This window comes from Bradyrhizobium sp. 160 (genome assembly GCF_023073735.1).
Lineage (GTDB): Bacteria > Pseudomonadota > Alphaproteobacteria > Rhizobiales > Xanthobacteraceae > Bradyrhizobium.
On the sequence record NZ_JADPKD010000028.1, the window covers coordinates 281,933 to 338,894 of the forward strand.

At 64.0% G+C, this 56,962-nt stretch carries 51 protein-coding genes (1 of these 51 only partly in view); 25 read left to right on the forward strand and 26 right to left on the reverse strand.

All coding sequences use genetic code 11. The features are described 5' to 3' along the window. The first annotated feature begins 16 nt into the window (after window positions 1-16). Entirely contained in the window at window positions 17-1,108 is a 1,092-nt protein-coding gene (locus tag IVA98_RS10930; RefSeq protein ID WP_247303687.1) for a phosphotransferase, read from the forward strand. Window positions 1,109-1,232: 124 nt separating this feature from the next. Here IVA98_RS10930 and IVA98_RS10935 read toward each other — a convergent pair whose 3' ends face one another. The 3 genes from IVA98_RS10935 to IVA98_RS10945 form a co-directional block, all read right to left on the reverse strand. Continuing rightward, complete coding sequence (locus IVA98_RS10935) at window positions 1,233-2,789, reverse strand: MDR family MFS transporter (RefSeq protein ID WP_247303685.1); 1,557 nt, start codon at window positions 2,787-2,789, stop codon at window positions 1,233-1,235. Between the two features lie 232 nt (window positions 2,790-3,021). Next, complete coding sequence (locus IVA98_RS10940; protein WP_247335629.1) at window positions 3,022-4,185, reverse strand: HlyD family secretion protein; 1,164 nt, start codon at window positions 4,183-4,185, stop codon at window positions 3,022-3,024. Next, window positions 4,178-4,660: a MarR family winged helix-turn-helix transcriptional regulator gene (locus tag IVA98_RS10945; protein WP_247303682.1), complete on the reverse strand. Its 483-nt coding sequence runs from the start codon at window positions 4,658-4,660 to the stop codon at window positions 4,178-4,180. The genes IVA98_RS10940 and IVA98_RS10945 overlap by 8 nt, the downstream gene beginning before the upstream one ends. A 157-nt stretch (window positions 4,661-4,817) precedes the next feature. On the opposite strand from IVA98_RS10945, the gene IVA98_RS10950 reads away from it, so the two are divergent. From IVA98_RS10950 to IVA98_RS10975, 6 genes are all read left to right on the forward strand, one after another. Continuing rightward, entirely contained in the window at window positions 4,818-5,312 is a 495-nt protein-coding gene (locus IVA98_RS10950) for a Fur family transcriptional regulator (protein WP_247303681.1), read from the forward strand. A 35-nt stretch (window positions 5,313-5,347) separates the two neighbouring features. Next, window positions 5,348-6,301: a DMT family transporter gene (locus tag IVA98_RS10955; RefSeq protein WP_247354842.1), complete on the forward strand. Its 954-nt coding sequence runs from the start codon at window positions 5,348-5,350 to the stop codon at window positions 6,299-6,301. Window positions 6,302-6,313: 12 nt separating this feature from the next. Further along, window positions 6,314-7,597, forward strand: coding sequence for a flavodoxin-dependent (E)-4-hydroxy-3-methylbut-2-enyl-diphosphate synthase (gene ispG / locus IVA98_RS10960; RefSeq protein WP_247335631.1), 1,284 nt, complete (start codon window positions 6,314-6,316; stop codon window positions 7,595-7,597). Between the two features lie 147 nt (window positions 7,598-7,744). Next, window positions 7,745-8,641, forward strand: coding sequence for a TauD/TfdA dioxygenase family protein (locus tag IVA98_RS10965; RefSeq protein WP_247303678.1), 897 nt, complete (start codon window positions 7,745-7,747; stop codon window positions 8,639-8,641). A gap of 161 nt (window positions 8,642-8,802) precedes the next feature. Further along, window positions 8,803-10,140, forward strand: coding sequence for a Rieske 2Fe-2S domain-containing protein (locus IVA98_RS10970; protein WP_247354843.1), 1,338 nt, complete (start codon window positions 8,803-8,805; stop codon window positions 10,138-10,140). Window positions 10,141-10,143: 3 nt separating this feature from the next. Then, complete coding sequence (locus IVA98_RS10975; protein WP_247335633.1) at window positions 10,144-10,956, forward strand: N-acetylmuramoyl-L-alanine amidase; 813 nt, start codon at window positions 10,144-10,146, stop codon at window positions 10,954-10,956. A 110-nt stretch (window positions 10,957-11,066) separates the two neighbouring features. On the opposite strand, the gene IVA98_RS10980 is transcribed toward IVA98_RS10975, so the two are convergent. The 3 genes from IVA98_RS10980 to IVA98_RS10990 form a co-directional block, all read right to left on the reverse strand. After that, window positions 11,067-12,674 (reverse strand): Na+/H+ antiporter, encoded by a 1,608-nt coding sequence (locus IVA98_RS10980; RefSeq protein ID WP_247303675.1) that lies wholly within the window; start codon window positions 12,672-12,674, stop codon window positions 11,067-11,069. A 48-nt stretch (window positions 12,675-12,722) separates the two neighbouring features. Next, a complete protein-coding gene (gene bla, locus IVA98_RS10985; protein WP_247354845.1) occupies window positions 12,723-13,580 on the reverse strand; it encodes a class A beta-lactamase in 858 nt (285 codons plus the stop codon). 155 nt (window positions 13,581-13,735) lie between these two features. Further along, window positions 13,736-14,110: a nuclear transport factor 2 family protein gene (locus IVA98_RS10990; protein WP_247303672.1), complete on the reverse strand. Its 375-nt coding sequence runs from the start codon at window positions 14,108-14,110 to the stop codon at window positions 13,736-13,738. A gap of 94 nt (window positions 14,111-14,204) precedes the next feature. Here IVA98_RS10990 and IVA98_RS10995 point away from each other — a divergent pair, with 94 nt between their 5' ends. After that, a complete protein-coding gene (locus IVA98_RS10995; protein ID WP_247303954.1) occupies window positions 14,205-14,633 on the forward strand; it encodes a GFA family protein in 429 nt (142 codons plus the stop codon). A gap of 177 nt (window positions 14,634-14,810) precedes the next feature. Further along, complete coding sequence (locus tag IVA98_RS11000; protein ID WP_247303670.1) at window positions 14,811-16,631, forward strand: caspase family protein; 1,821 nt, start codon at window positions 14,811-14,813, stop codon at window positions 16,629-16,631. A 57-nt stretch (window positions 16,632-16,688) separates the two neighbouring features. Here the strand turns inward: IVA98_RS11000 and IVA98_RS11005 are convergent, their stop codons facing one another. Both IVA98_RS11005 and IVA98_RS11010 read right to left on the reverse strand, forming a co-directional pair. Next, window positions 16,689-17,381, reverse strand: coding sequence for a DUF1345 domain-containing protein (locus tag IVA98_RS11005; RefSeq protein WP_247303668.1), 693 nt, complete (start codon window positions 17,379-17,381; stop codon window positions 16,689-16,691). A gap of 9 nt (window positions 17,382-17,390) precedes the next feature. Next, on the reverse strand, window positions 17,391-18,314 hold the full coding sequence (locus IVA98_RS11010; RefSeq protein WP_247303666.1) for a polyprenyl synthetase family protein: 924 nt from the start codon (window positions 18,312-18,314) through the stop codon (window positions 17,391-17,393). 161 nt (window positions 18,315-18,475) lie between these two features. On the opposite strand from IVA98_RS11010, the gene mtgA reads away from it, so the two are divergent. From mtgA to IVA98_RS11025, 3 genes are all read left to right on the forward strand, one after another. After that, window positions 18,476-19,150 (forward strand): monofunctional biosynthetic peptidoglycan transglycosylase, encoded by a 675-nt coding sequence (gene mtgA / locus IVA98_RS11015; RefSeq protein ID WP_247303664.1) that lies wholly within the window; start codon window positions 18,476-18,478, stop codon window positions 19,148-19,150. Between the two features lie 170 nt (window positions 19,151-19,320). Continuing rightward, on the forward strand, window positions 19,321-19,503 hold the full coding sequence (gene rpmF, locus IVA98_RS11020) for a 50S ribosomal protein L32 (protein ID WP_007598106.1): 183 nt from the start codon (window positions 19,321-19,323) through the stop codon (window positions 19,501-19,503). A 140-nt stretch (window positions 19,504-19,643) separates the two neighbouring features. Then, window positions 19,644-20,297 (forward strand): hypothetical protein, encoded by a 654-nt coding sequence (locus IVA98_RS11025; RefSeq protein WP_247303953.1) that lies wholly within the window; start codon window positions 19,644-19,646, stop codon window positions 20,295-20,297. Here the strand turns inward: IVA98_RS11025 and IVA98_RS11030 are convergent, their stop codons facing one another. After that, window positions 20,298-20,558 carry a hypothetical protein gene (locus IVA98_RS11030; RefSeq protein ID WP_247282053.1) on the reverse strand — a complete coding sequence of 87 codons (261 nt, stop codon included), beginning with the start codon at window positions 20,556-20,558 and terminating at the stop codon, window positions 20,298-20,300. Between the two features lie 222 nt (window positions 20,559-20,780). Here IVA98_RS11030 and IVA98_RS11035 point away from each other — a divergent pair, with 222 nt between their 5' ends. Beyond that, entirely contained in the window at window positions 20,781-22,475 is a 1,695-nt protein-coding gene (locus IVA98_RS11035) for a bifunctional diguanylate cyclase/phosphodiesterase (protein ID WP_247303662.1), read from the forward strand. An 86-nt stretch (window positions 22,476-22,561) separates the two neighbouring features. Here IVA98_RS11035 and IVA98_RS11040 read toward each other — a convergent pair whose 3' ends face one another. From IVA98_RS11040 to IVA98_RS11075, 8 genes are all read right to left on the reverse strand, one after another. Then, the gene (locus tag IVA98_RS11040) at window positions 22,562-24,070 is read right to left on the reverse strand and encodes a tripartite tricarboxylate transporter permease (protein WP_247303661.1); all 1,509 of its coding nucleotides are present in this window, start codon (window positions 24,068-24,070) and stop codon (window positions 22,562-22,564) included. A gap of 4 nt (window positions 24,071-24,074) precedes the next feature. Continuing rightward, window positions 24,075-24,560 (reverse strand): tripartite tricarboxylate transporter TctB family protein, encoded by a 486-nt coding sequence (locus IVA98_RS11045; protein WP_247303660.1) that lies wholly within the window; start codon window positions 24,558-24,560, stop codon window positions 24,075-24,077. 152 nt (window positions 24,561-24,712) lie between these two features. Further along, complete coding sequence (locus tag IVA98_RS11050; protein ID WP_247303659.1) at window positions 24,713-25,690, reverse strand: tripartite tricarboxylate transporter substrate binding protein; 978 nt, start codon at window positions 25,688-25,690, stop codon at window positions 24,713-24,715. 204 nt (window positions 25,691-25,894) lie between these two features. Beyond that, window positions 25,895-27,910, reverse strand: a complete 2,016-nt coding sequence (locus tag IVA98_RS11055; RefSeq protein ID WP_247354846.1) for an EAL domain-containing protein — start codon at window positions 27,908-27,910, stop codon at window positions 25,895-25,897. 48 nt (window positions 27,911-27,958) lie between these two features. Beyond that, the gene (locus IVA98_RS11060; RefSeq protein WP_247354848.1) at window positions 27,959-28,762 is read right to left on the reverse strand and encodes a PAS domain-containing protein; all 804 of its coding nucleotides are present in this window, start codon (window positions 28,760-28,762) and stop codon (window positions 27,959-27,961) included. Window positions 28,763-29,054: 292 nt separating this feature from the next. Next, a complete protein-coding gene (locus IVA98_RS11065; RefSeq protein WP_247335642.1) occupies window positions 29,055-29,930 on the reverse strand; it encodes a GNAT family N-acetyltransferase in 876 nt (291 codons plus the stop codon). A 41-nt stretch (window positions 29,931-29,971) separates the two neighbouring features. Beyond that, window positions 29,972-30,952 (reverse strand): amino acid--[acyl-carrier-protein] ligase, encoded by a 981-nt coding sequence (locus IVA98_RS11070; protein ID WP_247335645.1) that lies wholly within the window; start codon window positions 30,950-30,952, stop codon window positions 29,972-29,974. A gap of 74 nt (window positions 30,953-31,026) precedes the next feature. Further along, on the reverse strand, window positions 31,027-32,244 hold the full coding sequence (locus IVA98_RS11075) for an acyl-CoA dehydrogenase family protein (RefSeq protein ID WP_247303655.1): 1,218 nt from the start codon (window positions 32,242-32,244) through the stop codon (window positions 31,027-31,029). 357 nt (window positions 32,245-32,601) lie between these two features. Here IVA98_RS11075 and IVA98_RS11080 point away from each other — a divergent pair, with 357 nt between their 5' ends. The 3 genes from IVA98_RS11080 (at window position 32,602) to mtnA (ending at window position 35,132) form a co-directional block, all read left to right on the forward strand. Beyond that, the gene (locus IVA98_RS11080) at window positions 32,602-32,874 is read left to right on the forward strand and encodes a phosphopantetheine-binding protein (protein WP_247303654.1); all 273 of its coding nucleotides are present in this window, start codon (window positions 32,602-32,604) and stop codon (window positions 32,872-32,874) included. A 257-nt stretch (window positions 32,875-33,131) separates the two neighbouring features. Further along, window positions 33,132-34,007 (forward strand): S-methyl-5'-thioadenosine phosphorylase, encoded by an 876-nt coding sequence (locus IVA98_RS11085; RefSeq protein ID WP_247303652.1) that lies wholly within the window; start codon window positions 33,132-33,134, stop codon window positions 34,005-34,007. Between the two features lie 18 nt (window positions 34,008-34,025). Next, a complete protein-coding gene (gene mtnA, locus IVA98_RS11090) occupies window positions 34,026-35,132 on the forward strand; it encodes an S-methyl-5-thioribose-1-phosphate isomerase (protein ID WP_247303650.1) in 1,107 nt (368 codons plus the stop codon). A gap of 6 nt (window positions 35,133-35,138) precedes the next feature. Here the strand turns inward: mtnA and IVA98_RS11095 are convergent, their stop codons facing one another. Beyond that, window positions 35,139-35,774 (reverse strand): HAD-IA family hydrolase, encoded by a 636-nt coding sequence (locus tag IVA98_RS11095; RefSeq protein WP_247303649.1) that lies wholly within the window; start codon window positions 35,772-35,774, stop codon window positions 35,139-35,141. Between the two features lie 122 nt (window positions 35,775-35,896). Between IVA98_RS11095 and IVA98_RS11100 the strand changes: the two genes are divergently transcribed. Both IVA98_RS11100 and IVA98_RS11105 read left to right on the forward strand, forming a co-directional pair. Then, window positions 35,897-36,655 (forward strand): S1 family peptidase, encoded by a 759-nt coding sequence (locus IVA98_RS11100; protein ID WP_247303646.1) that lies wholly within the window; start codon window positions 35,897-35,899, stop codon window positions 36,653-36,655. A gap of 125 nt (window positions 36,656-36,780) precedes the next feature. Beyond that, complete coding sequence (locus tag IVA98_RS11105) at window positions 36,781-38,283, forward strand: flavin-containing monooxygenase (RefSeq protein ID WP_247303645.1); 1,503 nt, start codon at window positions 36,781-36,783, stop codon at window positions 38,281-38,283. A gap of 276 nt (window positions 38,284-38,559) precedes the next feature. Here IVA98_RS11105 and IVA98_RS11110 read toward each other — a convergent pair whose 3' ends face one another. From IVA98_RS11110 to IVA98_RS11125, 4 genes are all read right to left on the reverse strand, one after another. Next, window positions 38,560-39,381 carry an MlaD family protein gene (locus tag IVA98_RS11110; RefSeq protein WP_247303644.1) on the reverse strand — a complete coding sequence of 274 codons (822 nt, stop codon included), beginning with the start codon at window positions 39,379-39,381 and terminating at the stop codon, window positions 38,560-38,562. 109 nt (window positions 39,382-39,490) lie between these two features. Further along, the gene (locus IVA98_RS11115; protein ID WP_247354850.1) at window positions 39,491-41,710 is read right to left on the reverse strand and encodes an acetate--CoA ligase family protein; all 2,220 of its coding nucleotides are present in this window, start codon (window positions 41,708-41,710) and stop codon (window positions 39,491-39,493) included. 220 nt (window positions 41,711-41,930) lie between these two features. After that, window positions 41,931-43,154 carry an ABC transporter substrate-binding protein gene (locus tag IVA98_RS11120; RefSeq protein ID WP_247303642.1) on the reverse strand — a complete coding sequence of 408 codons (1,224 nt, stop codon included), beginning with the start codon at window positions 43,152-43,154 and terminating at the stop codon, window positions 41,931-41,933. A 77-nt stretch (window positions 43,155-43,231) separates the two neighbouring features. Then, entirely contained in the window at window positions 43,232-44,782 is a 1,551-nt protein-coding gene (locus IVA98_RS11125) for an acyl-CoA synthetase (protein ID WP_247335655.1), read from the reverse strand. 262 nt (window positions 44,783-45,044) lie between these two features. Between IVA98_RS11125 and IVA98_RS11130 the strand changes: the two genes are divergently transcribed. The 7 genes from IVA98_RS11130 (at window position 45,045) to IVA98_RS11160 (ending at window position 53,922) form a co-directional block, all read left to right on the forward strand. Next, window positions 45,045-46,181 (forward strand): acyl-CoA dehydrogenase family protein, encoded by a 1,137-nt coding sequence (locus tag IVA98_RS11130; RefSeq protein ID WP_247303640.1) that lies wholly within the window; start codon window positions 45,045-45,047, stop codon window positions 46,179-46,181. Between the two features lie 129 nt (window positions 46,182-46,310). Further along, the gene (locus IVA98_RS11135) at window positions 46,311-47,477 is read left to right on the forward strand and encodes an acyl-CoA dehydrogenase family protein (RefSeq protein ID WP_247303639.1); all 1,167 of its coding nucleotides are present in this window, start codon (window positions 46,311-46,313) and stop codon (window positions 47,475-47,477) included. Beyond that, window positions 47,474-48,130: a glutathione S-transferase family protein gene (locus IVA98_RS11140; protein ID WP_247303638.1), complete on the forward strand. Its 657-nt coding sequence runs from the start codon at window positions 47,474-47,476 to the stop codon at window positions 48,128-48,130. Before IVA98_RS11135 ends, IVA98_RS11140 begins: the two co-directional genes overlap by 4 nt. Before the next feature lie 214 nt (window positions 48,131-48,344). Next, a complete protein-coding gene (locus IVA98_RS11145; protein ID WP_247303636.1) occupies window positions 48,345-49,145 on the forward strand; it encodes an AraC family transcriptional regulator in 801 nt (266 codons plus the stop codon). Window positions 49,146-49,354: 209 nt separating this feature from the next. Next, on the forward strand, window positions 49,355-50,221 hold the full coding sequence (locus IVA98_RS11150; protein ID WP_247303635.1) for a beta-keto acid cleavage family enzyme: 867 nt from the start codon (window positions 49,355-49,357) through the stop codon (window positions 50,219-50,221). A 111-nt stretch (window positions 50,222-50,332) separates the two neighbouring features. Continuing rightward, window positions 50,333-51,949: an acyl-CoA carboxylase subunit beta gene (locus IVA98_RS11155; RefSeq protein WP_247303633.1), complete on the forward strand. Its 1,617-nt coding sequence runs from the start codon at window positions 50,333-50,335 to the stop codon at window positions 51,947-51,949. Continuing rightward, window positions 51,946-53,922 (forward strand): acetyl-CoA carboxylase biotin carboxylase subunit, encoded by a 1,977-nt coding sequence (locus IVA98_RS11160; RefSeq protein WP_247303631.1) that lies wholly within the window; start codon window positions 51,946-51,948, stop codon window positions 53,920-53,922. Before IVA98_RS11155 ends, IVA98_RS11160 begins: the two co-directional genes overlap by 4 nt. 46 nt (window positions 53,923-53,968) lie before the next feature. On the opposite strand, the gene IVA98_RS11165 is transcribed toward IVA98_RS11160, so the two are convergent. The 4 genes in view from IVA98_RS11165 to IVA98_RS11180 are tightly spaced (at most 9 nt apart) and all read right to left on the reverse strand, a layout consistent with a single transcriptional unit that may run on beyond the window. Then, the gene (locus IVA98_RS11165; RefSeq protein WP_247303628.1) at window positions 53,969-54,955 is read right to left on the reverse strand and encodes an ABC transporter ATP-binding protein; all 987 of its coding nucleotides are present in this window, start codon (window positions 54,953-54,955) and stop codon (window positions 53,969-53,971) included. Beyond that, complete coding sequence (locus tag IVA98_RS11170) at window positions 54,952-55,959, reverse strand: ABC transporter ATP-binding protein (RefSeq protein ID WP_247303626.1); 1,008 nt, start codon at window positions 55,957-55,959, stop codon at window positions 54,952-54,954. The genes IVA98_RS11165 and IVA98_RS11170 overlap by 4 nt, the downstream gene beginning before the upstream one ends. Continuing rightward, window positions 55,959-56,852, reverse strand: coding sequence for an ABC transporter permease (locus IVA98_RS11175; RefSeq protein WP_247303624.1), 894 nt, complete (start codon window positions 56,850-56,852; stop codon window positions 55,959-55,961). The genes IVA98_RS11170 and IVA98_RS11175 overlap by 1 nt, the downstream gene beginning before the upstream one ends. A 9-nt stretch (window positions 56,853-56,861) precedes the next feature. Beyond that, on the reverse strand, window positions 56,862-56,962 hold the final stretch of the coding sequence (locus IVA98_RS11180; protein ID WP_247303622.1) for an ABC transporter permease. Its footprint extends 847 nt past the window's final position; 101 of the gene's 948 nt are visible here — the last part of the coding sequence; the start codon falls outside the window, past its right edge — the gene reads right to left on this strand; the stop codon is at window positions 56,862-56,864.

Genomic DNA, 56,962 nt, shown 5'->3' on the forward strand with positions numbered 1-56,962 from the left:
GTTGTGATCGTGCAGTATGGCGCGGCACAGGGGCATCGTGGTTTTCATGACGAATGCGCAACTGCCGGCGGTTGCCGAGCCCGCTTACCTCACGGCCGCGCTGCGCAGGGCCGGCGCGCTGGACGCCGGTGCCGTGCGTGAGGTGAAGGTGCTGCATCAGCGCGACACCATCGTGTCGCATATCGTGCGTCTCGGTTTGCGCTATGTTGGGGAGTCCGCTGGCGCCCCACAGTCGCTGATCCTGAAGACCGCGCATGCAGGCTTCGCCAAGTCGCTCGCAAATAGCGGCCGGAACGAAGTCGCGTTCTACACGCAGCTTGAGCCAGAAACGCCGCGGGGTCTCGTGCCGCGCTGCTTCGACGGACATTTTGACGAGGACGGCCTCACCTGGCATCACCTGCTCGAGGACCTCACCGACAGCCATGAGGTTGCAACTCAATGGCCGCTGCCGCCGTCGCGAGAGCAAGCAACGGCGATCGTGACGACACTCGCGCGCTGGCACGCGGCGTGGTGGGACCACGATAGCTTCGGCGATACTATCGGCACCTGGATGAGCACCGACGACAGTGCGAAGCTGATGGCGACCTTCGCTGGTCACTACGATCGTTTCGCCGATCTGCTCGGCGACCGCCTCAGCGAGGAGCGCCGCATTCTCTTCCGCCGCTTCATCGAGCAGTCGGAACGGTTGTTCGAGCGTTATCATTCGCGCCGGCATGTCACCATCGCTCATGGCGACGCCCATACCTGGAATTTTCTGTTGCCGCGCACAGGCGTTGCCAACACCGTTCGCATCTTCGATTTCGACCAGTGGCGCATCAACGTGCCGACCGGTGACCTCGCCTACATGATGGCGACGCAATGGTATCCGGACCGCCGGCAGGCACTCGAGCGGCCCCTGCTCAACCTCTATCACGAGACGCTGATACAGCACGGTGTCACTGGTTACACGCGCGGCGCGCTCGATCAGGACTATCGTCGGTCGGTGCTCTGGCACATCACCAAGCCGGTCTGGCAATGGAGCATCAACATCCCGCCGCTGATCTGGTGGAATAACCTGGAGCGGGTGATGATGGCGGTCGAGGATCTCGGGTGCGAGGAGTTGTTGTAGCGCGCTCGTGCAGCAAGCCGTCATTGCGAGGAGCCCTTGCGACGAAGCAATCCAGACTGCCTCCGCAGATACAGTCTGGATTTGCTTCGCTACGCTCGCAATGACGAAGGTGGTCGCGAGGCCTCTATTCCATCACCGCATGCTCCGGCCCGGCGGCCTGCTTGCGCAGTGTGGCCTTGGTGGAGCCGATCAGCAAAGCGAGCGGGATGGTGCAGAGGATGAAGACCATCACCAGCTGGTAATCGTGCGCGAAAGCGATGATCTGCGCCTGCACGCTGACCATCCTGTCGGCCATGGCGCGGCCGGCATCCGTGGAAAGATTGATCATGCCGCTGACGCTGGGCATCTGGAGCGCGTGGTTGAACGGGTTGATGTGCTCGGAGAGAATCGCATAAGTCCGCCGCGTTCCCTGCGTCAGCTGGGCGATCACGACGGAGATGCCGACTGAGCTTGCGACGTTGCGCATCAGGGTCAGCATCGCGGTGCCGTCGGTACGCAGCTCGTTCGACAGCGTCAGGAACGCCACGGTCGAGAGCGGCACGAAGACAAGGCCGAAGCCGAAGCCCTGGATGACGCTGACCGTGACGATCTCCGGTACCTGGGTCAGATCGGTCCAGCCGGTCATCTGGAACAGCGAGCCCGCGGTCAGCGTGAGGCCTGCGATGATCAGCGTGCGGGCCTCGATATAACGCATCATGCGGCCGACCAGCATCATGGCGAAGAAGGTGCCGATGCCGCGGCTCGCCAGCAGCAGGCCGGCGGTGATGATGGGATAGCCGATCACGTTCTGCATGTAGGGCGAAGCCAGCGCCATGGTCGAGAACAGCACGAGCCCCATCACGACCATGAACACGCAGCCGGTGACGAAGTTGCGATCCCGAAACAGCGCGAAGCGGATGAACGGCGTCGATGTCGTGAAGGAGTGCGCGTGGAAGAAGTAAAAGGCGACAGCGGAGACGATGAATTCCGCCAGGATCTCGCTCGACTCAAGCCAGCCCAGCTGCTCGCCGCGGTCGAGCGCAAGCTGAAGTGCGCCGATCGCGATCGCCAGCGCGGCGAAACCGAACCAGTCGAACTTGAGGCTGAAATCCTTCCGGGTCTCGTCCATGAAGACGATCAGGCCGAGCACGGTGATGGCGCCGAACGGCAGGTTGACGAAGAACACCCAGTGCCAGGAATAGGTCTCGGTGAGCCAGGCGCCCAGCGAGGGGCCCATGATCGGGCCCATCATCACGCCCATGCCCCAGATCGACATCGCCTTGGCGCGTTCCTGGAGCGTGTAGTAGTCGAGCATCACCGACTGTGACAGCGGCACCAGGGCGGCGCCGAACACGCCTTGCAGCAGGCGGAACAGCACCATCTGGTTGATGTCCTGCGCGAGACCGCACAACACCGACGCCATGGTGAAGCCCGCCGAGCAGATGATGAAGATGCGCTTGCGGCCGAAGCGGTTGGCGATCCAGCCCACCGGCGCCGTCATGATCGCGGCAGCGACGATGTAGGAGGTCAGCACCCAGTTGATCTGATCCTGCGAGGCCGACAGCGTGCCTTGCATGTAGGGCAACGCAACATTGGCGATGGTGGTGTCCAGCGCCTGCATGATGGTCGCGGTCATGGCGCAGATCGTCACCATGTTCCGGCGCAGGCCGGGGACCATCAGACTGGCATTGGGGCCGGACATCGGATCAATCTTTGTCTTGTTAGTTTAAAGCGGAATGGCGTAGGTCGAATCGATTGCCGCGGCGCGTTCACCTCTCCCGCTTGCGGGAGAGGTCGCGCCGAAGGCGCGGGTGAGGGCTTTTTCCTCCTGGCGAGTCTTCGTTGTTGAGACACCCTCTCCCCAACCCTCTCCCGCAAGCGGGAGAGGGAGCGCACCTCCGTCGCAGCGCCAATCGAGCCTCATGCATCGTGCTTTAGTCTTTGTCCTGGCTCGCGGTCGCCGACAGGCCAAACAGGCCGGCGAGCGAGCGTCGATGGCCGGTGTCGATGGTGGCGTAGACGCTCATGCCGGCCTTCAGTTTCCGCACGTATTTGTCGGTCTCGTCGAAGTAGATCCGGATCGGCACGCGCTGCACCACCTTGACGAAATTGCCGGTGGCGTTCTGCGGCGGCAGGATCGCGAATTGCGCGCCGGTGCCGGGCGAGAGCGACCCGATCTTGCCCTTGAAAAGGTGGTTCGGAAACGCGTCGACCTCGAGCGTGACGGGCTGTCCTTCGGTGACGTAGGTGAGATCGCTCTCCTTCGGATTGGCATCGACCCAGGGACGGGCGACGTCGATGATGGAGAACACCGGCGTGCCGGCGGCGACGTAGCGGCCGAGCTGGATCTGTTCCACTTGCGTGGCCACGCCGTCCATCGGCGCGCGCAGGACGGTGTGGTCGAGGTTGCGCTGGGCGTCGTCCAGCTTGGCTTTCGCCTGCGCGTAAGGCGGGAACTGCTCCAGCGGCAATGCGGGATCGCCCAGCAATTGCGTCTTGGCGTTGGAGAGCTGCTGCTTGATGTATTGCGCCTGTGCGCCTGCGGTCACCAGCGCGTTGGCAGCGTTGTCGAGATCGAGCTGCGAGCCGTAATTGTTCTTCACCAGCGCCTGCTTGCGCTCGACATCGCGTTGCTTCAGGTCGACGCCCTGCTGGGCAAGGTTGAGCATGTCGCCGTAGATCTTGATATTGGCGACGAGGTTCTCATAGGTCGTGCGGGCCTGCGCGAGCTGCGCCTTGGCTTCATCCACTGCGTGGCGGAACGGAACGGGGTCGATCTCGAACAGTTCGTCGCCCTGCTTGACGGATTGTCCTTCTCTCACGATCACCTTCTGAATCTTGCCCGAGATGTCGGGCGTCACCAGCACCTTCTGCGCACCGACATATGCGTCGTCGGTGCCGACATAGCGGCCGCCATGGAGATAGAAGGTGATGCCCCCGATGACGACGGTGACCGGCAGGACGACCAGGAGGAGGAAGCGGCGGTAGCGGCGCAGGCCCGCCGCCAGGCGGCGGCGCGGATCCGTGCCGGCCTTCTTTGTGGGCTTGCCGCCGTCGATCTTCTGCTCGGGCTGGAACTTGAGAACCTGATCAGCCATAGCGCTGCTCCTTGCGTGCTTGTTCCGCTCCGGATGTCTGGATCGCGGTCCGCACGTTTTCCTTGATCGTTTCGAGCTGGGTGAGGAGGCGGTGGGCATCGGCCGCGTTGATGCCGTCGAGCGCGTTGGCGGTGATTTCGGACTTCAGCCCGCTCATCCGGCCAAGCAACGTCCGGCCCGCCTTCTTCAGATACAGGCGCTTGACGCGGCGGTCCGAGGCGTCGCTGCGGCGCTCGATCCAGTCATTCTCGCAGAGCTTGTCGATCAGGCGCGTCAGCGTGATCGGCTGCATCTCGAGGAGCTCGGCGAGCTCCGATTGCTTCATGCCCTCGCTGCGCTCGACTTTGGACAGCACGGCCCATTGCGCGCGGGTGATGCCGAAACGGGACGCCTCCTTATCGGCATAGACACGCAACAGGCGGTAGAGCTCACCCAGCGTGAACAGGAAATTCTGATCGACCGACCCTCGGGTCATGAGCTTCGTCTCCAATAAGCCTAGAATATAATAAGCAAGCTTATGATTATTTCATGGCGGATTAGCGGGAGGCCGTCCCGCTCCAAGAGCATGGCTGGCAGCCGCGCTGCCGGTCGCGCTTTGGGTTCCATCAGCAAAATGCTAGAACGCGTCCCGCATGACCCTCGCAAAGACGGCATTTCCCGCGCCCGATCACGATCACGACCGCTGCACTGCGGATGCGCTGGCGCATGCCGAACAGGTCTGCGAGCAGCGCGCGCAGAAATTCACGCCGATCCGCCGTCAGGTGCTCGGGGCGCTGCTCTCCAGCCACCGCCCGCTTGGCGCCTATGAGGTGATCGACGAACTCGCCAAGTCGATGGCGCGACCAGCGCCGATCACGGTCTATCGTGCTCTCGATTTTCTGATGGCCAACGGCCTCGTGCATCGCATCGAGAGCCGCAACGCCTATTTGGCCTGCGCCGCCCATGACCACGACGCGACCTCGGCGGTGGCGTTCCTGATCTGCGAGCGCTGTGGCCTGGTCGGCGAGATCCCGTCGGCCTCCTTCGCAAAGGAGCTCAATGCCGCTGCGCGCAGCTCAGGCTTCGCTCCCAAATTGTCCGTGGTGGAGATCACGGGCGTCTGCACCCATTGTCAGAAAGCTGCCTAAAGTAACAACGGCACAACGCCGGTAGTCGGGAAGAGATGTCCTCACCACAAGTTATATCCTCCGCCGGTCGCCCGCTGAGCGCCGGCGCCATTGCCCTGATGCTGATGCTGTGCCTGACCTGGGGCTTCAACCAGATTGCGGTGAAGCTGGTGTTGCCGGATATCCCGCCGATGCTCCAGGCCACGATCCGCTCGATGGGCGCGCTGCCGGTGCTGTTCATCATCGGCACTCTTCGTGGCGTCAATTTCTTCGAACGTGACGGCACCTGGAAGCCCGGCGTGATCGCCGGATTGATGTTCGGCATCGAGTTCGTTCTGATCTTCCAGGGCCTGCGCTTCACACCGGCCTCTCGGGCGGTCGTCTTCCTCTACACCGCGCCGTTCTTCGTCGCGCTCGGCTCCTATCAGGTGCTCGGCGAACGGCTTGGCGGCACGCAATGGCTGGGACTGGCGGTGAGCTTTGCCGGCGTCGCGCTCGCCATCGGCGTGCCGCAGCCGGATGTCGATGCCAAGGTGTTGCTCGGTGACCTCATGATCGTCGGCGGCGCGGCGCTGTGGGCGGCAACCACGCTGGTCGCCAAGGGCACGCGGCTGCGCTTCGCCGCGCCCGAAAAGGCGCTGGGCTATCAGGTCGCGACTTCGATCCCGATCCTCGGGCTGGCAGCCTGGCTGTTTGGCGAATCCGTCACGCATACGCCTGCGCCCCTGTCCCTCGCCCTCATGGCCTTCCAGGCAATCTGGGTGGTTGGAACCACGTTCACGCTTTGGTTCGCGCTGGTGAAGACGTATTCGGCCAGCAAATTGTCGGCTTTTACCTTCATCACCCCTTTGTTTGGCGTGGTCGGTAGCTATTTCATCATGCACGACGCCCTAAGCCTGACATTCGGAGCCGCCGCGGTCCTTGTAATTGCTGGGCTTTTTCTGGTTAACCGTCCCAGCTCATCGGCTGCGGCGCCGCGCGATGCATTGCTGAACGTCACCAAAACCTGATATTTGGACCCCATGAACAAGCTCGAAAACCCTCTCGATTCCGACATCGCGGGCCCCGCGCCCCGGCACCAAACCACCCAGGTCAAAGTCGGCGACGTCTCGGTGGGCGGCGGTGCGCCGATCGTCGTGCAGTCGATGACCAACACCGACACCGCCGACATCGACGGCACCATTGCCCAGGTCGCAGCGCTCGCGCGCGCCGGCTCAGAAATGGTCCGCATCACCGTGGACCGCGAGGAGGCTGCCGCCGCCGTTCCGCACATCCGCGACGGCCTGCTCAAGCGCGGCATTACCACGCCCTTGATCGGCGACTTCCACTATATCGGTCACAAGCTGCTCGCGGCTTATCCGGCCTGCGCCGAGGCGCTCGCCAAATACCGCATCAATCCCGGCAATGTCGGCTTCAAGGACAAGCGCGACACCCAGTTCGCCGACATCATCGAGATCGCCAACAAGAACAACAAGCCGGTGCGCATCGGCGCCAATTGGGGCTCGCTGGACCAGGAACTGCTGACCAGGCTGATGGACGAGAACGCGGCTTCGGCCAATCCGCGCGACGTGCGCGCGGTGACGCGCGAGGCCATGGTGCAGTCGGCGCTGTTGTCGGCCGCGCGCGCCGAAGAGCTCGGCATGCCGAAGAACCGCATCATCCTGTCCGCCAAGGTCTCGGCGGTGCAGGATCTCATCGCGGTCTACCAGGATCTCGCCAGACGTTCCGACTATGCCATCCATCTCGGGCTGACCGAAGCCGGCATGGGCTCGAAGGGCATCGTGGCGTCCTCAGCCGCGCTCGGCATTCTCTTGCAGCAGGGCATCGGCGACACCATCCGCATCTCGCTGACGCCGGAGCCCGGCGGCGACCGCACCCGTGAGGTGCAGGTCGGCCAGGAGCTGCTCCAGACCATGGGCTTCCGCACCTTTGTGCCGCTGGTTGCGGCCTGCCCCGGCTGCGGCCGCACAACCTCGACCACGTTCCAGGAGCTGGCCCGCTCGATCCAGGATTTCATTCGGGACGAGATGCCGACCTGGAAGACGAAATATCCCGGCGTGGAAGAGCTCAACGTCGCGGTGATGGGCTGCATCGTCAACGGCCCCGGCGAGTCCAAGCACGCCAATATCGGCATCTCGCTGCCCGGCACCGGCGAGGCCCCGGCCGCGCCCGTGTTCGTCGACGGCAAGAAGTTCCGCACGTTGCGCGGCCCGACGATCTCCGCCGACTTCAAGGCGCTGGTGATCGACTATATCGAGCAGCGCTACGGCCAAGGCGCCAAGGTGCCGGTGACAGCGGCGGAGTAGTTTTACTCCGCTGTTTGCTTGCGGCGCGCGTGTAGCCCGGATGGAGCATTGCGAAATCCGGGGTTTTACGCAGGCTGATCGTTCCCGGATTGCGCTGCGCTCCATCCGGGCTACCATGCTCCCAATCAAACGATCGGGAGACACGCCATGAGCTCACTCGCCGGCAAGCAGGGTCCGCGCTATCGCCACACCGCCGAAGACGGCGCTCCCTACGAGACCATCGCGGTTGAAAAGCTCACCCCGATCATCGGCGCGGAAATCTCCGGCGTCGACATCGGCAGGCTCGTCGAGGGCGACACCCGCTCCAACCGGCAGATGGATGAGATCCATCGGGCGCTCGCCGAAAACCTCGTGATCTTCTTTCGCGATCAGCACATCACGCCAAAACAGCATCTCGCCTTCGGCCGCAAGTTCGGCGAGCTGCATTTTCATCCCGCCGCGCCGCATGAGGATGAAGACCCGGCACTGATGAAGATCTACGCCGACAAGAACTCGCCACGGGCCAATGGCGAGGGTTGGCATTCGGATGTGTCCTGCGATCTCGAGCCGCCGATGGGCTCGATCCTCTACATCAAGCAATGTCCGCCGCGCGGGGGCGACACGCTGTTCGCCAACATGTATGCAGCTTATGAGGCGCTGTCGGATCGCATGAAGACCTATCTCGACGGGCTCACTGCGCTGCATGACGGCGAGCCGATTTATCGTGGACTCTACGCCAATTACGGCGTCGCGGACCGCCCCTCTTATCCGCACGCGGAGCATCCCGTGGTGCGAACGCATCCGGTCACCAGCAAGAAGGCGCTCTATGTCAACCGCGGCTTCACCCGCCACATCAACGGCATCCCGCGCGACGAGAGCGACGCTATGCTCGCCTACCTCTATCAGCACGCCGAGAATCCGCTGTTCCAGTGCCGCTTCCGCTGGACCGAGAACGCCATCGCCTTTTGGGACAACCGCTGCACCCAGCACCGCGCGATGTGGGATTACTGGCCGCATACGCGCTCGGGGACGCGGGTGACGGTGAAGGGTGAGCGGCCGGTTTAAACTGGCGTAGGGCGGATTAGCGAAGCGTAATCCGCCAACTCCACGGCGGTGACACAGAGGTGGGTTACGCTGCGCTAACCCACCCTACGAAGCTGTTCTTGCGTTGACGTCCTTCCACTCCCGCGCCAATCTTCCCAAAAAACAAATCGGGAGGACTTTCCATGCTCCGCGCCGAGGACAACAAGTTCCTGACCGAGTCGGGCCCGGGGACAGGCATGGGCGAGCTGCTGCGCCGCTTCTGGATTCCTGTCCTGCTCTCGGAAGAATTGCCCGAACCCGAAGGCGAGCCGAAGAAGATCATCGTGCTGGGAGAGGAGCTGCTCGCCTTTCGCGACTCACGCGGCGTCGTCGGTCTCATCGACCAATATTGCCCGCATCGCGGCGCCAATCTCTGGCTCGGGCGCAATGAGGAATGCGGCATCCGCTGCGTCTATCACGGCTGGAAATTCGACACCGACGGACGTTGCGTCGACATGCCGACCTCCTATCCCGATCTCAATGCCAAGGATCTCATCCGCATCAAATCCTATCCGGTCCGCGAATGGGGCGAGATGATCTGGGCCTATATGGGCCCGGCCGAAGCGATGCCCGAGCTGCCCGATCTCGAGATGGCGCTGCTGCCGGCCTCGCATCGCTATGTCAGCAGGAAGTGGCAGGATTGCAACTGGGTGCAGGCGCTCGAAGGCTCGATCGACACCGCGCATTTCACCTTCGCCCATCTCTCCTTCGACAAGGAAGAGAACGAGATTCTGGATATCAAGAAGCATTTTGTGAATCCGCTCACCCGCGTGAACACGGACCATATGCGCTGGATCGCCGAGGATCCGCGCCCAGTCATCAAAGTCAGCCCCCACGAGGCGGGGCTGACCATCGCCGGTGGCCGGCTGACCGGCGGCGACAACATCTACTGGCGCATCGCGCAATTCCTGATGCCATTCCACGCCTATGCGCCGAGCGCGATGCCGGGCGAGAATATCTTTGGCCAGACTTTCGTGCCTGTGACCGACACCAATTGCTGGATCTACACCTATGCCTGGAATCCGGAGCGTCCGTTGACGCAAGCCGAGTGCGACGCTTTTGATCGCGGCAATGGCGTGATCGCGGAGGTCGACGACAATTACGTGCCGCTCCGCCACAAGGGCAATGACTATTTGATCGACCGCAAGTTCCAGAAGACCAGGAGCTACACCGGCATCAAGGGCGTCTCCGAGCAGGACGCTGCCGTGCAGGACAGCCAGGGGCCGATCGCCGACCGCACCCGCGAGCATCTCGGCCCGACCGATCTCGGCATCATGCATTTCCGCAAAACCGTCATGGATCTGGCGCGGGCGCTCCAGCACGGCGAGCCGCCGCCGCAGGCGGCGCACCAGGATCGCTACGCGGTGCGCTCCGGCGCCTGCGTCACCAGCAAGACCAAGGACCTGCCCGCGGTGATGCTGGAACGTTTCGGTGATGTCGCGGGCTTCGTTGGCCGCCCGCGGATCGCGGCAGCGGAGTAGAGCTTGGGGCAGTCGCGCAGCATCATCGCCGGGCTCATCGCATCGATCCTGCTGTCGCCGCTCGCGCTTGTCGACGTCGGCGAGGCTGCTGCTACGCGAAAGATCGCGAGACCCAGGCCGAAGCTGTCGCCGGCCGCCAAATGCGAGATGGCGAAATTCCGCATCGTCGTGGATGTCGGGCACACCCCGGACGCCTACGGCGCGTTGAGCGCGCGCAATGATCCGGAGTTCGGCTTCAACTTGCGTCTCGCAAGTCTCATCACCGCAAGACTCAAATCCGAAGGCTTTGCCGCAACCCGCCTGCTCGTCACGAACGGTAAGGCGAGAGCGAGCCTGTTCAAGCGCGTCAGTGCCGCGAATGACGGCCGGGCCGATCTGTTCCTGTCGGTCCATCACGATTCGGTGCCGGACAAGCTGCTCGAGACCTGGGAATTCGACGGCGCAAACAGCTATTTCAGCGATCGCTTTTCGGGCCATTCGCTGTTCGTATCGCACCAGAATCCGCACTTCGCCACCAGCCTGTTGCTGGCACGGATGATCGGCAGGCAGCTGAAAGAGCAAGGTCTGCACTATGCGAGGCAATACACGCTTCCGGTGATGGGCCGCTATCGGCGCCAGCTGCTCGACAAGGACGTCGGCGTCTACCGCTATGACGGGCTCGTCGTGCTCTCGCGGACGAGAAGCGCCGCGGTGCTGCTCGAGGCGGGCTCGATCATCAACCGCGACGAGGAGATGGAGATGAATTCGTCGGAGCGGCAGGACGCGGTCGCGGGGGCCGTTGCGGTCGCGATGAGGGAGTTCTGTGAGAGGCGATAGACTGCCTGGTCGTTCAAACAGCTGTTATTGCCAGCGCAGCGAGGCAGTCCAGGCTGCCGCGGTGGACAGATTCTGGATTGCTTCGGTGCGCTCGCAATGACGGCGGGAAGCTACAGCGGCGCGCCCCGATACTCCCTGTTGGCCAGGCTCGCCTCCTCCAGGTCAAGATCCCGCTCGATCCTTCGCCTTGTCTCGTCGGTGATCTGGCCGTCGCGCAGCAGGTCGTGGATGAATTTGCGCTCGGCGACGATCAGCTCCCGGGTCAATGCGATGCCGGCGGCGGAGACGTCGTGGTGCGTAGGATCGAGCAAATCCGGAAGCTGGCTGGTGCGGATCTCGTGGCGAGCACGCAGGAGCCGCATCACCTCGTCGGATACCTCCTTCTCCGCGGTCAGCGCGTCGAGCGATTTCAGTGCTGCCTCGAGAGCCTGACGACGCGCGGCGATCTCGGCCTCATGCTCGCTGACATGCTCGTTGCGGCCAGCCTCGGCGACGCCGAGCCAGCGCACCACCGGCGGCAGCGTCAGGCCGACACCGATCAGGGTGATGAAGATGACGCCGAAAGCGACGAACAGGATCAGGTCGCGATATGGGAACGCCTCGCCACTCGGCAGGGAGAACGGCAGCGCCAGCGCAGCCGCCAGCGACACCGCGCCGCGGACGCCGGTGAAGGCGAGCGTAAATACCCATTGCCACGGCGGCGACGGATCGCGCTCGCGCAGCGATTTGCTGAACATCCGCGGCAGATAGGTCGCGGGATAGAGCCAGGCGAAGCGCGCAATGACGACGATCACCAGGACCACGGCGGTCGCGATCACGATGTCGTCGAGCGGAAAGGCCTTCGACTTCTCGTACAGCGCGCGCATCTGAAAGCCGGTGAGCAGGAACAAGAGGCCTTCGATCAAATAGATCACGAGGTCCCAGAAGAAGATGCCCTGCAGGCGCGTCGCGGAAGAAATCAGCAGCGGGCCGTTCCAGCTCACATAAAGGCCGCAGGCGACCGTCGCGATCACCCCGGAGCCGCCAACATGCTCGGGCAGCCAATAGGAGACGTAAGGCGTGATCAGCGACAGCGTGAGCTCGACCTGCGGATCCCCCGACCATTTGCGGAGACGCAGGGAAAGCCATCCCACGCCGATGCCGAAGGCGATCTCGCCGGCGATGATGAGGAGGAATTCGCCGGCCGCCAGTGGCAGCGAGAAATGGCCGACCATGATTGCCGCGAGCGCAAAGCGGTAGAGGATCAGCGCGGTGGCGTCGTTGGCGAGCCCTTCGCCCTCGAGCACGACCAGGATTCGCCGCGGCATGTGCAGCCGGCGTGCGATGGCGAGCGGCGCCACCACGTCGGGCGGCGCGACGATGGCCCCCAACAGGAAGGCAACGGTCCAGGGCAGGCCGATCATGTAATGCGTGGCGGCCGCCACCATTGCCGCAGTGAAAATCACCGCGCCGACCGCGAGCAGCACGATCGGGCGCAAATTCTTCCTGAACTCGCGCCAGCTCATGGCGACGCTTGCCGAGTAGATCAGCGGTGGCAGCACCATCAGCAGCACCAGCTCCGGCGGCAATTCCACTGACGGCATGCCCGGCACGAAGGCGAGGCCGACGCCGGCCAGCATCAGCAGGATGGCAGGGGCGACGTTGAAGCGGCGCGCGGTCAGCGCCACGCCTGCCAGCACGGCCAGCAGGATGAGAAAGGTCTGAAACTTCGCTTCCATGATGGCCTGTCTTGACCCGGAAGCGGCCGCAACGTCAATGCGCGCGGCTCACGCCAGCCGCTCCGCCACCATCCGGCCGATCCGCGCGAAAGCCGCCGCAATCTGTGCGGCAGTCGGCGTGCCGCCTTGGACGTAGGCCGTAAGCAGGATCGGCGTGTCGGCCTTCGGCCAAGCCACCGCGATGTCGCCCGCTGCGTCCTTGCCATTGTAGCCGGTCTTGTCGCCGATCTTCCAGCCTGCGGGCAGGCCACCGCGCAGCCGGTTCGCACCGGTCTTGCAGTTCACCATCCATTCGATGAGCTGCGCGCGCGAGGCCGGCAACAATGCTCCGCCCAGCATCAGGCGGCGCAGGTTCCCGGCCATCGCCGCCGGCGTCGTCGTGTCCTGGGGATCGCCCGGCTGGGAGCGGTTGAGCTCGGGCTCGTTGTGGTCGAGCCGCGAGGTGGTATCGCCGATCGATCGCCAGAACGCGGTGAGCGCGGTCGGACCGCCGATCCGCGCCAGCAGCAGATTGGCGCAGGTGTTGTCGCTGAGCTCGACGATCGCCTTGCATATCTCGGTGACCGACATTGCGCCGGCCGCCAGATTTTGCTTCGCGACCGGCGCGTATTCCAAGAGGTCGTCCTGGCCGTAGGGAATCATGGCGGCAAGCTGTTCCTCGCCGCGGTCGACCCGCGCCAGCACACAGGCCGCGAGCGAGGCCTTGAATGTCGAGCACATGACGAACCGCTCGTCGGCGCGCCAAGCGAGTTTGGCGCCGGTCGCGAGATTTTCCGCATACACGCCAATCCGCCCGCCGCTCTCGCGTTCGTATGTTTCGAGTTCAGGCAGCGCATCCGCGGCCAGCGTAGGAGATGCGGCCATCCAGCACAGCGAGGCAAGCAGGGAGCGGCGATCGAGCAGCATGGGGGACTTTCGCGCGAATGAAGATGGGGGATGCGGCGCACTCTATCCGCATTGTCGTTGCGAGCGGAGCGATTCTGGATTGCCTCGCTTCACTCGCAATGACGGAGAATGGGAGGCGAGCGCGCCCGATTTCGGGCAGCGGAAGGTGAGCCCCCTCACTCTCTCAGGTCGTATCGATAAGATTTCGACACAATCTGCCAACCGTCGGCGAGCTTCATCGCCACTAGGTAGTCGGTGAAATAGCGCGGCGGCAGCTGGCATCTGACCTTGACGAAGGCGGTCTTGTCGTCAGAACGGTCGATGGTGACGATGAAATCCTCTCGCGGCTTGCCTTCGGCCTTGCCGGAGGGACGCTTGCACACGCGGTCGAGCCAGTCCGGCACGGTCAGCACCTGCAATTCGCCCTTCTCGACCCAGCGCAGGTCGGCGGAGGGATGGAAAATGGCGCCGAGCTTTTCGGCGTCGCCCTCATAGAGTCCGTCAAAATAGGATTGCACGACGGCTTCGAGACTTGAACGATTTGGGCTCATGGGTCATCCCTTGGAATAATGACTTGAGGCGAGTTTAGTCGTACACATCAAAATGCGCTATGGATGTTCAGACGGTTTGCGCAAGGACATCATGATGACCGGATCAGAGATTTCGAACGCTCGTATCCTGATCGGCGAATGCTATTGCCGTGCAGTGCGCTTCGAGGTGGCCGACGAATTCTCCTATGCGATGAACTGCCATTGCTCGAACTGCCGCCGCACCACCGGCTCCGCCTTCAAACCCTTCGCCGGTATCGTGCGACACAAGCTCCGCATCGTCAGGGGCGGCGACCAGCGGACGGTTTTCGGCGATGATATCACCCACGATGTGCACTGCGCCCGTTGTGGCTCGTTGCTCTATTCCCACGTGCGTGAGGGGAAATGGGCCCACGTCGCTATGGGAGCTCTGATCGACGCCCCTTCGATCCGGCCTAGCGCCCATATTTTCGTGGGCTCGAAAGCACCCTGGCACGAGATCACGGATGACCTGCCGCAATATCGGGAGCATATCGGGGTTGACTGAGGGAACCCGGCCCGATTTGCTTCCTGGCGAACCACGGCCGCGCTGGCGCGACAAACAAAAGGGGTGTTTCGTCCCGTTGCGGGCGCCGCCTTCGTGACCTCCATCACAAGCGCCGGTGGCGGATCCTGCTAAAGCGGTCCCAAAGGGCCCAGCGGCCCGAATTTCGGAAGTCGTGTCATGCGCAATTTGCTCAGACTTTGTCCGCTTCTCCTTGCCCTCGCGCTGCTGTTCGGCACTGAACCGGCTTTCGCCGGCAAGCGCGTTGCGCTGGTGCTCGCCAATTCGGCCTATCAGCATGCGCCGTTGCTGGCCAACCCCGTCAATGACGGTTCGGTGATGGCCAAGACGCTGAAGGAGGCCGGCTTCGACATCGTCGATTCCCGGCACGATTTGTCGGCGCTGGATACGCGGCGGGTGCTCCGCGACTTCGCGGATGCGACCCGCGATGCCGATATCGCCGTGGTCTATTATGCCGGTCATGGCATCGAGGTCGAGGGGTCGAACTATCTGATCCCGGTCGACGCCAGGCTCGAGCGCGACACCGACGTGTACGACGAGGCGCTCTCGCTCGACCGGGTCCTGGTTGCGGTCGAGCCCGCCAAGCAGCTCCGCCTGGTGATCCTGGATGCCTGCCGCGACAATCCGTTCGGCAAGAGGATGAAGCGCACAATCGCTTCGCGCGGCATCGGCCGCGGCCTCGCCCAGGTCGAGCCGACCAGTCCCAACACGTTGATTGCCTATTCGGCCAAAGCCGGCTTCACGGCGCAGGACGGCGACGGCGCCAACAGCCCGTTCACGGTCGCGCTGTCCAAGCATCTGGCGACGCCGGGCCTCGACGTCCGCCGCGCCTTCGGATTCGTGCGCGACGACGTGCTCAAGTCGACTGGCAACAAGCAGGAGCCGTTCGTCTATGGCTCGCTTGGCGGCGAGGATGTTCCACTGGTGCCGGTGAAGATGACGGCGGCGGCTCCGGCGGCACCTATGGCGAACCCGCAGGCCGATATCCGCCGCGATTACGAGCTCGCGCTCCAGCTCGGCAACAGGGCGGCGTGGGATGCCTTCCTCGCCCAGCATCCCGACGGTTTCTATGCGAGCTTGGCCAAGCTCCAGCTCGAGAAGATCGGTGCCGAGCAGGCCCATGCGGCGGCGATCGCGAAGGCGAAACAGGCCGAGGCCGAGCGCGACCGCCTCGCCGCCGTTGGTGCGCAGAAGGATGCGCAGGCCAAAGCCGCAGCCGATGCGAAAGCCGCCGAACAGGCGCAGCTTGCCGCCCAGAAAGCGAAGGAGCAGGCGCAGCAGCAGGCAGCCGTGGCCGAGCAGCAGCGCGTCAACCTCGCCGCTGCGGCACCCGGCGGTGCGCCGGCCAGCACGGCCGGTTCGGCCGGCACCAACGTCGCTTCGCTGACCCCCGCGACCGCACCGGCTGATCTCACTCGCACGGTGCAGACCGAGCTCGGTCGCGTCGGCTGCTTCTCCGGACAGGCCGACGGCAATTGGACTACGTCTTCGCAGCGCTCCCTATCGCAGTTCAACCGTTATGCCGGCACCAAGCTCGACGTGAAGGTCGCGAGCACCGATGCGCTCGATGCGGTCAAGTCGAAACCGTCGCGCGTCTGCCCGCTGGTCTGTGAGCACGGCTTCAAGGCCGACGGCGACAAGTGCACCAAGATCGTCTGTCGTGACGGGTATGCGGTCAACGACGACAATGAGTGCGAGAAGAAGCGTGCCGCCAAGCCGGCCAAGCCTGCGATTGCGAAGCGCGACGACGGTGATGAACGTCCTGCACGGCAGCGTCGCCAGTCCGCCGGCGCTGGCGCAGCGGACGGTTACGGTGCTGCCGCCGGCATTGCTGCTGCCGCTGGCGCCAGTCGCGCTAAGGGTGGCGGGCAGGTCTTCTGCAATAGCGGTGGCTGCCGTCCGGTCCATCGCGGCTGCCATCTCGAATATCGCGGCGGAGGCGGCCCCGGCAATGACGCCAATGCCGAGGTCTGTTACTAGGATCGCGGTGTTCAAGAATCGCCATGGCGAAAGCCAGGACGATTCTTGGGAGTGAGTTCAGGTCGCAATAGCGCTTGCCGCGATGTTCACCGTCAGCGCCAGCAACGCCGTGTTGTAGATGAACGACACGATGCCGTGCGCCGTCGCCGTGCGGCGGATGGTCTTGTCGGTGATGCCGACGTCGGAGACCTGCGCGGTCATGCCGATCACGAACGAGAAATAGACGAAATCCCAGTAATCGGCATGGTCTTCCTTGTCGCCGCTCGGAAACTGAAGGCCTCCTGCCGTACCGTGCCGATAATAATCGTGCGCGTAATGCAGCGCGAAGGTCGTGTGCACGGCAGCCCATGACAGTGCGATTGTGGTGATCGCGATCGTCAGCTCCATGACGCCGCGATGCGACGTGCCGAGCTCGGCAACGATCGCCGCGATGCTAGCGAAGGCGCCGGTCGCCGTCACCAGCAGAATGACGAAGCGGCCGTCGTCCTGCATCGCAGCGGCGCGACGAATGTGCTGGTGGTCATTGCACAGCATCATCGCATAGACCAGCACGAGGTAGACCGCGATCAGCGCGTCCCAGCCGAGCAAGAGCCGCGTCACCAGCCGGTGCGTGCCCGGCAGCAGCAGGCAGACGAGGATGCCGACAGCGAGCGCAACAAACGTTCGCGGCCGTGCATAAAGCAACCGCATCGGCCGCGACATCTGGCGGAAGCGGGCGAGGACGGGATCCTCTTTGCCGCCGGCGGCCATCGACGCGCGTCAGTTCTTCCGTTCGGCGACGAATCGCGCCGCGGCTTGCAGCACGGCAGCGCGGTCGCCGAAGATCGACACGGCGCTGTCGGCTCGCGCGAGCAGGTCGCGCACGCGCTGCTTGGCGCCTTCGATGCCGAGCTGGGTGACGAAGGTGGTCTTGCCAAGCGCGGCGTCCTGGCCCGAGGGCTTGCCGAGCGCTGCCGCATCGCCCTCGACGTCGAGCAGATCGTCGGCGATCTGGAAGGCTTCGCCGAGCGCACGGCCGTAATCGTCGAGCGCCTGATATTCCGCACTCGAGGCCTGGCCGAGGATCGCGCCGGCGATGCAGCCATAGCGCAGAAGCGCGCCCGTCTTCATCTGCTGCAAGCGCGCGACATCGACGGGCTCGCGGTCGCCGAAGCGGCCTTCGCCGGCGAGGTCGAGGATCTGGCCACCGACCATGCCGCCAATGCCGGCGCAGCGCGCCAGCGCCCGTGTCAGCAGCAGCCGCACATTGGCGTCGCGATGGATCTCGTCGCGGGTGATGATGTCGAAGGCGAGCGTCAACAGGCCGTCGCCGGCGAGGATCGCGGTGGCGTCATCGGTCTTCTTGTGCAGGGTGGGGCGGCCACGGCGCAGGTCCGAATTGTCCATCGCCGGCAGGTCGTCATGAATCAGCGAGTAGCAGTGGATGCATTCGAGCGCCGCGCCCGCGAGCAGCGCGGCTTCGCGCGGCACGCCGAACACGGCGGCGCTTTCGACCACCAGGAACGGCCGCAGACGCTTGCCGCCATTGAGGCTCGAATAGCGCATTGCGTCCATCAGTCGCTTGGGGCGAGCGATCTCATCGGGCAGGATGTCGTCCGACAACAGGTGCCTGAGCAGGGCTTCAGTGTCATCAGCGGTCTTGTCCAGACGTTTGGCGAAATCGGACGGGGACGTGCCGGTCATCAAGAAAGGCTCCAGAACAAAAATTCGGCGGGACAATCCTTTATGAGTCGGCCCCAGTCAATCGTTTGGAAGGCCTAAAAACTGCTGGAAAAGGCCCGAATTATCACAGACTTAATGGTCTAGCGCGTGGCCGCGTTTCATTTTGCGCCGGAAAGGTCGATTTGCGCATCGTCAAGATACTGCTGGTCGTGCTCGCGGTCGTGGCTCTCGCGCCCTATGTGATCGCGCCGTTTTACCGGACCGGCCATCCGGTTTCCACGCTGATAGCCTGGCGTTCGCTTCGGGGCGCGCCGATGCAGCGCCAATGGATCGATCTGGCGGCGATGTCGCCGTATCTGCCGCGGTCGGTGGTGGCCGCCGAGGACGCGCATTTCTGCAAGCATCACGGCATCGACTGGGGGGCGCTGCGCGAGGCGATCGATGACGCTCAGGAGGACGGTACGGCGTTCCGGGGCGCCTCCACCATCACCCAGCAGGTCGCAAAAAACCTGTTCCTCTGGCAGGGGCGGGACTTCGTCCGCAAGGCGCTGGAATTCCCCCTGGCGCTGTGGATCGACCTCGTCCTGCCCAAGCAGCGAATCCTGGAGATCTACCTCAACATCGCAGAACTCGGCCCGCAGGGGCAGTTTGGGGTCGAGGCGGCCAGCCTCTATGCCTTCGGCAAGTCGGCCGCCAGCCTCTCCTCTCGGGAAGCCGCCCTTCTGGCCTCGATCCTGCCCAATCCGGTCAAACGCAGTGCGCGGAGCCCCGGACCGGGTGTGAGGCGGCTGGCAGCAACCTATATGGCGCGGGGGCAGGCGAGCTCGCTTGCGACCTGCTGGCACGAAAATCGCTGATTCCGGGCCCATTCCGGGCGTATTTTCCGGTCCAAGAGCCTAGCTTTACCGCCAGCCTTCCTCTATAAGCGCGGCCTTGATCGGCATTCAGCTCGCCTCGTATTGCGGGTGCTGAGCCGTCCTTTCGCGGACGATGCCCTGATGACACCAATCCCTAGAGGATAATTGAAATGGCCGTTCCGAGAAGAAAAACCTCGCCGTCGCGCCGCGGCATGCGCCGCTCGGCCGACGCCATCAAGAAGCCGACCTATGTGGAAGACAAGGACTCCGGCGAGCTCCGTCGTCCGCACCATCTCGACCTCAAGACCGGCATGTACAAGGGTCGCCAGGTCCTGAAGAAGAAAGAATCCTGAGGGCAGGACCTTTCTTCGGGCGGGCCGATTGGCCTGCCTGATTTCGGCCACCCCATGAGATAGACGGGGAGGCGGCGGAGCAAATGCTTCGCCGCTGTATTATCCTGTCCGGATATCTTGATCGAGAAGGCATCTTGCCGATGGTCGGTTTCCCGCTACTTCTGATTCCGCTCGCGGTCTACAACATCATCGCCTTCCTGATGCCAACGGTGTCCTTTACGGACGTGCTGTTCAAGGTGCCGATGGTGTCCGGCGAGACTTGGCCGGTCACGCTTGCCGATCTGCTGCTCGCGCTCGGGGTGGTGCTGCTGCTGCTCGAGGTGGTCAAAGGCGCGCGGCCCGGCTCGAAATTCCTGATGGATCACCTGCTGTCGCTGATCGTGTTCGGCGCGGCCGCCGCCGAATTCGTGATGTGGCCCAAATTCGGCAATTCCACCTATTTCCTGCTTGTGCTGCTCGCGATGGCCGACTTCCTCGGTGGCATCGCCCAGCGCACGCGCCGTCGCGTCAGCTATGTCGCCGAGACGACGATGGCTGCGCCACGCAAGGCCAAGCGCCAGGCCGAAGCGGCGGCGGACGATGTGGCGTCCGAGCGCAAGTTCGAGCCGGTGATCGCGCCGCAGCCGGCACCGGTCGTGCCACCCGCACCGTCGGCGCAATCCGTCGCCGAATCCGTGCTGACGGATCATCCCGCGCCGAAGCCGGTGCAAAGCGCGCCCTCGCCGGAAATCCCCTCGCCGCATCTTCAGCCGGGCAACGGCACGCCGTCCTCGCCGGATACACCGCCGCGCTGATCAAGCCACCTGCCGTGTGCGCGCGCTGACGCTAGGCAGCGGGCGCTTGCTGCCATAGGCCATCTGCGCATCTTCGGACGAGGCGCGGCGCAGCCGGCTCGCCTGGGGCAATTGCTCGGCATTGGCGATCAGCTGGGTGACGAAGCTCGGATCGGGTCGCGGCAGCGGTGCCTTATGGACCCACTGCAACGTCGGCATTAGCGGCACGAGGGCCGTGCCAGTCCCATTGTCCCCTGCGTCCGCTCGATCAGTACTCAACATCGCAATCACCGTTAGTCCGGCGGGATTGTCGCGTTTCGGGACGCTGGCGCCGGTGCGTGCCATGTACTCGCAAGCCCTATGCCGGCCGGGCCGGATTGGTTCCCCGGTGCCGACAAACGTGGTTTCCAAATTGTTTATCAACTTTGCCTAGGGTCGGCGGCGAATCTGGCTCTATCCTGTGCCAGCTCAGGAACTTTTCCACTGTCCCGAAACGAGGCGACTTTGACCCCTGGATTGCCGCAAGCCTCCGACATCCTCGCCGCGCTCGGCCAGGCCGTGTTCGCCTGGGACATCGCCAGCGACGTCATCGTCTGGGGTGAGCAGGTCAGCGCCGTCTTCCCGGGCATTCCCGCCGAGCGGCTCGCCACCGGGGCCGAATTCGCCAAGCTGATCGAGCCTGCGCAATCGCTACGGAGCGCGGCGCTGGCGCAGACCTCTGCCGTGCACGGTGCCGGCGGCACGCCTTATCGGGTCGAGTACGGCGTGCGCATGAGCGCTTCCGATCCCGTGATCTGGGTCGAGGAGACCGGCCGCTGGTTTGCCGGTCCCGACGGCCGCCCCACGCGGGCGATCGGCTCCGTCCGCATCAACAACGAGCGTCATGCCCGCGACGAGGAATTGACGAAACTGGCCCGGCTCGATCCGCTCACCGGCGAGCTCAACCGCTCCCATCTGATCGCCTCACTGGCCGAGGCGATCGAGGAGACGACCCGCTTCCGCTCGACCGCAGCCTTCATGCTCGTCGGCATCGATCATCTCGCCCGCGTCAACGACGCCTTCGGCTTCGACGTTGCCGACGCGGTGATCCTTGACGTCGCCAAGCGCATTCGCGCGCGCTTGCGCGGCGGCGACGTGCTCGGTCGCTTCTCCGGCAACAAGTTCGGCCTGATCCTGAAGAATTGCACCGTCGACGACATGAACGTTGCCGCCGAGCGCTTCCTCGCCGGCATCCGCGACGAGGTGGTGCCGACCAAATCCGGCCCGGTCTCGGTCACCGCGTCGATCGGTGCGGTCAGCGTGCCGCGCTATGCCCGCACCACCGACGAGGCGGTCAACCGCGCCCATGAGACGCTCGATGCCGCAAAGCGACGCCGCGTCGGCTCGTTCGCCGCATGGCGCCCGGATCCCGCGCGCGACGCGCAGCGCCGCGTTAACATCCGCGTCACCGACGAGATCGTCACGGCGCTGAACGAGCGCCGCATCAAGCTCGCCTATGAGCCGGTGGTCTCGGCCTCCTCGCGCGAACGCGCGTTCCACGAGTGCCTGGTGCGGATGGACCAGGGCGACGGCCAGGTGCTGCTCGCACCCGACATCGTGCCGGTCGCCGAACGGCTCGGTCTGATTCGCCTCGTCGATCATCGCGTGCTCGAGCTCGTGGTCGCCGAGCTCGCGGCTGCACCCGACATCTGCCTCAGCCTCAACATCTCGCCTGATACGACCATGGATCCGGACTGGTGGGCGGGCATCGAGTCGCTGATGCTGGCTCATCCCGGCGTCGCCGAACGGCTGATCGTCGAGATCACCGAAACGGTCGCGATTCAGGACATCGATGACGTCCGCGGCTTTGTCACGCGGCTGAAGAATTTCGGCAGCCGCATTGCCATCGACGATTTTGGCGCCGGCTACACCTCGTTCAGGAACCTGCGCAAGCTCGGCGTCGACATCGTCAAGATCGACGGCGCCTTCGTTCAGAACGTCACGCGGTCCGCCGACGATCGCGCCTTCGTGCAGACCCTGATCGACCTCGCCCGCCGCCTCGACATCAAGACGGTCGCCGAATGGGTCCAGGACGAAGAGGCCGCAAGCATGCTGCGCGACTGGGGCTGCGACTACATCCAGGGCCGTCTGATCGGCCTCGCCTCAGCCGAGCGGCCATGGGGCGCACCGCCGGACAATGCGCTGCCTGCGGCTGGGTAGGTGTTTTCGTTTCGTCGCGCGGGGATCTCGCTTCACCTCTCATTTGTGGGAGAGGGTGGTACGTCAGGCAGTAAGTATAAACCTCCTCACGCCCCTTCGTCCAACGCCACCAGCTCACGCTTCTTGCGCAGCGCGGGCAACAGCGGTGCGATCAGCAGCACCATCGCCAGCGCAAGACACGCCGCCGAGATCGGCCGCTGCACGAAGGTCCAGAGGTCGCCCTGCGACAGGATCAGCGACTTGCGCAGATTGTTCTCCAGCATCGGTCCGAGCACGAAGGCGAGTACCAGTGGCGCGGGCTCGTAGCCGAGCTTGCGCATGAAATAGCCGATGATCCCGAACGCGATCATCACGTAAACGTCGAACACGTTGTTGCTGGAGCAGTAGACGCCCAGGATCGTGAACAGGATGATCAGGGGGAAGAGGATGTTATAGGGCAGCTTGAGCAGTTGCACCCACATGCCGATCATCGGCAGATTGAGGATCAGCAACATGACGTTGCCGATATACATGCTGGCGACGATGCCCCAGAACAGGCCGGGGTTTTGTGTGATCAGCAGCGGACCCGGTTGCAGGCCGTGGATGACGAACGCGCCGAGCAGCAGCGCCATCACCACGTTCGGAGGGATTCCCAAGGTCATCAGCGGAATGAACGCGCCCCCGGCCGCCGCATTGTTGGCGGACTCGGGGCCTGCGACGCCCTCGATCGCGCCTTGGCCGAACCGCTCCGGCGTTTTCGACAGCCGCTTCTCCAGTGCGTAAGACGCGAACGAGGCCACCACGGCGCCGCCACCCGGCAGGATGCCGAGCAGAAAGCCGAGCAGCGTACCGCGTGCTACGGGGCCGGCGCTCGCCTGCCAATCGGCCTTGTTGGGCAAGAGCTGCGTGATCTTGGTATTGATGATGTCGCGCTTGATCGCCTGCTCGGTGTTGAGCAGCACCTCGGCGACGCCGAACAGGCCCATCACGACGGGCACGAGGCCGATGCCGTCGATCAACTCCATGCGGCCGAAGGTCATTCGCGGCTGCGCCGTGATGCTGTCGAGGCCGATCAGGCCGAGCACGACGCCGATGCAGGCCATCAGCAGCGCCTTCGGCATCGAACCCTGGGTCAGGAAAGTGAGCACGACGAGGCCGAGCACCATCAGGCTGAAATACTCGGCCGGGCCAAAGGCGATGGCGATACTGGCAAGCCTCGGCGCCACCAGCATCAGCGCGATCAGCGCAAAGGTGCCGGCGATGAAGGAACCGAAGGCGGAGATGCCGAGCGCGGGGCCCGCGCGGCCCTGCTTCGCCATCTGGTGGCCGTCGATGCAGGTGACAACGGAGGCAGCTTCGCCGGGGATGTTGACCAGGATCGACGTGGTCGAGCCGCCATACATCGAGCCGTAATAGATGCCGGCCATCATGATGATGCCGGATTCCGGCGTGCCCGACAGCGTCACCGGCAACAGCAACGACATCGCCGAGATCGGCCCAATGCCCGGCAGCACGCCGACCAGCGTGCCGATGAAGACACCGATGAAGCAATAGAGCAGGTTGATCCCGGTCAGCGCAACGCCGAACCCGTGCGCGACATTGGCGAGCGTATCCATGCGATCAGCCGATCCCGAACAGGCCAGAGGGCAGCTGGATCAAGAGCAGGCGCTTGAGCACCCACCACATGCCGAGCGGAACAAGCACGGCGATCGGAATCGCCAGCGTCCAGCGCACGGGATCGATCAGGCGCAACAACAGCAGCATCAACGGGATCGACGACAACAGGAATCCCAGCGGCTCCAGTGCGAACGAGAACGCGGTGAGGCAGGCGATGACGAGAAGCGGCTTGCTCCAACGCACATTTTCCCACCGTGAGGCCAGCGTTGGCCCGCCCTCGGTGATTGCCGAGATGATGATGCTGGTTGCGAACACGCATATCAGGATGCCCGTGTAGAACAGCACGTAGCCGGAGCCGGGATCGTTGATGGTGCCGAGCTTGAGCTTCAGCCCCGACCAGATCACGAAGCCGCCGAGTGCGAGCCCGATCAACCCGCCCCAGAGTTCGGAGTTGCTGAGGCGGAGTTTGACATTGGTTTGGTTGTTCATCGCTTCTCTCTCAGCCGTTCCCCGGACGCTGCGCAGCACCAAGTGGTGCGCTGCAGATCCGGAGGTCCGGTGGTTCGTGGCAAGCTGGTCGGCTCTGCGGTGCATCGCTGCAGAAGCGCTGCACCGCGTCCGGGACACCGAAGCGGCTCAGTCTATTTCTTCGCCAACCCGAGTGTCTCGATCACCTTTCGCTCGGACTCCGTGACCTCGACAACGAACTTCTTGTAATCCTCGGTGTTCTTGTAGTTCGGCACCATGTCATATTTGGCGAGCGTTGCCACGACGGCCGGGTCTTCGACCGCCTTCTTGAACGCATCGTGCAGCTTGGCGACGATTTTCGGATCCATCCCCTTCGGGCCGGCGATGCCGAACGGGGAGTCGTAGACCATGGGATAGCCGAGCTCCTTCAGCGTCGGTACATCCGGGTAATTCGGCGAGCGGGCAGCGGTCCACACCATCAATAACCGCAGCTTGCCGGCGTCGACCAGCGGCCGCCATCCCGTGGAGTCTGCCTGAAGCATTGTATGCTGCCCCAGGACCGCGGCGTTGGTTTCCGCGCCGCCTTTGAACGGCACCTGGGTGAGCTTGATGCCGGACATCGCCGCGATCTGCTCCATGCCGATATGCAGCGAGGTGCCGGTGCCGGGCGTCGCGTAGGTCACCTTGCCCGGGTTCGCCTTGGCGAACTCCACCACGTCCTTCCAGCTCTTGAACTGGGACTCCGCGTTGGTGGTGACGCCGAAGGTATAGCCGGTGAGATGGATGATGTAGGTAAAATCCTTCGCCGGATCCCATGACACCTCCTGCATCAAGGGCAAGCGGAAGACGGTGATCGGGATCTGGGAGATGGTGTAGCCGTCCGGCTTCGCGGCCGCGGCCATGGTTGCAGGTCCCACCGTGCCGCCGCCGCCGGCCTTGTTGTCGATCACGACGGGCTGACCCAGGACCTTCGAAGCGCTGTCGGCGATCGCGCGCATCGAGATGTCAGTCGAACCACCGGCCGGCCAGGGCACGATCAGCGTAATCGGCTTGGTAGGATAGTCCTGCGCACTGGCAGCAGTGGAGAGCACTGCGCCTATGACCGCATGTATGGCGGCAAAGGCAATCGTCTTCAGCCCGGATCGCGACATAGAAACGCCTCCCTCGCAGCGGCCTCGCTCAAGCCGCCATCTCTCATTCTGTGGAGCGATTGTTCCCGAAATCACGAGAGAAGAAAAGCGCCATTGCGTCTGTGCCAGGCAAGGAGCGAGACGGCAATTCCGCCGGAAACCATCCATGCGACAATTGGTCGTTTGGCGGCGTGCCGAGATACGGAATTTGAGCGGGCGAAGCCGCTACGCCACGCGCCGGACTCCGCTCAGCCTCTCGATGATGCCGCCGACTTCGGCCGCCGGGCACGGCTTGCCGAAATAATAGCCCTGCACGGCGGTGCAGCCGCATTCGCGCACGAAGTCGAGTTGCTCCGCGGTTTCCACTCCCTCCGCCGTGGTCTCGACCCCGAGCACGGAGCCGAGGCTGGCGATGGTGCGGACGATGGCGACGCTTTCGGGGCTCTCGCCGAGGGTGCCGACGAAAGAGCGGTCGATCTTGATGCGATCGAACGGAAACTTGCGCAAATAGCTGAGCGAGGAATAGCCGACGCCGAAATCGTCGAGGCTGACCCGCACGCCGAGTGCGCGGAGCTGGTGCAGGATCTCGATCGTCGCCTCGCTGTCGTCGAGCAGAGCCGTCTCGGTGACCTCGAGCTCGAGCCGTTGTGGCGGCAGGCCGGCTTCCGCAAGTGCGCTCGTGACCATCGACACCAGGCCGCGCGAGCGGAACTGCACCGGCGACAGGTTTACCGCGATGGTGACCTCGGGCCAGGATGCAGCGGTCGCACAGGCGGTGCGCAGCACCCATTCGCCGATCGGGACGATCAGCCCGGTCTCTTCCGCGATCGGAATGAATTCGGCCGGCGAGACGAAGCCGCGCGAGGGATGCTTCCAGCGCAACAGCGCTTCGAAGCCGATCAGCTCGGAATTGTCGAGCCGCACCTGCGGCTGGAACACGAGATGGAATTCACGTGCTTCCAACGCGCCGCGCAGATCGTGCTCCAGCGCGTGCCGGCTGCGCGCCTCTTCTTCCATCTCGGGCGCGAACAGCTGATAGGCGCCGCGGCCCTTGGCCTTCGCCTGGTAGAGGGCGAGGTCGGCGCATTTCATCAGCTCGTCGGCATCGAGCCCGTGGTCGGGCGCGATCGCGATGCCGACGGAGACGCCGATATGGATCGACTGGTTTTCCAGCGGCGGGGGATGGCCGATAATCTGGACCAGGCGACGGGCGAGCGTTTCAGCCGATTGCGGCTGCGGTCCGCGTTGGAGCACGGCGAATTCGTCGCCGCCGAGCCGCGCGACGGTATCATGCTCGCCGACATTCTCCTTCAGCCGCGCCGCAGTCCAGCGCAGCAGGCGGTCGCCTGCCGCGTGGCCGAGGCGGTCGTTGACGGTCTTGAAATTATCAAGGTCGAAACACAGCACCGCCATCGCGCCGCCGGCGATCGCGACCTGGTTCAGCCCCTCGCTCATCTTCTCGCGGAACAGCGTGCGGTTGGGCAGGTCTGTCAGCGAATCGTGGCGTGCCATGTGCGCGACGCGGGCCTGGGCCTTGTGGCGCTCGGTGACGTCCTCATAGGTGACGACCCAGCCGCCAAGCTCCATCCGCTTGTGATTGAGCTTGATGATGCGGCCGTCGCTCAAATGGCGGTGCAGCGTGTGCTCGCCCTCGCGCAGCCTCTCGACATAGTCGGCATAGAGCCGCGCGCCCGTGGTGTTCGGATGGATGCCGAGCTCGCAGCTGTGCTCCATGATCTCGCGCATCGAGACGCCCGGCTTCACGATCTCGGTCGAGAGGCCGTACATCTCGATATAGCGGCGGTTGCAGACGATGACGCGCAGACTCGAATCGAGCATGCACAGGCCCTGGCTCATGTTGTTCAATGCGGCGTCGAAACGTCGATACTGCTCGCTCAGCTCCTCGATGGCGCGCTCGCGTTCGGTGATGTCCTCGTAGGTGGCGACGAAGCCGCCATCGGGCAGCGCACAGTAGCGCATGGAGATCACGATCCCGTTGGACATGCGCCGTCGCATCGGCGAGGAATCGCGGTTCGCGATCCTCGCGCTGGCGACTTCCAGGAGTTGCTGCGGGCTGTATTCGGAAGCGAACGCGCCGTTCGCCATCGACCGCTCAATCAGCTCGGAAAGATGCGTGCCGGGCCGTGTCTCCTCGGGCGACAGCCGGTAGATCATGCAGTAGGTGCTGTTGCAGACGCGAAGCCGCATCTCGCTATCGTAGAAAGCGAGTCCGTGCGCCATGTTCTCCAGCGCCGCATCGAGGATGAAGTTCTGCTGCCTCAGTGCTTCCTAGTATTGCAACCGCTCGGTGACGTCCTCGTGCACCGTCACCCAGCCGCCGTCGGGAAGGAAGCGGGAAACCGCCTGCACCATCCGCCCGTCATAGCGCATCACCAGCAGGGTTTTCGCCTTCCTGGCGCGCACGTCCGCCAGCCTGGTGTGGTGGAACTCATCGGCTGACATGCCCGTCAGGTTGCCGCGCGACATCCAGTGCTCGATCACCGTGCTGTGCGAGATGCCCGGCTTCACGATTTCGGAGTCGAGATTGTAAAGGTCCAGGAACCGGTCGTTGCAGACGACGACGCGGCTGTCGGCATCGTACATGATGAGGCCGTGCGACGTGTTCGCGAGCGCGTGCTGGCTACGCTCCGTCTGCACGCGCAATTCCGCCTCGAGTCGGGCGAGACGACTGACGTCGTCGCAGATCGTCATCCAACCGCCGCCGGGGAGAGGCTTCAGCTCGAGCGCCATGACGAGGCCGCTGGCAAGCCGCTGTTCGGTGCGAAAGGGCTTGCCCCCTGCAATTTGCGTCATTCGCGCCGAGTAAAGCGTATCAATCTCGTGCTGCGGAAAGTTTCCGCGCGTCGCGCTGTGGGCAAGCACCTCGCGATAGCTCGTGCCCACCCGCACGATATCGGCCGACATGTCGAACAGCGTGAGGTAGCGCTGATTGACCAGCACGATCCGGTTGTGGGCATCGTAGACGCAGACGCCCTGCTCCATGTGGTCGAGCGCAAGCTGGCTGAGCGCGACCAGTGCCTCGGGGGCCTGTTCGCGGTGTGCACCATGCTCGTTCTCGCGGGTCGACGTCATGTGAGTCGTGGATCTCGGCGGGCGATAGAGCTAACGCGACGTAATTCAGCCGCCGAGGGTAGCGAAGAGGCCAGAAAATTCCCTTAAGCGCAGTAGTTTACGGAGAGTGACCGGTGATGCAGAGATGCGTGTGCACGGAGTATCACCGTCACCCTGAGGCGCCGGAGCATAGCGGAGATCTGGAAAGAGCGTCGGGCCGGCTGCATCGCGGCCGTTCATCCTTCGAGGCGCGCCGCGCTGCGCAAGGCGAGCACCTCCGAATGACGGGCCAGTGCGCAGCCTGCGGGCCTGCTCAAGGCCCGTACAGCACGAGTTCCGTGTCGGTGAGGTCGGCGAGCTGCGGCCGGTGCGGGCCCTTGAAATATTTGCGGCCGCGCCGTTCGGTGTAGAGGCCGACGAGGCCGGGAAGCGGGCCGTTGGAATCGACGGCCACCGCAATCTTGCCGAGCCGCAGCAACAGCCGGCCGATCCGGCCCGCGCAAGTGGCATATTCGGCGGTGTTGCGGCAGTAGATCAGCTTCATCGCAGGCGGCGCAATGAAGCCGCGGCGGATGCGCACCGGTTGCAGGATGAAGGGGAACGTTCCCTCCGGTGTGCGGCAGACGAGGCTGAGGCAATTGTAGCGCGCATGTCGTGTCAGCAACTCGGTCTCGGGTTCGCCAAGCCCCTGGATCGCCTTGGCGTGCGGCGAGATCACCTCGATCGTGCTCCAGCGCGGGGGGCGCGCCAGCGCAGGCACCGAGAAGAATATCCCGCAGCAATAGGCGCGAAAGCCCTGCGTCTCGATGATCGGCCAGGTCCACGGCGCCGGGCTGATGTTGAGATAAGTGACGTCCTTGTGCCGCTGCGCGATCTTGGTCAGCAGCGGCGCGTAATTGCGGTAGACCGGATCGACATACCAGCTCGACAAATTGCACTGGATGGCGGCCTCTTCGCCGTGCTGGCGCGCCGTGTAGATCAGCAGCAGTGCGCCGACCGGTATGCCGTCATCCTCGAGCATGTAGCCGAAGCGCGGATAGCCCTCCGGCACGGTCCGGAAAGCCTGCCGGCGCAGGCCCTGGATCCAATAGTCCCGCGAGCGGCCGATGAAGCCGCGCGTCAGCAGGTCCGCGATGGCTTCGACATCGGTCTCGGTGATTTCGCGGCATCGGACCTTGGTGTGGATCACGCTCGTCTTGCCCGTGGAAATGGTCAGCCTCGTGAGTTCCGTTAGCGCCAGCCTTCGCCGTGGGCCTCGGCCGCAACATGCGGCTGTAAGCCCAGGACGTCGCGCACCCTGGCTGGCCAGGAAGCGGTATCAATGCCGTGGGTGTGGAACAGGGCGACCGCGAGCCGGTCCATGCCGAAGGCAACGCAGCCGGTGTGGGCCGGCTCGCCATTGGCATCCTGAATGCCCCAGGTCGTGCCGAAATGCTCGCGGTGATAGTTGAAGCTCATGCAGGCGGTCGGCTGCTCCTCCGAGCGCAGCGGGATCAGGAGCTCGAACTTCAGCTGCTGCTGCTTCTGGCTCACCGCCTTCATCTGGCCGACGCGGCCGAAGAAAGGATCGCTGGCGTAGTCGACGCGGAAGGTCAGGCCGAGGTCGCGGGCGATCGCCTGCGCGCGCACCATCCAGCGCTCGCGGAAGTCGGCGACGTCATCGGGGCTGCCGATACAGACATATTCGCGCATCCGGAACGATTGCAGGCGGTCGAGATGCTTTGACGGCTCGCGGCGGAAGCAATCGGCGGCGACGTCGAAGCGCAGGCCGTCCTTCGGCAGTTGGCCTCGGCTTGCTGCGATCGGGTAGACGGGATAGCAGGCGGCTGGCGACAGCACGAGGTCGGCCGGGGAGAGCGATGAGGTCCAGTCGCCACCCGCATCGAAGCGGCTCACCGCAGCGTTGATCTCGCGTTCGGTGCCGTGCAGGCCGCAGACGCAGCCGAGCAGGTTCGGAAAGCTCTTGAGGTAGCCGGATTTCTCCAGCTGAGCCCGGCTCATCACCGGCGGAAAGCGCATCACCTCGGTTCCGGCCTCGCGATGGCCAGTGATCAGCGTGGCGAGCTTCTCGACGATGCCCTCGTAGAGCGCGGTGCGGGCGTAGACCCCGTCCGAGCCCATGCGGTGGAATAGCTTGTCGGTGAGATGATCGAGCGGATCGATGATCTCCGGTGCGGTCGCGGGCGAATTGGGGAGGACGGCAATGTTCATGGAGTTGATGTCCTGCTATCTCAAAATTGTTCTTGTTGGTTCAGTCGCCAAGGCTAGTCGGTCATGAAGGCACGTCAGTCACGAAGGCTCAATGGAACGCCGCTCATCAGCGTCGATGTCGCGGCGTTGGCGAGAATACGGTCATTGTTGATCATGATCGGCGACGACAGAACGTCCCGCAGGTGGCGGCCCATGGTGAACTCACCGTCGTTGCGGTAGCCGGAAAGGCCCGCGGTACGCATCGCATGCATCACGGTCTCCACCGCGAGCTCGGAGGCCTGCACCTTCAAAAGCGTGATCGAGGATTGGAAGTCGAGCGAGCTCAGCGCGCGCTCGTCATGCTCGGCGCCGGCGAAGGCGTCGATGTTGGCAGCGATCAGCGCGCGCAGCTTTGTGAGCGACATCTTCGCGGCGGTGAAATGCGCCGCGGCCGGCGGCATTTGTCCGCCGGAGCTGCGGGCCACCTTGCGGATGAAGGCCTGCGCACGGGTCACCGCGGCGGCGGCAATGCCAGCCCAAGCGGACGACCAGCATAGATGCGCGAACGGCGTCATGGTCTGGGCGTGGATCTTGTCATAGGATTCCGGGAAAACGCGGTCGGCGGGGCAATCGACCTTCAGCTCGAAACCGGTCGAGCAGGTGCCGCGCATGCCGAGCGTTTCCCAACCCAGCGTCCGCTTCAGCGAATAATCGCCCTTGGCGAGTGCCAGCAGCACTTGGTCGGAAGCGGCAGCGTCGGTGGCGCGGCGGGCGATGGTGACGAGACCGTCGGCTTCGGCGCCGTAGGAGATCACGGTCGCATCGCGTACTAGCGACACGATGTCGCCGGCGTGATCGACGGCGGCGGCGCTGGCGCGGATGTTGCCGCCGTTCTGTCCTTCGGTGGTGGAGGAGGCGAGCAGCCACTGGTCTCGCGCGACCCGGCGCATCATGGTTTCCATCCAGGGGATGCCGTGGCCGTGCCTGACGAGGCAGGCAACCTTGGTCTGGTGCATCGCGTAGATCATCGCGGTGGAAGCGCAGGCGCGCCCGAGCGTGTAGCAGATGTCGGTGACGTCGTAGATCGAGGCGCCAAAGCCGCCGAACTCGACCGGGATCATGACGCCAAGCAGTTTCTGCTCGCGCGCGACCTCGAAAGCCGTGTGGGGGAAGCGGGCGTCGCGATCGACCTCGTCTGCGTCGGCCGCTGCGGCAGCGGCTGTCCGGGCGGCACGCTCGATCAGGGAGGGGCCCTGCTCGAGAAAGCTCGTCTGCGTTTCGTCGACAGTGAGGACTGCTTCACGCACGTTCATGCTCGTCCGCCTCCGGTTCGCCGTTCGAGATCGCCGCCATCATTCGCGATGCCGCCGGCGATCCTCCGACCATCTTTGCTTGTGAGACGAGGCTACGGATTTAATTCAAATTCGTCGATGAAATAGAGGGTAAACAAAGCCCAATTCCGAACGAACAGTTAAGGTCAGGTTGTTGGAGGGGGCCGAAATTCCGTGGACCCGTTAGGGTTCTGGAAGAGCCCCCGAATTTTAGTCAATTTGAGTCATCGTTTACTAAGAAGGACGAAGTAATCCTCGTGCCCATTGCGGGACCGACTGGCCGTGTCCATCGTAGCCGGCAGTCCGGTCCGCCTCCGATAGATAGATGGGAATTTGCCGATGCAGGCTTTCGATACCGACATGCGCAATCGCATCATCAAGCTGGTGAAGGGCATCCTCGAACAGAACTCGCTCACGGCGGACATCACGCCGTCGGCGAAGCTCGTCGATGTCGGCCTGGCCTCGATGGACATGGTCAATCTGATGCTCGGCGTCGAGGCCGAATTCGACTTCACCATCCCGCAAGCCGAAATCACGCCGGAGAATTTCCAAACCGTCGAGACGCTGGAGCGGATGATCGCAGCTCAGCTGCAGCCGGCGAACGCAGCTTAGGTTGAACCACTGAGGTCGTTCCGGCGAAAGCCAAGACCCATTTCCCCCAGGGAGCAGTTTTGCGAAGACCGGTCGTTCGGGACAAAGACCGTTCGCAACCGATAGACCTCGCGGTATGGGCCCGCTTCGCCAAGACGACACACCGATGGCGTGGCGATAGCGCCCGCTTCCTGACCACACTACCACCCCGTTCCAAATCTGCCGCAAAACTGGCATAGCTTGACCATGTCGCACGTGGCGGATGGGATGGAGCAGGCATGACGCAGGCGGTATTGGGCATCATCGGCGGTTCCGGCATCTATGATCTGCCCGGCCTAGAGGGTGCGCGCGAAGCGGCGATCAAGAGCCCCTGGGGCGAGCCGTCAGCGCCCCTGCGCCGCGGCACTATGGCGGGCCTGCCGGTCGTGTTCCTGCCGCGGCACGACAAGGGCCACCGATTGTCGCCCTCCGACATCAACTATCGCGCCAATATCGACGTTCTGAAGCGGGCTGGCGTCACCGACCTGATCTCGCTGTCGGCCTGCGGCTCCTTTAGGGAGGAACTTGCGCCCGGCACCTTCGTGCTGGTCGATCAGTTCGTCGACCGCACCCACAAGCGCGAGAGCTCGTTCTTCGGCCGCGGCTGCGTCGCCCATGTCTCGATGGCCCATCCGGTCTCGCCACGGCTGCGAATCCATCTTGCCGCAGCGGCCGAAGCCGAGGGAATCGCAATCGCGCGTAGCGGCACCTATGTCTGCATGGAGGGGCCGCAATTCTCCACTTACGCGGAGAGCATGACCTACAAAACGTTGGGCTATTCCGTGATCGGCATGACCAACATGCCCGAGGCCAAGCTCGCGCGGGAAGCCGAGATTTGCTATGCCACCGTTGCGATGGTGACGGATTTCGACTGCTGGCATCCCGACCACGATGCCGTGACCGTGCAGGACATTATCCGTGTGCTGAATTCGAACGCCGACAAGGCCAAGGCGCTGGTGGCACGGCTGGCAAAGGATTTTCCGCGCGAGCATGAGCCGTGCCCGATCGGCTCGGATCGCGCGCTCGACACCGCCCTGATCACGGCGCCCGAGGCCCGCGATCCCGAGCTTTTGAAGAAACTCGATGCGGTGGCGGGGCGTATCCTGCGCGGTTGAGACGAAAGGCAGAATGCCATGAAGGTCGACGGCAAGCATTTTCGCAGCATCTGGCGCGAGCGCGACGGCTGGTCGGTCGGCGCGATCGACCAGCGCAGGTTGCCCCACGAGTTCGTTGTTGCGGAGCTGACGTCATGCGAGGAGGCGGCGGTCGCCATCCGCGACATGCTGGTGCGCGGCGCGCCGCTGATTGGCGCCACCGCCGCTTACGGCATGGCGCTCGCGATGCGCGAGGACGCCTCCGACGCCGGCCTGAAGCGTGCCTATGACACGCTGGTCGTGGCGCGGCCGACCGCGATTAATCTGAAATGGGCGCTGGACGAGATGCGCGCGACGCTCGCACCGATCGATCCGGTTGAACGGGCGGAGGCGGCCTACGCGCGCGCCGACGAGATCGTCGAGCAGGACGTCGAGATCAACCGCGGCATTGCCGGCAATGGCCTGAAGCTGATCGAGGCGATCGCGGCGAAGAAGCCGGGCGATACGGTCAACGTCCTCACTCATTGCAACGCCGGCTGGCTCGCGACCGTCGATTGGGGCACAGCGACGGCGCCGGTCTATCTTGCGCATGAGCGCGGCCTCAAGATCCATGTCTGGGTCGACGAGACCCGCCCGCGCAATCAGGGCGCCGCGCTCACGGCTTGGGAGCTCGGCCATCACGGCGTGCCGCACACGGTGATCCCGGACAATACCGGTGGCCATCTGATGCAGCACGGCATGGTCGATCTCGCTATCGTCGGCACCGACCGCGTCGCCGCCAACGGCGACGTCTGCAACAAGATCGGCACCTATCTGAAGGCGCTCGCCGCGCACGACAACGGTGTGCCGTTCTACGTCGCGCTGCCGTCGCCGACGATCGATTTCGCCATCCATGACGGCATCCGTGACATCCCGATCGAGCAGCGCAGTGGCTCTGAGGTCACCGACATGACCGGTCGCACCGCGGACGGGAGGCTGGAGACGGTGCGCATCGTGCCGGAGGGCTCCCCGGTCGCGAACTATGCTTTCGATGTGACGCCGGCGCGCCTCGTGACCGGCCTCATCACCGAGCGCGGCGTGCTGAAGCCCGACCGTGCCGCGCTCGCGGCCGCGTTTCCGGAGCGGATCGCGGCCGCTGCAGAATAGGTTGGACTAGCAGAGCTTCAACCCCGTCGCGACCTCGAGCTCGGCGATGGCCTGGACCCCGCTGGTGACCTTGATCGTGGTCATGCCCATCTCGCGAGCCGGCTTGAGATTGACGCCGAGATCGTCGAGATAAACGCAATTGTTGGGATCAACCTTCAGCGTCTGGAGCATCAGCCGGTAGATGCGTGGATCGGGCTTGCGCAGGCCGATTTTGGCGGACTCGATGACGTGATCGAACAGTGCCATCACCTCGGCAATGTAGAGCGTGCGTCCCGTCAGGCTGCTGATGGCGTTGGCCGGGAGGTTGTTGGTGATGCAGCCGGTCTTGAATTGCGCCTTGATGCGCTTCAGCGCCTCGACCATCTCGGGACGCAGCTCGCCCTGGAGCAGCGGCAGCACGTCGCGCCCGCGCACCTCTGCGCCAAGCGCACGTGATTCCTCGGCGAACAAAAGATCGAACGTGTCGATATCCACCTCGGCGCGTTCAAACTTGGCCCAGGCATTTTCCAGATGGTTGGCGGCATTGGTGCGCCGTATGATGTCGATGGGCAGGCCACGCTCGGTCTCGAAGCGGGCGAACGCCTCGAACGGTGAGCTCGTCAACACGCCGCCAAAATCAAAGATCACAGCCTCGATCGTCAAGGTCCTGTCCTCGTCAATTCAGTGCCAGGATGGCTGACAAGACGGCTAGCACGCGCTATCGGCAAGGGCCAGCCTGAAGCAAACTCCGCCCTTGACCGAACCGCCTGCCGAAACGTGTTCCCATGAAGACAATTGCGACATTCATCACTGCCATTTTGCTGCTCGCCACGCCTGCTCACGCCATCGTTGGCGGCGGCACGCCGCAAGCGGAGGGTGTCGCCCGCGCCATCGTCACCATCGTCGGCTCGCGCGGCAATTTTTGCACCGGGAGCCTGATCGCACCGAAGCTGGTGCTGACGGTCGCTCACTGCGTGCAGCCCGGCGCGGACTACAAGATCGTCGATCGCGGCGGCGACGGCCAGCCGCAATTGCTGAACGTCCGTTCTGTCGCGATCCATCCGAATTTCAACATGCAGGCAATGCAGGCGCATCGGGCGACTGCCGACGTGGCACTGCTGCAACTGGAAATTCCACTGAAGGGAAAATCGACGGTGCCGGTCGGTGCACCGGATATTCCAATCCGCGTCGGCAGCCGCTTTACCATCGCCGGCATCGGCGTCACAGTTCGCGGTGATGGCAAGAGCGGTGGCATTACGCGTTTCGCTGCGCTGGTCGCCACCGGCCAGCCCGGCACGCTCCAGATTCGGCTGGTCGATCCCGTAACCAACGGTGTTCGTGACGGAATCGGCGCCTGTACCGGCGATTCCGGCGGACCGGTGTTCGAGGACAAGCCGAAGGGTGCCGTGCTCGTTGGCGTCGTCAGTTGGTCGACCGGGCCGAACGGCGCCGCAGGTTGCGGCGGGTTGACCGGGGTCACTCCGCTCACGCTCTACCGGGACTGGATCTTGCAGACCGCACGGAGCTGGGGTGCGGCACTGTGATTTGACCGCGACCGGATCTATGTCATGTTGAAACGGAAGCGCGATGGGCGACACTGCCTGTCGCGGAGGAAACGCGCCGTCCAGTCAAGGCCGGCCACGAAAAACGAGCAAGGCAACAAGCAACAATGAATGTCGCTGTTCGCGGTCACACCGCTACCAAGCAAGCTTCCGAACATTTCGACGTGCTGATCGTCGGCGCCGGCATCTCCGGCATCGGCAGCGCCTATCATCTCACCAAGCAGCTTCCGGGCACGAGCTTCGTCATTCTGGAGACGCAGGCGAGCTTCGGCGGCACCTGGATCACACATCGCTATCCCGGCATCCGTTCGGATAGCGATCTCCACACCTTCGGCTATCGCTTCAAGCCCTGGGTCGGACCGCCGATCGCGACCGCCGAAGAGATCCTCGCCTACATGAACGAGGTGATCGAAGAGAACGATCTCGCGAAGCACATTTGCTACAAGCACAAGATCAGTTCCGCGAGCTGGTCGAGCGAGCAAAATCTCTGGACCATCGAGGCGGTCACGACCGACACCGGCGAGCCGAAGACCTTCACCGCGAACTTCCTCTGGATGTGCCAGGGCTATTACCGGCATTCGGAGGGTTACACGCCGGAATGGAAGGGGATGGACCGGTTCAAGGGCCGCATCGTCCATCCGCAGACATGGCCCGACGACGTCGATCTCACGGGCAAGAAGGTGATCGTGATCGGCTCCGGCGCGACCGCGGCAACACTCGTTCCGAACATCGCGGACAAGTGCGCGCATGTCACGATGCTGCAGCGCTCGCCGACCTATTTCCGGCTCGGTCGCAACGCCATCGAGATTGCGGAGGAGCTGCGCAGGCTTCAAGTCGACGAGGAGTGGATTCATGAGATCGTCCGGCGCAAGATCCTGTTCGAGCAGGATGCATTCACCAAGCTTTGCGTCTCCAAGCCGGAGCAGGTGAAGAAGGAGCTGATCGGTCAAATCAGCGCGGTCCTCGGCCCCGACTACGACGTCGAGACCCATTTCACGCCAAAGTACCGGCCGTGGCGGCAGCGCATCGCCTTCGTGCCGGATGCCGATCTGTTCAAGGGGATTGCCAGCGGCAAGGCCTCGGTCGTTACCGACGAGATCGAGTGCTTCGTCGAGAACGGCATCCAGCTCAAATCCGGCAAGCTGCTCGAAGCCGACGTCATCGTCACCGCGACCGGCTTCAACCTCGCCGCCCTGGGCGACATCGCCTTCGAGATCGACGGCAAGCCGCTCGCCTTCGGCGACACCGTCACCTATCGCGGCATGATGTTCACGGGCGTGCCGAACATGGTCTGGGTGTTCGGCTATTTCCGCGCGAGCTGGACGCTGCGCGTCGACCTGGTCGCCGATTTCGTCTGTCGGCTGCTCAGCCATATGAAGGGCAAGGGCGCAAAGAAGGTCGAGGTGAGATTGCGCCCCGAAGACCACAACATGCCGATCCTGCCCTGGATCGATCCGGAAAACTTCAACCCCGGATACATGATACGCAATATGGACCTGTTGCCGAAGCGCGGCGACAAGCCAGAATGGCAGCACAGTCAGGACTACTGGACCGAGAAGGACGAGATTCCGAAGACGGACCTGGACGATGCGGCGTTTGTGTATGGGTGAGGAGATTGCGGGAGCAACGGCAACGCCACAATCGTAAAGCCGTATAGGCGCGCCGGGCATCGGCGGTCACAGACGCACGTCACACGATCGGCCATGAATGTAAGCGGCCTTCCATCGGGCGTGCCGCGGCTAAGTGGAAGGGTCTGGCTTGGTGGCCAACGAGCGAGCCAGTTGCTCGCGCCGGAGCGTCACGGCAACTCGCCGGGCATTCTGGCCGAGATTAGTCTTAGTCGGAGCAGCCGCGGCGACCTTCCTTCAGGAAGGATAACGAAGAGATCACCGCTTCTGCTGCTCAGGCTTGCGCGGCGGTCGCGGCGCCACGGGCGTTCCCGCCATCTTGCTGGCGGTCTCGCTGACGTCGAGCAGCGAACGGCGGATGTCCTCGAGGTAGCTTGCCGACTTCTTCTTCATGGTGTCGGCCAGCTCGTGCAGTCCCTGTATCTTCTCGAACAGCTCGTCGGCCTTGCCGTCGACGAAGCCGGGCACCACGCCCTCGATCTTCGTGACCGCCTTGTCGAAGCCCGCGAAGGCGCTGTCGACCTTCGCCATGACGGAGTCGATCTCGCCGCCCTTGCCCCTGAGATCGGCGGTGTAGTTCTCGAATGTGCGCAGGCCCTCCTTGATCGCAGGGGCGTTGCTCACGATCGTACGGTCGACGCTGTGCAGGGCATCGACGATGGACTCGGCGTCACTGAGATCGGCGGTCAGTATGGGAATGCCGTCCACGTCCAGGGGCACCGGCGGCGCGGAGGGGGCACCCCCGATCAGCGAGATCGCGGCAACGCCCGTGAGACCCTGGAACTCGATGCCTGCGACGGTGTCCTTGCGGATCGGTGCGGTGTTGTCGAGCATCACCAGCGCCACGATCCTGCCGGGACTGTCCAGCTTGATCGACAGGATCTGGCCCGCAGGCACACCGTCGAAATTGACCGGCCCGCCGCGACGCAGTCCGCTGGCGGAGCCGCCTTCGAACACCACGCGCAACTGGCTGCGACTTTGGATGGTGCGCCATTTCTGCACGCCGAGCAGGCCGCCGAACGCCACGGCGATCGCCGCCAGCGTCGCCGTTCCGATCACGAGATTGCTCGCGCGTGCCATGCAGGGACGATTTTACGGCCAAAGCGGAGAAGTTGGAAGCAGCCCGGATGCACTTTGGCCGCATGTTACGTAGGGCAGGTTAGCGAAGCGTAACCCGCTCCACCTCATCTCAATGCCCGGCCGCGCGCTTTGCCGCAGCGTTGTTCAGGACGATCAGGGCATCGACGGCCACGCCCGTCTTGGTGTTGATCAGGAACGGGTTGATGTCGATCGAGGCGATTCGGTCGCCGGCGTCTGCGATCAGGTTGGATAGGCCGACGAGCGCCTTCACTGCGGAGGTCTCGTGCAGCGTCGGCCTGCCGCGATAACCGCGCATCTTGATTCCGGCCTTGGTGCGACCGATCAGGAGCCGCGCCTCGGCCTCGTCCAGCGGCGCGCCGGCGAGTGCGACGTCCTTCATCAGCTCAATGTCGATGCCGCCAGTGCCGAACAGCACGACCGGCCCCATCTCGGCATCGAGCGAGGCGCCGACAACCAGTTCGAGTTCGGCCCTGACCTGCTGCGCGATCAGGATGCCGTCGAGCTTGGGCTTGCCCTTCAGCTTCTTCACCCGAGCCGTGATGTCGGCGAACGCCTTTTTCACCTCGGCGGCACTGTTGAGGTTCAGCACCACGCCACCGATGTCGGATTTGTGCAGGATCTCGGCGCTAACGACTTTAGCGACAACCGGGAAACCGATCTGCTTGGCGATCTTCACGGCTTCTGCCGCCGTCTGCGCAATTGCCTCCTTCGAGATCGGGATGCCGTATGCTTTCAGGAGCTTCTTGGAGGCAACCTCATCGAGCGCGGCGCCGCTCGCCGATTTCAGCATCTTCTCGAGCACGGCACGTGCGGCCGGCTTCGAGCGTGAGACGATGTCCGGCACTTCCTTGCGCAGCTTTGCGTAATCGAGCAGCGACTTGATCGCGGTCACCGCGCGGTCCATGCCCTGCATCACCGCCAGATGCGGCAGCGATTTGCGCAGCGCCTTGGTGAATTCGGTGAAGCCGATCGACATCGCGCTGATATAGATCACGGGCTTTGCGGCCCTGCTCGCCATCTCATTGACGATGCGAAGATTGCGCTCGCGCAGCTCGTGCGGCGCCTTCGGCAGCTCAGCGTCGATGATGACGACGTCGATATCGGGATCGTCGATCATCAGCTTAATCGACCTCATGTAGACGGAGGGATCGACCACGGCGGCAAACCCTGCATCGAGTGGATTGCCGACGATCGAGCCCGGGCCGAGCATCTTTGCCAGCTCCGAGCTGACATGGGGGCTCAGCGGCGCGAAATTCAAGCCCACGGCATAGAAAGCGTCGATCAACATACCGCGCTTGCCGCCGGACAAGGTGACAGCGGCGAGCCGGTCGCCTCTGGGCGCCACGGCGTGGACGAAGCACTCGGTGGTCTCGATCAACTCGTCGAGCCCACCGACCCGAATCACGCCTTCGCGGGTTGCAATGGCATCGAATGTCTCGATCGATCCGGCGAGTGCACCGGTATGCGCCATCGCCGCAGCGCGGCCACCCTCCGACGCGCCGAGCTTGAGCGCGATCACGGGCTTGCTCGCGGCGCGCGCCGCCTTGCAGGCGTCGCGGAACGCCTTGGTATTGCGCACGCCTTCGAGATAGACGACGATCACCTTGATGCTCGGGTCCTCGGCGAAATAGCGCATCAGATCCGGCGTCTCGAGCCCGGCCTCATTGCCGGTCGTCACCATGTAGCCGACGCCGACACCCCGGTCCTCCAGCGCCTGGCGGATCGCCATGACGATGGCGCCGGATTGTCCGGCGATCGCCACCGGCCCCTGCTCCATGGTGACGATACGATCGTCGATATTGGTGAAGAGCTTTTCGCCGGCACTCAAATTGCCGAGACAGTTTGGTCCCGTGACCGCAAGTCCCGTCTCGCGTACGGCTGCTTGCAATTCGGCGGCAAGCTTCTGACTCTCGTCGTCCTGCAACTCGCTGAAGCCTGAGGTGACGATGGTGGCCGAACGCGCGCCGGCCGCGGCGGCATCGCGGATCACCTGCACCGCAGAGCGTGCCGGCACCAGCACCAGGACGTGATCGGGCTGCTCGGGAAGACTGGCAAAGTCCTTGTAACAGGGGACATCCCAGATGGTGTCGCGCCTGGCGTTGACCGGATAGAGCCCGCCCTCGTAGCCGTACTTGACCAGATTGTTCCAGATGCGCTCGGCATAGTTGCCGGGCTTGTCGGTCGCGCCCACCAGCACGATGTTGCGCGGGTGCAGCATGGCATGGATGCCCTTGACCACGTCGCTGGCGTCGGGTGGGGGAGACCATCGACGGAGACAAACCGACGCAGCGGGCACCTGAGCTTCCATGGCGTGACCTCATCTGTTCTTGTTCTTGGTGGCGCGTCACGCTTTTCTATGGCGAGTTCGCCGCAGTGGCAACCATCAGAAAGGTATGCCGTATGACGGAATGGCAATCCGTCGCGGCATCGAACGGCCAACATGTGGTACCACGCTTTGAATGCATTCGCGCGAAAGATAGCGGCCCTTTCGGCCGCTATCTTGCTTGGGCATGTTGAGCTGATGCGGATTAGCCGCCCGTTTCCGCGCTGATGATATCCCCGAACAATTCCCACTGACCAGCCTTGAAGCGGATCATCTTGAGCTGCTCGATCGGCGCGAAATCGTTGGGGCCTGTGTTGACCTTGATACCCGGGATCAGCGTGTCCGGCGCAAAGCCCTTCAGGCTGGCAGCCTGCTTCATCACGTTCTCCCGGGTCAGCTCGTCCCCGCACTGCTTCAGCGTCTGGACCAGGGTCTGCGCGGCGGCGTAGCCGTAGACGAGATTGGTATCGGAGACGTTGGCGCCCGGCATGTACTTGTCGATAAAGGCCATGAACTTCTTCATGCCCTCGTCGTCCTTCCATTGCGGGTCGGACGCGTCCTTCAAATAGGTCGCAGACAGCACGCCTTCCGAAGCATCGAGGCCGGCGGGCTTCATCACCGCGCCGATCGAGATCGACACGTCCGTCATCACATGCATCGGTTTCCATTCAAGCTCGGCGATCTTCTTGATCGCCTGCGCTGCGAATTTCGGCGTCGAGATATTGACGAGGACATTGGCGCCGGTGCCCTTCAGCTTGACGATGTGGGAATCGATCGACGGCTCGGTGGTCTCGTAGCTCTCCTCCGCCACGATCAGCGAAGAGGCTTTCTCGCCGAAGATCTCCTTGATGCCGGCGACGTAGTCTTTGCCGAAATCGTCATTGGCATAGAAGATCGCGACCTTGGCATCTGGCTTCGCCTGCAAGATGTACTTAGCGAAGATCCGGGCCTCGACCCGGTAGCTCGGCTGAAAGCCCATGGTCCAGGGAAAACCCTTCGGGTCGTTCCATTTGCTGGCGCCCGTTGCAAGGAAGAGCTGCGGCACCTTCTTGGCGTTGTGATATTTCTGCACGGCGGTCTGGGTCGGGGTGCCCAGCGCGTTGAAGACCAGGAACACCTCATCGCTCTCGATCAGCTTGCGGACCTGTTCGACGGTCTTGGGCGGCGAGTAGCCGTCATCATAGGAGATCCAGTTGATCTTGCGGCCGTTGATGCCGCCCTGGTCGTTGATCATCTTGAAATAGGCTTCCTCGGTTTTGCCGATGACGCCGTAGGCGGAGGCCGGACCGGAATAGGCTTCGACATTGCCGATCTTGATCTCGGTGTCGCTGGCACCGGTGTCGTATTTCTTTTGCGCGTGGGCGCCATGTAGGGAGAGCAATGTCAGTGCCGCTGCCGCGGCGAACAGAGCGAGTTTCTTGTTTTTCATGAACAATTTCCTTGGGGTTTCTTGTGGGTTGAGCAGGCACTTCGAAAAGAAAAAAGCGCCCGCGAGGGGCGCTTCGGTCAGGCACTGGCGACTTTGTTGTCGACTTCGGAAGCCACCGAAAACTCCTTGCGCAAGGTCGGCTTGTGGATCTTGCCGGTGGCGTTGCGCGGCAGCGCATCGACGAAGCGGATCTGGCGCGGGCATTTGAAGCGCGCGAGGTTGGCCGCGCAATGTGCGAGAACCTCGGCCTCGGTCAGCTTCTGGCCCGGCTTGACCGCAACGATGGCAAGGCCCACTTCGCCCCATTGCGGATCGGGAATCCCGATCACTGCGGCCTCCGCGATGGCGTTGAGCTGATGCAGGACGTTCTCGACCTCGGCCGGATAGACGTTCTCGCCGCCGGAAATGTACATGTCCTTCCAGCGGTCGACGATGTAGTAGAAACCTTCCTCATCGACGCGTGTGGCATCGCCCGTATGCAGCCAGCCGTCCGTAAACGACGTCTTGTTTGCTTCCGGCCTGTTCCAGTAACCGGGCGTGACGTTCGGCCCCTTGACCCAGAGTTCGCCGAGCTCGCCGACATCGGCATCGCTGCCGTCGGGTCGCACGATCCGGACCTCGGTGTGCAGCACCGGCTTGCCAGCGGAGCCGGCCTTGCGCGCAGCATCCTCGCGGTCGAGCACCAGCACGGCCGGCGATGTCTCGGTCATGCCATAGCCCTGCTGAAGCGCGACGCCGCGCGCTTCCCATACTTTCAGCAGCGCCACCGGCATCGGCGCGCCGCCGACACCGCCGACGATCAGCCGGCTGAGATCGGTGGCCGCGAAGGCGGGGTGTTGAGCCATGAACTGGTAGATCGCCGGCACGCCGAAGAAGACGTTGATGCCCTGCGCGGGATCATTGATGAGAGCGAGCGCAGTGCCGGGATCGAAGGCGCGCGTGATCATCACGGTGCCGCCGGCATGCAGCACCGGATTGGTGTAGCAATTGAGACCACCGGTGTGGAACAGCGGCAGCACGGTGAGCAGCACCGAGGACGGTCCGATGCAGGCCGGGCCGCCGAGATTGACGCAATTCCAGAAAGTCATGCCATGGGTGATGGTCGCGCCCTTCGGATGTCCCGTCGTGCCCGACGTGTACATGATGGTCGAGACGTCATCGAGCGTGACTTCTTCGCCGCGGTCGAGCGGTTTGGCGGCGGCGATGCCAGCTTCATAGGACCCGCCGGGGCCGAGCAGCAGGCGGGTCGCGACACCGCAGAGCTTGGCCACGCTCAGCGCCGTCTCGGCCAGGTCGGCGTCGTGGATCATCACCTTCGGCGCGCAGTCGCCCGTGATGAACTGGAGCTCGGGAACGGTGAGGCGGGTATTCAGCGGCACGAAGATGGCGCCGAGCCGCCCGCAGGCGAACTGCACCTCAAGCGTATCGGTGGTGTTCAGCGCCAGCACCGCGACGCGGTCACCGCGCGAGACGTTGAGCGTGTCGCGCAGGAATGAGGCGAGGCGCGAGACACGGGCATCGAGCTGCGAATAGGTGAAGCGGCGCTCACTCGCGAGATCGATGACCGCCACCTTGGCGGGCGTGCGCCGGCCATGATGAGCGATCCAGTCGTAGTAACGAACGGCCAAAAATCCCTCCCTCGGCGCTCTTGCGCCGCTATGTTATTTATTGCCATGCACCAGGCCCGGCGTGGCCTTGCTGGGCCAGCCGGAGTTGTGTGCACCATATTTTTGATCCGGAGTTGGCCTGCGAGGAGCGAAAATCGTCTTGCGTCAAGTTGCTGGCGCTTGAAGAGGACCGGCCCTCTCCGGCCAGCCACTTGGCGCAAGTGAAACCAACAAAGTTCCGGCCATGCTGGCCGAGGCGAATCCGTACGAGGCGAGAGGTGCCATGAAGAGCCCGTTCTACACTGCGGAGCATGACGCCTTTCGCGATGTCATGCGCCGCTTCGTCGAGAAGGAGATCACGCCCTTCGCCCATGAATGGGACGAAGCCGGCGAATTCCCGCGCGCGCTCTATCGCAAGGCGGCCGAGATCGGGCTGTTGGGGCTCGGATTTCCCGAGGAATATGGCGGGATCGCCGCCGACCAGTTCATGAAGATCGTGGCGAGCCAGGAGCTCGCGCAGGCTGGTGCCGGCGGTGTCAGTGCCAGCCTGATGAGCCACACCATCGGCTCGCCGCCGATCGCCCGCGCGGCGCGCCCCGAGATCAGGGCGCGTGTGCTGCCGCAAATCCTCGCTGGCGAGAAGATTTCAGCGCTCGCCATCACCGAGCCGGGCGGCGGCTCCGATGTCGCGAACCTGCGCACCCGGGCGCGGCGCGACGGCGATCACTACGTTGTGAGCGGGGAGAAGACCTTCATCACCTCAGGGATGCGTGCGGATTATCTGACCGTTGCGGTGCGTACCGGTGGCGAGGGCGCCGGCGGCGTCAGCCTGCTGCTGATCGAGGGCAACAGGCCCGGCCTATCGCGCACGAAGCTGCAGAAGATGGGCTGGTGGGCTTCCGACACCGCGACGTTGCATTTCGACGAATGCCGCGTGCCCGCCGAAAATCTGATCGGCGAGGAAGGTCAGGGCTTCAAGATCATCATGCAGAACTTCAACAGCGAACGCATGGGCATGGCCGCGAGCTGCACCGCCTTCGCCCGGGTCTGCCTGGATGAGGCGATTGCCTATGCCAAGGAGCGCAAGACCTTCGGCAAGCCGCTCGCCCAGCATCAGGTGATTCGCCACAAGATCGTCGACATGGCGCAGAAGGTCGCCGCCTCCCAGGCGATGCTGGAGATGCTGGCTTGGCGGCTCGAGCAGGGCGAAAGCCCGGTCGCCGAAATCTGCATGATGAAGAATCAGGCGACGCAAACCATGGCCTTCTGCGCTTCGGAAGCGGTGCAGATTTTCGGCGGCGCCGGCTTCATGCGCGGCATCAAGGCCGAGCGCATCTACCGCGAGGTCAAGGTCAATGCCATTGGCGGCGGCACCGAGGAGATCATGAAGGATCTGGCATCGAGGCAGATGGGGTTGTGATTGAGGCTGTCATTCCGGGGCGCAGAGTGCAGCGAAGCGAGCCCGGATTCCATCGGGCGCCGAATACCAGAGGGGAATGGATTCCGGCCTCATCGCTCCGCGATGTCCCGGAATGACGAAGGGAAAGACATGCTGTTCACTGCCGACCACGACGACATCCGCCGGTCCTTGCAGAAATTCATCGCCAATGAGATCAACCCTCATGTCGATGAATGGGAGAAGGCCGACATCTTTCCGGCGCATGAGCTGTTCAAGAAGATGGGCAGCCTCGGCTTTCTCGGATTGAACAAGCCCGTGGAGTTCGGCGGCTCAGGTCTCGATTACTCCTATGCGCTGATGATGGCAGAGGAGCTCGGGGCCATCACTTGCGGCGGCGTCCCGATGGCGATCGGCGTGCAGACCGACATGGCGACGCCGGCGCTGGCGCGGTTCGGCTCGGACGAGGTGCGGCGCGAGTTTCTGGCGCCGTCGATTTCGGGGGACTATGTCGCCTGCATCGGCGTCTCCGAGCCCGGCGCAGGATCGGACGTCGCCTCGATCAAGACCAATGCACGCTCGGATGGCGATGATTACGTCATCAATGGCGGCAAGATGTGGATTACCAACGGCACGCAAGCCGATTGGATCTGCCTGCTGGCCAATACGGGCGAGGGGCCCGTCCATCGCAACAAGTCGCTGATCTGCGTGCCCATGAAGAGCAAGGGCGTCACAATCGCGCGAAAACTCGACAAAATGGGCATGCGCTCGTCAGACACCGCGCAGATTTTCTTCGACGATGTCCGCGTGCCCAAGCGCAACCGGATCGGTGAGGAGGGCAAAGGCTTCACCTACCAAATGATCCAGTTTCAGGAGGAGCGGCTCTGGGGCGCGGCGGCCTGCCTGAAGGCGCATGAATACATCATCGATCAGACCATCGAATACACTCGCAACCGCAAGGCGTTCGGCAAGTCGATCCTCGACAATCAGGTCGTGCACTTCAAGCTCGCGGAGATGCAGACCGAGGTCGAGCTGCTGCGCGCGTTGATCTATCGGGCCGCCGAGCAGCTGGTCGCCGGCGAGGACGTCACCAGGCTCGCCACGATGGCCAAGCTGAAGGCCGGGCGACTCGGCCGTGAGCTCACCGATGCCTGCTTGCAATATTGGGGCGGAATGGGCTTTACCAACGAGACGCCGGTCAGCCGCGCCTATCGCGACAGCCGTCTGACCTCGATCGGCGGCGGTGCCGACGAGGTCATGCTGATGGTCCTCTGCAAGATGATGGGCACGTTGCCCGGCAGTAAAGGAAATGCGTCATGATCACGCTCTACCACTGCGAGGCCGCGCGCTCGTTCCGCCCGCTCTGGATGCTGGAGGAGATGGGGCTGCCCTATGAATTGAAGATGCTGCCGTTCCCGCCGCGGGTGTTCGCGAAGGATTATCTCGGCGTCAATCCGCTCGGCACGATCCCCTTCCTGATCGACGGCGAGACGCGGATGACCGAATCCTCCGGCATCTGCCACTATCTCGGCATGAAATATGGTCCGACGCCGCTGATGGTCGGCCCCGAAGATTCCGCCTATGGCGCGTTCCTGAATTGGATGTATTTCAGCGATGCCACGCTGACCTTCCCGCAAACGCTGGTGCTCCGATACACCCAGCTCGAGCCGGAGGAGCGCCGCAATCCGCAGGTCGCCGGAGATTATGCGAAATGGTTCCTGGGGCGCTTGCGCGCCGTTGAGGCAGCCACCGCAAATGCCGAAACCTTGTGCGCCGGCCGCTTCACAGCCGCTGACATTGTCATTGGTTATGCGCTCCGCCTTGCCGACAATATTGGGCTGGCCAGGGATTTCGGGCCAAATGTCGCAGCCTATTGGGCGCGCCTGCAGCAACGCGACGGCTTCAAGCGCGTAGTTGCTGCGGAACAGAGGGCAGGCGTCGAGCAGAACGTCGCACCGCGGGTGCGGGCGTAAGCTTCAGCCCGTCATTCCGTGGCGGTGCGCAGCATCGAGCTACGGCGCATCGTTGCGCATCTGACAATCTCGAGGTTCCGGGTTGGTCCTGCGGACGGCCCCGGAATGACCGGCTGTGTCTTTTGACAGCGCTATCCTATCGTGACAGCGCCCAAATTTCCGCTAAGGTGACCTCCGTCCGCAGCGGCCAGAGAGCCGCGCGAGGAGGACCCCAATGGAAGATACAGGTCGCGAATCCGACCATTTGATGCTGATCACGCCGGAACGGGTGTTCTATGCCGGCCTACTCGGCCGCCCCCGCAAGCGGACCCCGGGCTGCTGCCATGTCTATGTCGCGGTGAAGGGCAGCCTGCATCTGACCATCGATGACGTCCACACGTCCGACGAATTGATCGTGACCCTGCCCAACCAGCGGCACACCATCGCCAGCGATTATCGCAGCGTGATCAGCGTGACGTTGGAGCCGGAGAGCATGCCGGATGGCGTGATCGAGGCCTTGGCCGAGCGGCTGCGGGGACCGGACAAGACTGCCTATGCCCGGAAGATCCTCGCCGCCTACGCGCTACTTCGCCAGCGCCGCTACGGCGACATCACCACCGCCGAGTTCGACGAGATGTGTTTTGGCGAGGCGCTGCCGCGCCGCCTGCTCGATCCGCGCGTGATGCGCGCGGTCGCGCGCATCGAGCGCTTCTCCGGCGAGCCGGTCACGGCCGATACTTGCGCAGCCGAAGCGGGATTGTCCGCCTCGCGCTTCCTGCACCTGTTCAAGGAAGAGACCGGCATCTCGTTCCGGTCCTTCCGCGCCTGGAAGCGTGCGCGGCATCTCTTGCACTACGCCAACCAGGACCTCAACCTCGCCCATCTCGCGCAGGACATCGGCTATCCCGATTCCACCCACTTCAGCCACTCGATACGCCGCTTCTACGGCCTGAAGCCGCGCGCGATCTTCGTCGGCTCACGCGATCTTGCGATCTATCGCAGCACCGAGACGGTGCGGATGGCCGAGGCGAGTTAGCACCCCTCTCGTAGGGTGGGAAGGCGCAACGCGCCGTGCCCACCACTGTCCCGGATCGCGATGGAAGAGGTGGGCACGCTTCGTTTTGCCACCCTACGAAGCTCGTCGTTTTCCAGCTTCTCCGCGCAAGAAGCCGCATGCCGCGCGTCACATGATCGCAAGCGTTGAATTCTCAACGTGCGAGACATCCAAGTCATGAGCGTCAAGGCATGAGCGACAAGGCCGTCATCACCTGCGCGCTGAACGGCGTGCTGACCGACCCGAAGCAGCACAACGTGCCTGTGACGCCCGAAGAGATGGCGCGCGAGGCCAAGGCTGCGTTCGACGCCGGCGCGTCCATCATGCACATTCATCTGCGCCAGCAGGCGCCGAACAAGGGCCACTTGCCGTCCTGGGAGGTGAGCGTCAGCAAGGAGATCCAGCAAGCGATTCGCGAGGCCTGCCCCGGCGTGATCATCAACCACACCTCGGGCGTGTCAGGGCCGAACTACTCAGGCGCGCTCGATTGCATTCGTGAGACGAAGCCGGAGATCGCGGCCTGCAACGCCGGCTCGCTGAACTATCTGAAGGTCAAGGCCGACAACAGCTGGGCCTGGCCGCCGATGATGTTCGACAACGCGGTCGAGAAGGTGAAGGACTATCTCGATGTCATGAACGCGGTCGGCACCATCCCCGAGTTCGAATGCTTCGACGTCGGCATCGTCCGCTGCGTCGGCATGTACCACCAGGTTGGCATGTACAAGGGGCCGCTCGAATATAACTTCGTGATGGGCGTCGCCTCAGGCATGCCGTCTGATCCCGAGCTGTTGCCGATCCTGCTCAAGCTGAAGCGGCCCGAAGCGCATTGGCAGGTCACGGCCATCGGCCGCGAGGAGATCTGGCCGCTGCACCAGCGTTGCGCTGAGCTCGGCGGCCATCTACGCACCGGTCTCGAAGACACCTTTTATCTCGCTGACGGCAAGAAGGTGACGTCGAACGGTCAGCTGATCGAAGCCGTCGCTGCCTGTGCCCGGCGTGCCGGCCGCGAGATCGCAAGCCCCGCCGAGGCGCGGAAGATCTTTGGGACGAAGCGCTGAACGTCGGTCCGGGGCGCGCGAAGCGCGAACCATGGTGCCCGATTGCGCATCTGAGAACCTCGAGATTCCGGGTTCGATGCTTCGCATCGCCCCGGAATGACGGAGTAAACTGTGTCCATTCTCGAAAACACCATTTCCCCCGGTAGCGCAGCCTACCACGCCAACCGCCACGGCATGCTTGCGCTGATCGACCGCATGCGCGCGCTGGAAGAGCGTACGCGGGCGGCGTCGGCGGCAGCGAAAGATCGCTTCCACAAGCGCGGCCAGCTTCTGCCGCGCGAGCGCGTGGCGCTGGTACTCGATCCCGGCGCGCCGTTCATCGAGCTGTCGACGCTCGCCGGCTACAGGTTCGACGTGCCGGATCCGGACAAGAGCGTGCCCGGCGGAGGCGTCATTGCCGGGATCGGCTTTGTCTCGGGCGTCCGCTGCATGGTCAGTGCCAACGACGCCGGCATCGATGCCGGTGCGCTGCAACCTTACGGACTCGACAAGACGCTGCGGGTGCAGGAACTCGCGCTGGAGAACAAGCTGCCTTACGTCCAGCTCGTCGAAAGCGCCGGCGCCAATCTGTTGCGCTACCGCGTCGAGGATTTCGTGCGCGGCGGCAACATCTTTCGCAATCTCGCGCGGCTCTCGGCAGCGGGATTGCCCGTCGTCACCGTGACGCACGGCTCGTCCACCGCCGGCGGTGCCTATCAGACCGGCCTCTCCGACTACATCGTCATGGTCCGCGGTCGCACCCGCGCCTTTCTCGCCGGGCCGCCGCTATTGAAAGCCGCGACGGGCGAGATCGCGACCGAAGAGGAGCTTGGCGGCGCCGAGATGCACACGCAGGTGTCCGGCCTCGGTGACTATCTCGCCGAGGACGATCGCGACGCACTTCGCATCGCACGCGAAATCATGGCGGCGCTGCAATGGGACCGGCCGGGCAAAGCGGCTCTGCAGTTCAAGCCACCGCGCTACGACCAGGACGAGCTCCTCGGCATCATGCCGATGGACCACAAGCGCTCCGTGGACATGAAACAGGTGATCGCGCGCATCGTCGATGATTCCGATTTCACCGAGATGGCGCCGAATTATGGTCCGGCCACGGTCTGCGGCCATGCCCGCATCGAGGGTCAGGCCATCGGCATCATCACCAACAACGGTCCGCTCGATCCCGCCGGCGCCAACAAAGCGACGCATTTCATCCAAGCCTGCTGCCAGACTAGCACGCCGCTGCTCTATCTGAACAACACCACCGGCTACATGGTCGGCAAGGCTTACGAAGAGGCCGGCATGATCAAGCACGGCTCGAAGATGATCCAGGCCGTGACCTCGGCGACGGTGCCGCAGATCACCCTCTATTGTGGCGCCTCGTTCGGCGCCGGTAATTACGGCATGTGCGGCCGCGGTTTCCATCCGCGCTTCTGCTTCTCCTGGCCGAATGCCAAGACCGCCGTGATGGGCGGCGAGCAGGCTGCAGAAACCATGGCGATCGTGACCGAAGCGGCTGCCGCACGCCGCGGCAGACCGGTCGAGAAGGACAAGCTCGAGGCCATGAAGGCTGAGATCATCGGCGTGTTCGACGGTCAGATGGACGTGTTCTCGACCAGCGCGCGCGTCCTCGACGACGGCGTGATCGATCCGCGCGACACCCGCGCGGTGCTCTCCGAAGTGTTGGCCATCTGTGGCGAGGGTGATGCACGCACACCCCAGCGCATGCAATTCTCCGTGGCCCGCCCATGAGGAACGGATCAGTGCAGCACCGGCCGTTCTTCAAGGTCCTGATTGCCAACCGCGGCGAGATCGCGCTGCGCGTGATGCGCAGCGCGCGGCACCTCGGCCTTGGCGTCGTCGCGGTCTATTCGGATGCCGATAGCGACGCCCTCCATGTGCGCCAAGCCGATCAAGCCGTGCGCATCGGCGAGGCGCTGCCGGCGCAATCCTATCTCAACATCCCCGCGATCATCGCCGCCGCCAAGGCGAGCGGCGCGGACGCTGTCCATCCCGGTTACGGCTTCCTCGCCGAGAACGAGGCGTTTGCGCGCGCTTGCAAGGATGCCGGCCTCGTCTTCATCGGCCCGTCGCCGCAGGCGATCGAGGCGATGGGCAACAAGGCGGGCGCCAAGGACATCATGAAGAAGGCCGGCGTGCCCGTCGTGCCCGGCTATCAGGGGGCAGACCAGAGCGACGAGGTGATGCTGTCGGAAGCCACAAGGATCGGCTTTCCCGTGATGATCAAGGCGGTCGCCGGCGGCGGCGGACGTGGCATGCGGCTCGTGACCGATGCAGCATCCTTTCCCGATGCGCTGCGCAGCGCGCGATCGGAGGCCAAGGCGGCGTTCGGCGATCCCACGGTCATCCTCGAACGGGCCATCCAGAACCCCCGCCATATCGAAATCCAGGTGTTCGGCGACAGCCACGGCAACGCCATCCATCTCGGCGAGCGCGATTGCTCGGTGCAGCGGCGGCACCAAAAGCTGATAGAGGAGGCGCCGTCGCCCGCCGTGACGCCGGAGCTGCGCGCGAAAATGGGCGAGGTCGCCGTCGCTGCCGTGAAGGCGCTGCGCTACGAGGGCGCCGGCACGTTGGAATTTTTGCTCGATCAAAGCGGCGAGTTCTACTTCATGGAGATGAACACGCGGCTCCAGGTCGAGCATCCCGTGACCGAGGCGATCACCGGGTTCGATCTCGTCGAGCTGCAGCTGCGCGTTGCGCGCGGCGAGCCGTTGCCGGTGAAGCAGCAGGATATCCGCTTCGAAGGCCACGCCATCGAGGTGCGGCTGTGCTCGGAAGATGCCGCACACGATTTCATGCCGCAGTCTGGCCGCATGGCGCGCTGGCAGGTGCCGGAAGGTATCCGCGTCGAGCATGCGCTGCAATCAGGCACGGAGATCCCGCCGTTCTACGATTCCATGATCGCCAAGATGATCAGCCATGGCACGACGCGCGAGGAGGCGAGGGGCCGGTTGATCGTCGCCCTCGAGCAGCTCACGGCATTCGGCGTGACCACCAATCAGGCGTTCCTGATGTCCTGCCTGCGTCATCCTGGCTTTGCCCGGGGCGGGGCCACCACCGCCTTCATCGGCTCGCACCGCGATGAACTGTTTGCGCCACGGACGGCCGCCGCATTTGATACGGCGCTGGCCGGGCTGCTGCTCTACGTCACGAACCCGTGCGCGCCGTCATGGCGAACTGGACGGAGCCTTGCGGCAACGTTTCCGCTGCCGGCAAAAGTCGAGATCTCAGGCCAAACGCATGAGCTCGAAATCACGCGGGAGCGCGACGGGCGCTACGCCGTCGCAACGAATGGTCGGCAAGACCGATTCGAAATCGACCAGCTCGATCCCGACGCCATCCGCTTCCGCCACGACGGCGTGATTGACAGCGCCAAATTCCTGCGCGATGGCGACCGGCTCTACGTCCAGCGCCGCGGCATCCCTCTCGCGGTCGTCGATCTTACCCTGGCCGCGCCGAAGGCTGCCGCGAGCAATGGCGGTGACGGCAAGGTCCGCGCAGCCCTGAATGGCCGCGTCGTCGCCGTCCTCGTCAAGCCGGGCGATCGCGTCACCGCGGATCAGCCGGTGCTTATGCTGGAAGCGATGAAGATGGAGCACGTTCACAAGGCCGGCATCGACGGCGTCGTCGCAGCGATCGATGTCGCCGAGGGCGAGCAGGTGACAACTGGGAAGATCATGGCTGAGATCGGGCCGGGATAGCGGCGGCAAACTAACTTAACGCCCATGGGCCTTCACCGGGACGACGCTAGAGAGGCCGCCCCGTCCCGTCATTGAGCAAGCACGCGACCTGGTGCCCGCCGGCGGCATCCACCAGTGCCGGCCGTTCCACTCTGCACCGCTCCATCGCAAACCGGCAGCGCGTGTGAAACGCGCACCCCGAGGGCGGATTGACCGGGCTCGGCACATCGCCATCGACCAGCGGCGCAAGTTTCTTCGCAAGCGGATTAGGGACCGGCACCGAGGCGAGCAGCGCCTGCGTGTACGGATGGCGCGGATTGCGGAACAGCTCGTCCTTGTCGGCAATCTCGACGATTCGCCCGAGATACATCACTGCGACGCGGTGGCTGATATGCGCGACCACGGCGAGATCGTGCGCGATGAAGAGATAGGAGAAGCCGTGCTGCCGCTGTAGATCGATCAAGAGATTGATCACTTGCGCCTGGATCGAGACGTCGAGCGCGGAGACCGGCTCGTCGCAGACGATCAGCCGCGGCTCCAGTGCCAGCGCTCGCGCGATGCAGATGCGCTGACGCTGGCCGCCGGAGAATTGATGCGGGAAGTTGCGCATCTGGTCTGGCCGCAAGCCGACTTGTTCAAAGAGCTTGGCGACGCGCCCCTCCAGCGCCTTGCCAGTGGCGAGTCTATGCACGGCCAGCGGCTCGCCGACGATGTCGCCCGCGGTCATGCGCGGATTGAGCGAGGCAAAGGGGTCCTGAAACACGATCTGCATCGAGCGGCGGTGCGGCCGCAGCGCCGTCTTCGAGAGATGGGTGATGTCCTCGCCCTCGAGACGAATTTGCCCTGAGGTCGGCTCGACCAGCCGCAGCACGCTCCGCGCCACCGTGGACTTGCCGCAGCCGGATTCGCCGACGAGGCCGAGCGTCTCGCCGGTGCCAAGTGAAAACGACACGCCGTCGACCGCATGAACCGTGCCGACCTGCCGGCGCAGCACGCCGGCGCGGACCGGATAGTGCTTTTTGAGGTCGGTGACTTCGAGCAGCGCTTCGGTCATGCCACCTCCGCCACTTCCGCCGCGCGCCAGCACGCCGCGAGATGGCCGCCGCCCCAGTCCGCCAGCGGCGGATACTCGGCCTCGCAACGCTTGATCGCGAGCGGGCACCGTGGCGCGAAGGCGCAGCCTTTCGGCAGCCGCGCCAGCGACGGCACGGTGCCGGGAATTTCGTTCAGCCGCGGCGGCGCGGCGACGCCGGACGCCGGCACGGCTGGAATCGAAGCCATCAGCCCACGCGTATAGGGGTGCTTTGGCGACGCAAACAGCGCTTCGACGCCGGCTTCCTCGACCTTGCGGCCCGCATACATCACGATCACGCGCTGCGCGGTTTGCGCGACGACGCCGAGATCGTGCGTGATCAGCACCAGCCCGGTGCCGAGCTCCTTCTGAAGGTCGAGAATCAGCGCCAAAATCTGCGCCTGGATGGTGACGTCGAGTGCGGTGGTCGGCTCGTCCGCGATCAGCAGCGCGGGCCGGCACGCCAGCGCCATCGCGATCATCGCGCGCTGGCGCATGCCGCCGGAGAGCTGGTGCGGATATTCCCGTGCGCGCCGCGCCGGCTCGGGGATGCGCACCAGCCGCAGCATCTCGACTGCGATATTCCCGGCCTCCTTGGCCGACAAGTTCCGGTGCAGCCGCACCGCCTCGGCGATCTGGTCGCCGATCCGCATCACCGGATTGAGCGATGTCATCGGCTCCTGGAAGATCATGGAGATGCGGTTGCCCCTCTTGGCACGCATCTCCGCTTCATCCAGCGCTAGCAGATCGGTGCCTTCGAGCGTGACTGAGCCGCCGACAATGCGGCCCGGCGGATCTGGCACCAGCCGCATCAGTGACAGCGCCGTAACGCTCTTGCCGCAACCGGATTCGCCGACGATCGCCAGCGTGTCGCCGCGCCGCACTGTGAATGAGACGTCGTCAACCGCCTTGAAGAGGCCCGAATTGGTGAAGAACACCGTCTTCAGGTTCTTCACGTCGAGCACGACATCGAATTTGTCAGCCATCAGCCGCGCTGCCGGGGATCGAGGATGTCGCGGAGGGCGTCGCCGAACAGATTGGCGCCGAACACCGCGAGGCTGATGGCGATGCCCGGGAAGATCACCAGCCACGGCGCAGTGCGGACATATTCGGCAGCGGATTCCGAGAGCATACGCCCCCACGACGGATAAGGTTCGGGAATGCCGAGGCCGAGGAAGGACAGCGAAGCCTCGGTCAGGATGGTCGAGCCGAGCTGGGCGGTCGCCAGCACGATCAGCGGCGCCAGCGTGTTCGGCAGCACGTGGCGCAGCGCGATCCGCATCTCGCTCATACCGATCGATTTTGCCGCTTCCACGAAGGGCTGTTCGCGCAGTGCCAGCGTGTTGGCGCGGATGACGCGCGCGACCGTCGGGATCAGCGGAATGGCGATGGCGAGGATGACGTTCGGCAGTGACGGACCCAGCGCCGCCGTCATCACCAGCGCCAGCACCAGAAGCGGCAGCGCCTGGAGAACATCGGAGACGCGCTGGAACACGAGATCGACCCAGCCGGAGAGATAGCCGGAGGTAAGGCCAACGATCACGCCGATCGAGCCGCCGAGTGCCGTGGAGCCAAGCCCGACCGCCAGCGATATCCGCGCGCCGTGGATGATGCGGCTGAACACGTCGCGGCCGAAGGAATCGGTGCCCATCCAGTGCGCAAGGCTCGGGCGCGCCAGCGCTCGGGCGGAATCGACCGTCAGCGGATCGTAGCGCGCGATGAAATCGGCGAAGATCGCAGTCAACACGAACACCGTCATGATGACGAGCCCCGCCGCGCCCAACACGTGCCGCTGCGTCATGAACAGCACGCGCCGCCAGCCACCGGTCGCATGTGCGCCGGCGCGCCTTAATTCGAGATCATAGTCGATCGCGGTCAAGCTGATCTCCTAGTCCGTATACCTGATCCGCGGGTCGAACACCGCGTAAAGCATGTCGACGGTGAAATTCGCGAACACGACCACGACCGCAATGAACATCACGAGGTTCT

Excerpts from the sequence above, each read along its gene's own strand:
- IVA98_RS10930 (WP_247303687.1), top strand. The coding sequence starts at position 17 with ATGGCGCGGCACAGGGGCATCGTGGTTTTCATGACGAATGCGCAACTG.
- IVA98_RS10935 (WP_247303685.1), bottom strand. The coding sequence starts at position 2,789 with ATGTCCGGCCCCAATGCCAGTCTGATGGTCCCCGGCCTGCGCCGGAAC.
- IVA98_RS10940 (WP_247335629.1), bottom strand. The coding sequence starts at position 4,185 with ATGGCTGATCAGGTTCTCAAGTTCCAGCCCGAGCAGAAGATCGACGGC.
- IVA98_RS10945 (WP_247303682.1), bottom strand. The coding sequence starts at position 4,660 with ATGACCCGAGGGTCGGTCGATCAGAATTTCCTGTTCACGCTGGGTGAG.
- IVA98_RS10950 (WP_247303681.1), top strand. The coding sequence starts at position 4,818 with ATGACCCTCGCAAAGACGGCATTTCCCGCGCCCGATCACGATCACGAC.
- IVA98_RS10955 (WP_247354842.1), top strand. The coding sequence starts at position 5,348 with ATGTCCTCACCACAAGTTATATCCTCCGCCGGTCGCCCGCTGAGCGCC.
- ispG (WP_247335631.1), top strand. The coding sequence starts at position 6,314 with ATGAACAAGCTCGAAAACCCTCTCGATTCCGACATCGCGGGCCCCGCG.
- IVA98_RS10965 (WP_247303678.1), top strand. The coding sequence starts at position 7,745 with ATGAGCTCACTCGCCGGCAAGCAGGGTCCGCGCTATCGCCACACCGCC.
- IVA98_RS10970 (WP_247354843.1), top strand. The coding sequence starts at position 8,803 with ATGCTCCGCGCCGAGGACAACAAGTTCCTGACCGAGTCGGGCCCGGGG.
- IVA98_RS10980 (WP_247303675.1), bottom strand. The coding sequence starts at position 12,674 with ATGGAAGCGAAGTTTCAGACCTTTCTCATCCTGCTGGCCGTGCTGGCA.
- bla (WP_247354845.1), bottom strand. The coding sequence starts at position 13,580 with ATGCTGCTCGATCGCCGCTCCCTGCTTGCCTCGCTGTGCTGGATGGCC.
- IVA98_RS10990 (WP_247303672.1), bottom strand. The coding sequence starts at position 14,110 with ATGAGCCCAAATCGTTCAAGTCTCGAAGCCGTCGTGCAATCCTATTTT.
- IVA98_RS10995 (WP_247303954.1), top strand. The coding sequence starts at position 14,205 with ATGACCGGATCAGAGATTTCGAACGCTCGTATCCTGATCGGCGAATGC.
- IVA98_RS11000 (WP_247303670.1), top strand. The coding sequence starts at position 14,811 with ATGCGCAATTTGCTCAGACTTTGTCCGCTTCTCCTTGCCCTCGCGCTG.
- IVA98_RS11005 (WP_247303668.1), bottom strand. The coding sequence starts at position 17,381 with ATGGCCGCCGGCGGCAAAGAGGATCCCGTCCTCGCCCGCTTCCGCCAG.
- IVA98_RS11010 (WP_247303666.1), bottom strand. The coding sequence starts at position 18,314 with ATGACCGGCACGTCCCCGTCCGATTTCGCCAAACGTCTGGACAAGACC.
- rpmF (WP_007598106.1), top strand. The coding sequence starts at position 19,321 with ATGGCCGTTCCGAGAAGAAAAACCTCGCCGTCGCGCCGCGGCATGCGC.
- IVA98_RS11025 (WP_247303953.1), top strand. The coding sequence starts at position 19,644 with ATGGTCGGTTTCCCGCTACTTCTGATTCCGCTCGCGGTCTACAACATC.
- IVA98_RS11030 (WP_247282053.1), bottom strand. The coding sequence starts at position 20,558 with ATGTTGAGTACTGATCGAGCGGACGCAGGGGACAATGGGACTGGCACG.
- IVA98_RS11040 (WP_247303661.1), bottom strand. The coding sequence starts at position 24,070 with ATGGATACGCTCGCCAATGTCGCGCACGGGTTCGGCGTTGCGCTGACC.
- IVA98_RS11045 (WP_247303660.1), bottom strand. The coding sequence starts at position 24,560 with ATGAACAACCAAACCAATGTCAAACTCCGCCTCAGCAACTCCGAACTC.
- IVA98_RS11050 (WP_247303659.1), bottom strand. The coding sequence starts at position 25,690 with ATGTCGCGATCCGGGCTGAAGACGATTGCCTTTGCCGCCATACATGCG.
- IVA98_RS11055 (WP_247354846.1), bottom strand. The coding sequence starts at position 27,910 with ATGGCGCACGGACTCGCTTTCTACGATAGCGAGATGCGGCTTCGCGTC.
- IVA98_RS11060 (WP_247354848.1), bottom strand. The coding sequence starts at position 28,762 with ATGACGTCGACCCGCGAGAACGAGCATGGTGCACACCGCGAACAGGCC.
- IVA98_RS11070 (WP_247335645.1), bottom strand. The coding sequence starts at position 30,952 with ATGAACATTGCCGTCCTCCCCAATTCGCCCGCGACCGCACCGGAGATC.
- IVA98_RS11075 (WP_247303655.1), bottom strand. The coding sequence starts at position 32,244 with ATGAACGTGCGTGAAGCAGTCCTCACTGTCGACGAAACGCAGACGAGC.
- IVA98_RS11080 (WP_247303654.1), top strand. The coding sequence starts at position 32,602 with ATGCAGGCTTTCGATACCGACATGCGCAATCGCATCATCAAGCTGGTG.
- IVA98_RS11085 (WP_247303652.1), top strand. The coding sequence starts at position 33,132 with ATGACGCAGGCGGTATTGGGCATCATCGGCGGTTCCGGCATCTATGAT.
- mtnA (WP_247303650.1), top strand. The coding sequence starts at position 34,026 with ATGAAGGTCGACGGCAAGCATTTTCGCAGCATCTGGCGCGAGCGCGAC.
- IVA98_RS11100 (WP_247303646.1), top strand. The coding sequence starts at position 35,897 with ATGAAGACAATTGCGACATTCATCACTGCCATTTTGCTGCTCGCCACG.
- IVA98_RS11105 (WP_247303645.1), top strand. The coding sequence starts at position 36,781 with ATGAATGTCGCTGTTCGCGGTCACACCGCTACCAAGCAAGCTTCCGAA.
- IVA98_RS11110 (WP_247303644.1), bottom strand. The coding sequence starts at position 39,381 with ATGGCACGCGCGAGCAATCTCGTGATCGGAACGGCGACGCTGGCGGCG.
- IVA98_RS11115 (WP_247354850.1), bottom strand. The coding sequence starts at position 41,710 with ATGGAAGCTCAGGTGCCCGCTGCGTCGGTTTGTCTCCGTCGATGGTCT.
- IVA98_RS11120 (WP_247303642.1), bottom strand. The coding sequence starts at position 43,154 with ATGAAAAACAAGAAACTCGCTCTGTTCGCCGCGGCAGCGGCACTGACA.
- IVA98_RS11130 (WP_247303640.1), top strand. The coding sequence starts at position 45,045 with ATGAAGAGCCCGTTCTACACTGCGGAGCATGACGCCTTTCGCGATGTC.
- IVA98_RS11135 (WP_247303639.1), top strand. The coding sequence starts at position 46,311 with ATGCTGTTCACTGCCGACCACGACGACATCCGCCGGTCCTTGCAGAAA.
- IVA98_RS11140 (WP_247303638.1), top strand. The coding sequence starts at position 47,474 with ATGATCACGCTCTACCACTGCGAGGCCGCGCGCTCGTTCCGCCCGCTC.
- IVA98_RS11145 (WP_247303636.1), top strand. The coding sequence starts at position 48,345 with ATGGAAGATACAGGTCGCGAATCCGACCATTTGATGCTGATCACGCCG.
- IVA98_RS11150 (WP_247303635.1), top strand. The coding sequence starts at position 49,355 with ATGAGCGACAAGGCCGTCATCACCTGCGCGCTGAACGGCGTGCTGACC.
- IVA98_RS11160 (WP_247303631.1), top strand. The coding sequence starts at position 51,946 with ATGAGGAACGGATCAGTGCAGCACCGGCCGTTCTTCAAGGTCCTGATT.
- IVA98_RS11165 (WP_247303628.1), bottom strand. The coding sequence starts at position 54,955 with ATGACCGAAGCGCTGCTCGAAGTCACCGACCTCAAAAAGCACTATCCG.
- IVA98_RS11170 (WP_247303626.1), bottom strand. The coding sequence starts at position 55,959 with ATGGCTGACAAATTCGATGTCGTGCTCGACGTGAAGAACCTGAAGACG.